General features: G+C 59.5%; 49 protein-coding genes and 10 pseudogenes (1 of these 59 running past the window's edge). 30 read left to right on the forward strand and 29 right to left on the reverse strand.

The annotated features are described in order from the left end of the window. From ACQKRQ_RS34530 to ACQKRQ_RS34585, 12 genes and pseudogenes are all read right to left on the reverse strand, one after another. On the reverse strand, positions 1-353 hold a 353-nt coding region (locus ACQKRQ_RS34530), incomplete at its 3' end, for an SDR family oxidoreductase (protein ID WP_427481985.1). Between the two features lie 245 nt (positions 354-598). Next, positions 599-1606 carry a LysR family transcriptional regulator gene (locus ACQKRQ_RS34535; RefSeq protein ID WP_427481986.1) on the reverse strand — a complete coding sequence of 336 codons (1008 nt, stop codon included), beginning with the start codon at positions 1604-1606 and terminating at the stop codon, positions 599-601. A 111-nt stretch (positions 1607-1717) separates the two neighbouring features. Then, positions 1718-2125: a cupin domain-containing protein gene (locus ACQKRQ_RS34540; protein ID WP_427481987.1), complete on the reverse strand. Its 408-nt coding sequence runs from the start codon at positions 2123-2125 to the stop codon at positions 1718-1720. 70 nt (positions 2126-2195) lie between these two features. Beyond that, positions 2196-2675, reverse strand: a complete 480-nt coding sequence (locus ACQKRQ_RS34545; RefSeq protein ID WP_427481989.1) for a carboxymuconolactone decarboxylase family protein — start codon at positions 2673-2675, stop codon at positions 2196-2198. Positions 2676-2858: 183 nt separating this feature from the next. After that, positions 2859-3165, reverse strand: a pseudogene (locus ACQKRQ_RS34550) (RNA polymerase subunit sigma-24); the annotation flags it as partial. Between the two features lie 201 nt (positions 3166-3366). Further along, positions 3367-3867, reverse strand: a complete 501-nt coding sequence (locus ACQKRQ_RS34555; RefSeq protein ID WP_427481990.1) for a thiosulfate sulfurtransferase GlpE — start codon at positions 3865-3867, stop codon at positions 3367-3369. Positions 3868-4514: 647 nt separating this feature from the next. Beyond that, entirely contained in the window at positions 4515-5786 is a 1272-nt protein-coding gene (locus ACQKRQ_RS34560; RefSeq protein ID WP_427481992.1) for a DUF3734 domain-containing protein, read from the reverse strand. A 10-nt stretch (positions 5787-5796) separates the two neighbouring features. Further along, positions 5797-6579, reverse strand: a complete 783-nt coding sequence (locus ACQKRQ_RS34565) for a 3-hydroxybutyrate dehydrogenase (RefSeq protein ID WP_427481994.1) — start codon at positions 6577-6579, stop codon at positions 5797-5799. A gap of 17 nt (positions 6580-6596) precedes the next feature. After that, entirely contained in the window at positions 6597-7376 is a 780-nt protein-coding gene (locus ACQKRQ_RS34570) for an acetoacetate decarboxylase (protein WP_427481996.1), read from the reverse strand. 249 nt (positions 7377-7625) lie between these two features. Then, positions 7626-7998, reverse strand: a pseudogene (locus ACQKRQ_RS34575) (LysR substrate-binding domain-containing protein); the annotation flags it as partial. Then, positions 7932-8330, reverse strand: coding sequence for a hypothetical protein (locus ACQKRQ_RS34580; RefSeq protein ID WP_427482333.1), 399 nt, complete (start codon positions 8328-8330; stop codon positions 7932-7934). The pseudogene ACQKRQ_RS34575 and the gene ACQKRQ_RS34580, both read right to left, overlap by 67 nt. Next, positions 8326-8571, reverse strand: a pseudogene (locus ACQKRQ_RS34585) (DNA-binding protein); the annotation flags it as partial. The pseudogene ACQKRQ_RS34585 and the gene ACQKRQ_RS34580, both read right to left, overlap by 5 nt. A gap of 246 nt (positions 8572-8817) precedes the next feature. Between ACQKRQ_RS34585 and parS the strand changes: the two are divergent. From parS to ACQKRQ_RS34625, 8 genes are all read left to right on the forward strand, one after another. Next, positions 8818-9273, forward strand: a complete 456-nt coding sequence (gene parS, locus ACQKRQ_RS34590; protein WP_427481998.1) for a type II RES/Xre toxin-antitoxin system antitoxin — start codon at positions 8818-8820, stop codon at positions 9271-9273. After that, entirely contained in the window at positions 9270-9740 is a 471-nt protein-coding gene (locus ACQKRQ_RS34595) for an RES family NAD+ phosphorylase (protein WP_427482318.1), read from the forward strand. Before parS ends, ACQKRQ_RS34595 begins: the two co-directional genes overlap by 4 nt. A gap of 73 nt (positions 9741-9813) precedes the next feature. Continuing rightward, positions 9814-10377: a D-alanyl-D-alanine dipeptidase gene (gene ddpX / locus ACQKRQ_RS34600; RefSeq protein ID WP_408178772.1), complete on the forward strand. Its 564-nt coding sequence runs from the start codon at positions 9814-9816 to the stop codon at positions 10375-10377. 65 nt (positions 10378-10442) lie between these two features. Further along, the gene (locus tag ACQKRQ_RS34605) at positions 10443-12050 is read left to right on the forward strand and encodes an ABC transporter substrate-binding protein (protein WP_427482000.1); all 1608 of its coding nucleotides are present in this window, start codon (positions 10443-10445) and stop codon (positions 12048-12050) included. Positions 12051-12105: 55 nt separating this feature from the next. After that, on the forward strand, positions 12106-13176 hold the full coding sequence (locus ACQKRQ_RS34610) for an ABC transporter permease (RefSeq protein WP_427482001.1): 1071 nt from the start codon (positions 12106-12108) through the stop codon (positions 13174-13176). Between the two features lie 64 nt (positions 13177-13240). Further along, positions 13241-14155, forward strand: coding sequence for a nickel transporter permease (nikC, locus tag ACQKRQ_RS34615; RefSeq protein WP_427482003.1), 915 nt, complete (start codon positions 13241-13243; stop codon positions 14153-14155). Position 14156: 1 nt separating this feature from the next. Continuing rightward, a complete protein-coding gene (locus ACQKRQ_RS34620) occupies positions 14157-15035 on the forward strand; it encodes an ABC transporter ATP-binding protein (RefSeq protein WP_427482004.1) in 879 nt (292 codons plus the stop codon). After that, a complete protein-coding gene (locus ACQKRQ_RS34625; protein WP_427482006.1) occupies positions 15032-15796 on the forward strand; it encodes an ABC transporter ATP-binding protein in 765 nt (254 codons plus the stop codon). Before ACQKRQ_RS34620 ends, ACQKRQ_RS34625 begins: the two co-directional genes overlap by 4 nt. A 420-nt stretch (positions 15797-16216) precedes the next feature. Here ACQKRQ_RS34625 and ACQKRQ_RS34630 read toward each other — a convergent pair whose 3' ends face one another. After that, complete coding sequence (locus tag ACQKRQ_RS34630; protein ID WP_427482007.1) at positions 16217-16801, reverse strand: BPSL1445 family SYLF domain-containing lipoprotein; 585 nt, start codon at positions 16799-16801, stop codon at positions 16217-16219. Positions 16802-17029: 228 nt separating this feature from the next. Continuing rightward, positions 17030-17227 (reverse strand): annotated as a pseudogene (locus tag ACQKRQ_RS34635) (IS66 family transposase); the annotation flags it as partial. A 391-nt stretch (positions 17228-17618) separates the two neighbouring features. On the opposite strand from ACQKRQ_RS34635, the gene ACQKRQ_RS34640 reads away from it, so the two are divergent. Further along, complete coding sequence (locus ACQKRQ_RS34640) at positions 17619-18755, forward strand: porin (protein ID WP_408178695.1); 1137 nt, start codon at positions 17619-17621, stop codon at positions 18753-18755. A gap of 520 nt (positions 18756-19275) precedes the next feature. Next, positions 19276-20244 carry a LysR family transcriptional regulator gene (locus tag ACQKRQ_RS34645; protein WP_427482320.1) on the forward strand — a complete coding sequence of 323 codons (969 nt, stop codon included), beginning with the start codon at positions 19276-19278 and terminating at the stop codon, positions 20242-20244. Positions 20245-20473: 229 nt separating this feature from the next. Here ACQKRQ_RS34645 and ACQKRQ_RS34650 read toward each other — a convergent pair whose 3' ends face one another. The 3 genes and pseudogenes from ACQKRQ_RS34650 to ACQKRQ_RS34660 form a co-directional block, all read right to left on the reverse strand. Further along, on the reverse strand, positions 20474-21664 hold the full coding sequence (locus ACQKRQ_RS34650) for a porin (RefSeq protein WP_427482009.1): 1191 nt from the start codon (positions 21662-21664) through the stop codon (positions 20474-20476). A gap of 973 nt (positions 21665-22637) precedes the next feature. After that, positions 22638-22964 (reverse strand): annotated as a pseudogene (locus tag ACQKRQ_RS34655) (IS3 family transposase); the annotation flags it as partial. Beyond that, positions 22961-23344 (reverse strand): annotated as a pseudogene (locus ACQKRQ_RS34660) (FMN-dependent NADH-azoreductase); the annotation flags it as partial. The pseudogenes ACQKRQ_RS34660 and ACQKRQ_RS34655, both read right to left, overlap by 4 nt. 802 nt (positions 23345-24146) lie before the next feature. On the opposite strand from ACQKRQ_RS34660, the gene ACQKRQ_RS34665 reads away from it, so the two are divergent. Continuing rightward, positions 24147-24449 carry a DUF4148 domain-containing protein gene (locus ACQKRQ_RS34665; RefSeq protein ID WP_427482011.1) on the forward strand — a complete coding sequence of 101 codons (303 nt, stop codon included), beginning with the start codon at positions 24147-24149 and terminating at the stop codon, positions 24447-24449. A gap of 349 nt (positions 24450-24798) precedes the next feature. Here the strand turns inward: ACQKRQ_RS34665 and ACQKRQ_RS34670 are convergent, their stop codons facing one another. Genes ACQKRQ_RS34670 through manD form a run of 4 tightly spaced genes read right to left on the reverse strand, consistent with a single transcriptional unit; the run spans position 24799 to position 29328 of the window. Continuing rightward, positions 24799-25644, reverse strand: a complete 846-nt coding sequence (locus ACQKRQ_RS34670) for a GntR family transcriptional regulator (RefSeq protein WP_427482013.1) — start codon at positions 25642-25644, stop codon at positions 24799-24801. A 33-nt stretch (positions 25645-25677) separates the two neighbouring features. Continuing rightward, entirely contained in the window at positions 25678-26976 is a 1299-nt protein-coding gene (locus ACQKRQ_RS34675) for an MFS transporter (protein ID WP_427482015.1), read from the reverse strand. 51 nt (positions 26977-27027) lie between these two features. Then, positions 27028-28065: an L-idonate 5-dehydrogenase gene (locus tag ACQKRQ_RS34680; protein WP_427482016.1), complete on the reverse strand. Its 1038-nt coding sequence runs from the start codon at positions 28063-28065 to the stop codon at positions 27028-27030. Between the two features lie 54 nt (positions 28066-28119). Beyond that, positions 28120-29328, reverse strand: coding sequence for a D-mannonate dehydratase ManD (gene manD / locus ACQKRQ_RS34685; RefSeq protein WP_427482018.1), 1209 nt, complete (start codon positions 29326-29328; stop codon positions 28120-28122). 95 nt (positions 29329-29423) lie between these two features. On the opposite strand from manD, the gene ACQKRQ_RS34690 reads away from it, so the two are divergent. After that, positions 29424-30893 carry a mannitol dehydrogenase family protein gene (locus ACQKRQ_RS34690; RefSeq protein WP_427482019.1) on the forward strand — a complete coding sequence of 490 codons (1470 nt, stop codon included), beginning with the start codon at positions 29424-29426 and terminating at the stop codon, positions 30891-30893. A 36-nt stretch (positions 30894-30929) separates the two neighbouring features. On the opposite strand, the gene ACQKRQ_RS34695 is transcribed toward ACQKRQ_RS34690, so the two are convergent. Continuing rightward, a complete protein-coding gene (locus ACQKRQ_RS34695) occupies positions 30930-32051 on the reverse strand; it encodes a lactonase family protein (protein WP_427482021.1) in 1122 nt (373 codons plus the stop codon). A 167-nt stretch (positions 32052-32218) separates the two neighbouring features. Here ACQKRQ_RS34695 and ACQKRQ_RS34700 point away from each other — a divergent pair, with 167 nt between their 5' ends. Genes ACQKRQ_RS34700 through ACQKRQ_RS34715 form a run of 4 tightly spaced genes read left to right on the forward strand, consistent with a single transcriptional unit; the run spans position 32219 to position 36704 of the window. Beyond that, positions 32219-33256: an ABC transporter substrate-binding protein gene (locus ACQKRQ_RS34700; protein WP_427482022.1), complete on the forward strand. Its 1038-nt coding sequence runs from the start codon at positions 32219-32221 to the stop codon at positions 33254-33256. Between the two features lie 60 nt (positions 33257-33316). Further along, positions 33317-34813, forward strand: coding sequence for an ATP-binding cassette domain-containing protein (locus ACQKRQ_RS34705; RefSeq protein ID WP_427482024.1), 1497 nt, complete (start codon positions 33317-33319; stop codon positions 34811-34813). Continuing rightward, positions 34810-35760 (forward strand): ABC transporter permease, encoded by a 951-nt coding sequence (locus ACQKRQ_RS34710; protein ID WP_427482026.1) that lies wholly within the window; start codon positions 34810-34812, stop codon positions 35758-35760. The genes ACQKRQ_RS34705 and ACQKRQ_RS34710 overlap by 4 nt, the downstream gene beginning before the upstream one ends. Beyond that, the gene (locus ACQKRQ_RS34715) at positions 35757-36704 is read left to right on the forward strand and encodes an ABC transporter permease (RefSeq protein ID WP_427482028.1); all 948 of its coding nucleotides are present in this window, start codon (positions 35757-35759) and stop codon (positions 36702-36704) included. The genes ACQKRQ_RS34710 and ACQKRQ_RS34715 overlap by 4 nt, the downstream gene beginning before the upstream one ends. A 568-nt stretch (positions 36705-37272) precedes the next feature. Here the strand turns inward: ACQKRQ_RS34715 and ACQKRQ_RS34720 are convergent. After that, the gene (locus tag ACQKRQ_RS34720) at positions 37273-38493 is read right to left on the reverse strand and encodes a hypothetical protein (RefSeq protein WP_427482029.1); all 1221 of its coding nucleotides are present in this window, start codon (positions 38491-38493) and stop codon (positions 37273-37275) included. Positions 38494-38871: 378 nt separating this feature from the next. After that, positions 38872-39717: a transglutaminase-like domain-containing protein gene (locus ACQKRQ_RS34725; protein WP_427482031.1), complete on the reverse strand. Its 846-nt coding sequence runs from the start codon at positions 39715-39717 to the stop codon at positions 38872-38874. 379 nt (positions 39718-40096) lie between these two features. Between ACQKRQ_RS34725 and ACQKRQ_RS34730 the strand changes: the two genes are divergently transcribed. From ACQKRQ_RS34730 to ACQKRQ_RS34740, 3 genes and pseudogenes are all read left to right on the forward strand, one after another. Then, positions 40097-41029, forward strand: coding sequence for an MBL fold metallo-hydrolase (locus tag ACQKRQ_RS34730; protein WP_427482033.1), 933 nt, complete (start codon positions 40097-40099; stop codon positions 41027-41029). Positions 41030-41154: 125 nt separating this feature from the next. Then, positions 41155-41372: pseudogene (locus ACQKRQ_RS34735) on the forward strand (DUF746 domain-containing protein); the annotation flags it as partial. Between the two features lie 356 nt (positions 41373-41728). Beyond that, complete coding sequence (locus ACQKRQ_RS34740) at positions 41729-42328, forward strand: intradiol ring-cleavage dioxygenase (RefSeq protein WP_427482035.1); 600 nt, start codon at positions 41729-41731, stop codon at positions 42326-42328. A gap of 375 nt (positions 42329-42703) precedes the next feature. Here ACQKRQ_RS34740 and ACQKRQ_RS34745 read toward each other — a convergent pair whose 3' ends face one another. After that, on the reverse strand, positions 42704-43651 hold the full coding sequence (locus ACQKRQ_RS34745) for a LysR family transcriptional regulator (protein WP_427482037.1): 948 nt from the start codon (positions 43649-43651) through the stop codon (positions 42704-42706). Between the two features lie 146 nt (positions 43652-43797). On the opposite strand from ACQKRQ_RS34745, the gene ACQKRQ_RS34750 reads away from it, so the two are divergent. The 8 genes and pseudogenes from ACQKRQ_RS34750 to ACQKRQ_RS34785 all read left to right on the forward strand — a co-directional run bounded on the left by ACQKRQ_RS34750 (position 43798) and on the right by ACQKRQ_RS34785 (position 52426). Beyond that, positions 43798-45306, forward strand: coding sequence for a hypothetical protein (locus ACQKRQ_RS34750; RefSeq protein WP_427482039.1), 1509 nt, complete (start codon positions 43798-43800; stop codon positions 45304-45306). After that, positions 45303-45668: a Rieske (2Fe-2S) protein gene (locus ACQKRQ_RS34755; RefSeq protein WP_132380096.1), complete on the forward strand. Its 366-nt coding sequence runs from the start codon at positions 45303-45305 to the stop codon at positions 45666-45668. The genes ACQKRQ_RS34750 and ACQKRQ_RS34755 overlap by 4 nt, the downstream gene beginning before the upstream one ends. 83 nt (positions 45669-45751) lie before the next feature. Further along, positions 45752-45931, forward strand: a pseudogene (locus ACQKRQ_RS34760) (hypothetical protein); the annotation flags it as partial. After that, positions 45928-46881, forward strand: coding sequence for a PDR/VanB family oxidoreductase (locus ACQKRQ_RS34765; protein ID WP_132380093.1), 954 nt, complete (start codon positions 45928-45930; stop codon positions 46879-46881). The pseudogene ACQKRQ_RS34760 and the gene ACQKRQ_RS34765, both read left to right, overlap by 4 nt. A 305-nt stretch (positions 46882-47186) precedes the next feature. Next, positions 47187-48284 (forward strand): annotated as a pseudogene (locus ACQKRQ_RS34770) (porin). 287 nt (positions 48285-48571) lie between these two features. Continuing rightward, entirely contained in the window at positions 48572-49666 is a 1095-nt protein-coding gene (locus ACQKRQ_RS34775) for a BMP family ABC transporter substrate-binding protein (RefSeq protein ID WP_427482041.1), read from the forward strand. 516 nt (positions 49667-50182) lie between these two features. Then, the gene (locus ACQKRQ_RS34780; protein ID WP_342960633.1) at positions 50183-50767 is read left to right on the forward strand and encodes a DUF308 domain-containing protein; all 585 of its coding nucleotides are present in this window, start codon (positions 50183-50185) and stop codon (positions 50765-50767) included. Between the two features lie 213 nt (positions 50768-50980). Then, positions 50981-52426 (forward strand): DEAD/DEAH box helicase, encoded by a 1446-nt coding sequence (locus ACQKRQ_RS34785; protein ID WP_427482043.1) that lies wholly within the window; start codon positions 50981-50983, stop codon positions 52424-52426. 495 nt (positions 52427-52921) lie between these two features. On the opposite strand, the gene ACQKRQ_RS34790 is transcribed toward ACQKRQ_RS34785, so the two are convergent. After that, positions 52922-53995: a type II asparaginase gene (locus ACQKRQ_RS34790; RefSeq protein ID WP_427482045.1), complete on the reverse strand. Its 1074-nt coding sequence runs from the start codon at positions 53993-53995 to the stop codon at positions 52922-52924. Between the two features lie 761 nt (positions 53996-54756). On the opposite strand from ACQKRQ_RS34790, the gene ACQKRQ_RS34795 reads away from it, so the two are divergent. Further along, entirely contained in the window at positions 54757-54921 is a 165-nt protein-coding gene (locus ACQKRQ_RS34795; protein ID WP_165923964.1) for a hypothetical protein, read from the forward strand. Between the two features lie 34 nt (positions 54922-54955). Continuing rightward, positions 54956-55165: a hypothetical protein gene (locus tag ACQKRQ_RS34800; RefSeq protein WP_427482047.1), complete on the forward strand. Its 210-nt coding sequence runs from the start codon at positions 54956-54958 to the stop codon at positions 55163-55165. A 233-nt stretch (positions 55166-55398) separates the two neighbouring features. Here the strand turns inward: ACQKRQ_RS34800 and ACQKRQ_RS34805 are convergent, their stop codons facing one another. Then, positions 55399-55566, reverse strand: coding sequence for a hypothetical protein (locus ACQKRQ_RS34805; RefSeq protein ID WP_427482049.1), 168 nt, complete (start codon positions 55564-55566; stop codon positions 55399-55401). Positions 55567-55756: 190 nt separating this feature from the next. On the opposite strand from ACQKRQ_RS34805, the pseudogene ACQKRQ_RS34810 reads away from it, so the two are divergent. Beyond that, positions 55757-55953, forward strand: a pseudogene (locus tag ACQKRQ_RS34810) (IS3 family transposase); the annotation flags it as partial. A 33-nt stretch (positions 55954-55986) separates the two neighbouring features. Here ACQKRQ_RS34810 and ACQKRQ_RS34815 read toward each other — a convergent pair. Beyond that, entirely contained in the window at positions 55987-56673 is a 687-nt protein-coding gene (locus tag ACQKRQ_RS34815; protein WP_427482051.1) for an isochorismatase family protein, read from the reverse strand. 45 nt (positions 56674-56718) lie between these two features. Continuing rightward, positions 56719-57671, reverse strand: partial view of an MFS transporter gene (locus tag ACQKRQ_RS34820; RefSeq protein WP_427482053.1) — the 3' portion only. Its footprint extends 394 nt past the window's final position; 953 of the gene's 1347 nt are visible here — the last part of the coding sequence; its start codon lies beyond the right edge, outside the window; the stop codon is at positions 56719-56721.

Below are 57671 nucleotides of genomic sequence, written 5' to 3' on the forward strand. Positions count from 1 at the left end.
ATCAGCTTTTCCTGAGCGATCTTGCCGCGGAAATAGCCGCTTTCCGCGAGCCTGTCGGTGCCGACGACAGAAAGCGCGACGTGATGCTGTACGCCCGCGGCAATCTCCGCCGCAAACAGGTTGCGCCCGGCCGTCTCGAAGAACTCGAGCACGGCGGCATCTTCGAACGACGGTGAATTGGCCAGATCGACCACGACATTCGCGCCCGCCAACGCATCCTTCAGGCCTTCGCCAGTGATTGTGTTCACGCCCGATGCGGGCGACGCGGCAACGACCGCATGACCGCGCGCGCGCAGATTCTTGACGACTTTACTGCCGATGAGTCCCGTGCCACCAATCACGACGATCTTCACGATGTCTCTCCATGAATGAGCTTGCGCGCGGCTCTCGCGCCGCCACCATTTGTTCGACTCCGGCTTTGCATCGCAGTGCGGAAGGTGCGGATGGGTTTGCCGGTGCTGTGCCGGACGGGCCGCGATTCGCGCGCCGTCCGTACAGAAAGCATGGTAGGCATGCACTGCGTCATGCGGTAGGGCCGCAGCGGGACGCACCGTGTTGCATGACGAGCATCAATCAATACAAGGTCGTTCAGATGCCGTCATTCGACCGTCGACAACGACGATCGCGCCGTGATCGTGGTCAGACACTGCAGGTCGAGCGCTCTCGTATGCTCGGTCATATAGTCGACAAACACGCGGACCCGCGCGGGCAGTTGCTTGCGGCTGAGATAGCAGATGTAGTGGCCGCCATCTTCCGGCGCGTGCTGTGCGAGACAACTGACCAACTGCCCGTCGCCCAGCAGGTCGCAGACCTGGTACGCCGGCAACTGCGCAACGCCCAGCCCGTCCAGCACCGCCTGCACGATCAGATCCGGGTCGTTGAATATGTGCTGTGCGACGGGTTGGCGCCGCTGCGGAAGGCCGTCGACCTTGAACTCCCACTCACTGATGCGGCCTGACGCGGTCAGGAAGTTGATGCAGCGATGACTCGCCAGTTCATCGACATGCCGCGGCAACCCGTGTTGTCGTGCATAAGCCGGCGACGCGCACACGAGCATCTGCATCGGAATCAGCTGGCGCGCCACGATTCCGCTGTCTTCCATGCGCCCGTCGTGAAACGAAACGTCGACGCGATCGGACGTGAAGTCGGCGGGCCGATCGTTCAACAGCAGTTCGAGGGCGATCTCGGGATAGCGCGTATGAAAGCCCCGCAGCAGGGGCGCCACGATCTTGCGGCCGAAGCCCGGCGTCGAGACGATGCGCAGATGGCCGCGAGGCGGTCCGTTGCGCAGTTCCCGCATGTCTTCCAGCGCCTGGGCGATGCGCTCTATGCCGGGCTGGCAGTTTTCGTAGAAAAGCTCGCCCTCGCGCGTCAACGACGTGCTGCGCGTTGTGCGCAGGAAGAGGCGCGCGTCGAGCTGGGCCTCGAGCTTCTGCACGTTGCGGCTAACGGAGGAGCGGCCGATGCCGAGGCGATCGCCCGCGCGAGAAAAGCTGCCTTCGTTGGCAACGGCGAGAAAAGAAACGACGCCGGCGTAGCTGGTCGCAAAGTTGCTCGCGAACGGGTCGGTGCAGCCGGAGGGGCGGTCTGATAAGTAGTTTGACATGGAAGCGCGATCCGTGAAGTCCATAGCGACTAGACGTATCAGCGCTGCTATCTGTGACAAGGTTCGCCATTTTTTTTCTGGCGGTTCGGGCATGCAGACGCTGTTTTGCGATTACTTTTCCGGAACAAGAATGGGCGCGCCCTTATCCTTCAGCAGCAGCACGATGAACCTGGCCGGCTTGGTCTGGCTTGCGTTGCGTCCGACTGTGTGAACATCGTTCGGACCTTCATAGAAGGTCTGTCCGGGCGTCAGCGTGACTTCCTTGCCGCCTTTGACCTGCATCACGACCGATCCTTCAAGTACGTAGATAAAACCGTGCGCGTGATGCCGATGGATGGGGTCCGCCGCACCCGGCGGATACTCGACGCTGATCATCAGGGCTTCCTTGCCAGGATAGTCGGGGAGAGACTGCGTCATCAACGGCGTGACGATCGCGTCGGGCGGGGCGGCGCGAGCCACGCCGAACGACGCGCCTACGATGAAAAGCGCGGCCAGAGCGGAGTTTTTCAAACGAAGCATGATAGTGTGCTCCTGAGTGACGCGGCCCGCCCGCGCGGGCCCAGATTGAAGAGAAAGCGAAATAGTCCGCTCAGGCGAGGTTCGCCTTGTCCAGACCGAATGCCTTGTCGAACGAACCCGGCACCATCTTGAACGCGACGTTCGCGCGGTTCCATCCGTTGATCGCCATCACGTCGAACGTCAGGTCCGAGAGCTCCTGTTCGGAGAACTGGGTGCGCACGCGCTCGTAGATGTCGTCGGGGACGCCGTGTTCGGGAAGCCTGGTCAGCACTTCCGTCCAGGCAAGCGCGGCGCGCTCACGTGGTGCGAAGAGCGTCGACTCGCGCCACGCCGCGAGGTGATGGATGCGCAGCTCACGCTCGCCGTGAATATGCGCCTCCTTCACGTGCATGTCCAGACAGAATCCACAACCATTGAGTTGCGACGCCCGGATTGAGACCAGGTCACGGATCGATTCTTCGATGGTGCCGTCTTTCAGCAAGTTGTTGAGCTCAATGAACTTCTTGACCAGTACCGGCGATTGCTGAAAATAGTTGAGACGCTGCGTCATGTTTTCTCCTGGCGACGATGATTGGCCACCCTGCCTTGCAGGTGCCGTTGGCGGCAATGAGCCGCACGAAGTCATCGTAGACGGAGGCAGCGTGTCACGGTAGGCATGCGGACGGGCTCACAGTGTTGCCCGCGAAGGAGCAATCGGTGAGTTGAGTTACGCCAGTGCCGCGAAGGTCGGCATTCAGCCGCTGGAGTGTACTGCCGAGATGCGGGCGAGCTTGTCAGGGTTGCGCTGCACATCGATACGAATAGTGCGTTCCCGTCCGTTGCGAACGACTGTGCCGATTCGAGTTTGCCTTCGATAAAGCGCAGCAGCGCCCATGGCCGTTCAGCAGCATGAGCTTGACGCCGAGTCCGCTGCCGTGACGCAGCGACGACGCGTAGAAAAGCTGTGCGATGCGCCGGCCGCCTTCCATCGGCTTAGCGGAGTTCGGGACCTTGCCGCCGCCGTCGCGAATCAGCATTGCGTCTTCGGCCAGAACAGATTGCTGACAGTGGCATATTGCCACGGATGGGACAACGCTTGATACGCCCGGCATTGCACTTTTGATCTACAGAAACCGGAGCCATTGCGGTTCGATTGGTTGAGGCGAGAGTGAGCATTCGTGCCCGAAGAGTGAGCTTCGCGGTCGAAATCCCCAGGAAACCCCTCTTGGATTGCCTTGACGCTTCGGTAGCGACGACCGCAATCAGTGCGCGACAAGCGTTATCTGCTCTCCACTAATTGCAGCGTCTTCCATCGCTTTAATCGGATCGACGTCGAAGCCCTCCCCGCGCCATGCATCGATACCACCGGTAAGCGGCAATGCAAGCTTGACCCCGGCCAGTCGCAACCGCCTGGCCATCCACGCCGCGGATATCTCGTTCGGACACGAACAATAGATGACGAGCGTCCGGTTTGCCCCATAGCGCTCCATGATCTGCTGCAGCTCCCGTTCATCGGCAAGCACAGCGCCGGGAATGACAAACGGATCGAGCGTCCTGCGCTGGGCGGACCGGATATCGAGCATGACAGGCCGTGGGCTGTTCGCGAGCAATGCATGGAACTCGCCCACACTGATCCGCGCTTTTTCGAGTGCCTTGGCCAGCATGATTAGCCGGCAGTATCGATACAACACGTAAAGCGTCAATGCGATGCCGATTGCGATCAATGCTTGCCAGCCACGCTGGGAGACAAGTACAAAAATCATGTCGATCTGCGACGCGAATATTGCACCAACAGCCAGTCCAGTCGATGCCCAAAGGGCAACACCTGCGCAATCGTGCAAGACAAAGGAACGTAACCCGACGGCCATCGCACCGCACAGCGGCACGACAACGAGCGACAGACCCGGTACGAACCGCGCAACGACCAGGACGCGGACTCCCCAGCGCCCAAAGAAGCGCTCCGTCTTCCTGACGCACGTTTCGCGCGATAGCGACAGTTTGCAAACGGTAAAGCGCGCGCTCCCCGTATCGCTTGCCGCCCTGATACCACATCAGGTCGCCGAGCACGCCGCCAATCACAGCAGTGGCCAGTATCGTCGCGAAATGCAGCAACGTCGACAACGCAACGTCGGTGGTGAGCACAATAGCTGCTCCGACCGTGATCAATGTCGGTGTGCCAGGCAATGGCAGGCCAAGGGAAGAGCCGAGAAAATTTAGGAATACCACTAACATTCCGTACCGCGCGATCAATTCATGCGACAACATGGCACCCTCCATCGGCTTGCAACGTCCCGCCTCGAAGATCGTTCATCGCTGTGCCTAAACCGGACTGCCCGAGGCCGACGCTACCCTGACCGGCATACCGGCGGTGCAGCAAAATAGAATGACCCATGGTGGGATCCGATCTGCGCTATTTCGCGCCTGACAGTTCTACCTCCGGCGAGTGATTCGGTTGCAGCAAAACCTCTTTGACCGGACCGGCGGTGTCGTCGACCTCCTGCCGATAGCGGTGCACATCCCGCGTGACAAAGCCGATCTCGCGGCTTGGAATATCGAACCACTCGGGGTGTCCGAAGGAACGGCGAATGTCCTCGAGACCGCTCGCCCAATGCTCGCGCATCGTATCTTTGCTGAATTCATAGTCTTTGTAGTGCCCCTCGAACGACTTGTTCTTGTAGATCAGATGGACGACATTCACCGCACCGCCATCTGCCGTTTTCTGGGCCTCCTGAAGCAACGGGTGAGCAAGTCGCACCTTCTCTGGAATGTGCTCGAGCAGCGCCTTGATCATCTGCGCGTGCTTCTGGTTCTGCGACATGAATGCAGTAATCGCTCGCGTACGACTCGAATACTGAATGTCTTTGGTACGTTCGCTGACGTCCAGAAAGTCACCCGGCAGCTTGCCTCGTGAGCTCCACAGATCGACCTGGAAAATGAGCGTGTCCTTATGCTGGCTTTCCGTGATAACTTCGGTGAGCGGAGTATTGGAAACCAGCCCCCCGTCCCAGTAGAACTCTCCATCGATCTCGACGGCCGGAAAGCCCGGCGGTAACGCGCCGGACGCGATGAAATGCTCTGGTGCCAGACGCATTGTCGAATTGTCGAAGTAGACAAGATTGCCGGTTCGCACGTTGACCGCCCCAACGGACACGCGAATGTTCCCATCATTGATACGATCGAAGTCTGCGTATCTCAAGAGCGTTTCGCGCAAGGCCGAGGTGTCGTAGTAGCTAACCTGGTCAGGACGTTTCCTGCAGAGTTCTGCGAAAGGCACATGCCTGCGTGGGGAGAAGAACCCCTCTTGGCCTTCCAGCAGCGTGCGCGTTGCAGCCCACGCGCTTGCCCACCGGCGCCCCATGTCTTCAAGCCCCGGCCATGAAGGTATGCGCGCGCCGACGCGCGAGACGACATCCGCCGGTTGACTGATCGTGTTCCAGAAGCCGCGCAGCGCCTCTACCCGATTCGCGGGAGCGTTGCCGGCGATGATCGCCGTGTTCAGTGCGCCAATGGATACCCCGGAAATACGGGTGGGTTCGACACCAACTTCGGCCAGACCTTCATATACACCGGCCTGATATGAGCCCAGTGCCCCGCCGCCCTGAAGCACGAGTCCGATTTCGTTATACAAGGGGAGCTTCAGGTAGTGGGGCTGCTGTAGCTTGTTACGCTGGCTCGCATTCATGTTCGTCTCCTTATTGCATGAACCAGCCGTGGCTGACCACGATAGATTGCCCGGTGAGCGCGTTCGACTCGAAGCCGGCCAGGAACGCGACCGTGTTGGCGACATCGGCGAGGGACGTGAATTCGCCGTCGACGGTCTCCTTCAACATCACATCCTTCACAACCTGCTGCTCGGAGATTCCCAAGGCTTTTGCCTGCTCCGGGATCTGCTTGTCGACCAGCGGTGTTCTGACGAACCCCGGGCACACGACATTGGCGCGCACGCCACGCGGGCCGCCTTCCTTCGTAAGAACACGAGCGAGACCGAGAAGCCCATGTTTGGCGGTCACATAGGCCGACTTGAGCTGCGACGCCTCGTGCGAGTGAACCGAGCCCATGTAGATCACCGCGCCCCCTTTGTTGGACGCGTACATGTGCCTGATGGCGGCTTTGGTCGTGAGAAACGCGCCGTCGAGGTGAATGGCAAGCATCTTCTTCCAGTCGGCAAATGCGTAGTCTTCGATCCGGTTGACTATCTGGATGCCGGCATTCGAAACGAGGACGTCGAGACCGCCCAGCCGGCTCACCGTTTCGGCAACACCCGCATTGACCGCTTCTTCGCTGGTTACGTCCATCGCGACGGCGATGGCTTTCCCGCCGTTCGTTACGATATCTTCAGCGACCTTTCGGGCGTTCGCGAGATTCAGATCCGCGATCACGACCGTCGCGCCGTCTGCCGCGAGCTTGCGGGCGCACTGCTCACCGATGCCGCTTGCTGCTCCCGTAACGAGCGCGACCTTGTCATTCAATGACATATATCCTCCGTGAGAGTTTACTGGTTGACTGCAAGTTTCATTGACTCGGCGGGCGCGAGATAGTCATACGCCACCTCGCCGACATCGAGTGTGAGATTTGCAATGACGTGACGTGCGCCGATTACCTTGCGAACCGGCAGATCGGCGACCGATGCAAGTGCGTGCGGATGGAGCTCGAGCGCTGCTGGCCCTCCCCACGCGCCGATTACATCGACATCGCGCAAAAAGAAACGCACCAGCTCGCAAATGCGCACCGAGCCGTCGACGTGCGGAATGACCTTGAGCAGATAGTTAGGCGTGTCGGCGAGCTTGCGGCGCTCGGCGGCCGTATCGAGTGCACGATACTTGTAGCCCATCGTTCCGGTAGCGATACGCTGCGTACCGTAGTCGAGCGTGCCGAGCAACGTGTCCTTGCCATCGACGCACAGTCTCGGCGAAGCGAGCTTCTTCGGAAATCCCCAGATTTCGCGTCCGCCTGCGATAGGGCCCTCGTCGTCCAGATACATCGCGTGGGTGAAGTTGGCGCGATCTCCATCCTCGTCGAGGACCGAGATCACCTGGCCGCTTTCCGTATAGTCGCCGAACCCCGACGAATCGGGCATGCGAATGAACTCGTAGTGAACGATCGCGTTGTCGACTGTTAGGGGTTCCGGAACGACGGCCCTAAGCGCGTCCATGTCCGTCTCGTACGAGATGATGAAGTACTCCCGGTTGAGGAAGCGGAACGGCGGACGCGGATAGGCCGGATTGTGTACGGGCATCGCAAAGGCGCTCTTGCGGATATCTTCTTCTTTCACGGATCGTTCCTTAATTGGAGAGGTGCTGCGTAAAACGCATCGCAACAGCTTCTTCTGCCGCGACCACTGACGTGCGCTCGCGCAAAGCAGTAAAGACTGCTATACGCTTTCGCACGATTCTTACGGGATGTTGTTTGCTGGTTCGCTTCAAGCAGCTTGCGCAGCCACCGTCAGGGCAAATCGTAGATGTGGTCGTCGAGCGGCAGTAGCCCCGCGAAGGAGCTCACGGTGTTGTCGCGGAAAGGACAATCAACGACGGAAGGACAAGGAGACTTGAGTAGGACACTGCAGATCGAGAGCTCGGATCTGCCCGGTTATGTAGCCGATAAACACGCGGATTCGCGGCCGGCAAATGCTGGCGGCTGAGATAACAGGTATAGCGGCCGCAACCATCGGGCGCGTGCTGGGCGAGGCACGCGTGCAAACGGCCCTCGTGTAAGAGCCCGCTCACCTGGTAAGCCGCGAGTTGCGCGGTGCCATGGCCATCGAGCACGGCTTGCAACACGAGATCGGTATCGCTGAAAGTATGAAGCGCTTTGCGGGCAACCTTCCGGCTCACGCCCCCAACCTTGAATTCCCAATCGACAAAGCGGTCCAAGGGCAGAGGCTCGAATTCAAGGCATTGATCGAATCGATCCATTCCTTCGTCGCGATTCCCTTGTCTCCGTTCCGCCAGTTCGCCGACCTATCGTCGAATTCGTCTTCAAAGGCGCGATGCACGTCATCGAGCATGCCCCGCGCCGTTTCGACCTTTTCGTTATATGCGTCCACGTCTCGTTGCAGCTTCGCACGTGCCGCCGCAACCGCCTCATTGAACACACGCACAGACTCTTCCAACGTGCTCCGCTGCCCCGTCAGTTCGCCGAACGCTGCATCGATGCGCTTCTGATCGGCGGCCTTGATCCTGAATGCCATACTTGTCCGCTTTTCCGCTTTACTTGGTCCGTTGGTCAATCCGCGCGCGGCTCTTCGCGCGCAACTCAACCCAGAACCCGCCGAGCATCTGCGTCGGCGTGCTCATGCCGCCGCGCTTCAACAGCTGATACAGCCGGTTTGCGGTCGGCGTGATGCCGAAGCGGAAGAACAGCAGCGCGCAGACCTCGCGGCACAGCTCGCGGGCCTTCGGAAATTCGGCCTTCAGCGGGTCGATTTCAGCGGCAAGGCGGACTTCATCGGGCTGAACGTCGGCCGTCACAGGCGAGGCAGGTATTGATCAGGCCTCACGTAGCGGAGCCAACCGGCAAACGGGCTACAAATGACAGCGCAGTTCTCGACGCCCTACCAGCCAAACTTCGATTGGCCACGCGCGGGAATAAAACTGTGCATGTCGACGGCAACGACACGCCGGTGGCCACACCGATCAGTCGGATGCCTCCATCGCCCAAGCGCGATTTCGGCAAATGCCTATAATGAGTGAGCATTTTGCCGAAACGGAGTTGCCATGACCACAATCGCCTTCGTGCCTACCGGAGCCGGAAACCCGCGCCGGGCGGAACTGACGATGCTCGGGCAATTGCTTGACGCGCGCATTCGCAACGAAACCGATCTCGCCGAGCTCGCAAGCGAGCGGCTGGCCGTTGAAGTTATCGACCGTTTGACGGCGCAGGGACTGAAGGCGGATGAACTCGCATTCATCATTCCACGGCGCACCCTGACTCACAGGCGTCAGCAGCACGAACGTCTCTCAACCGAGGAATCCGACCGGGCCATCCGTCTGGCGCGCATCCTGGCGCGGGCGACAGCGGTCTTCGGAAACACTGCAAAAGCGATGCACTGGCTGCGAAACCCGCAGAAACGCTTCACAGGCCGCAGTGCGCTCGAGATGGCTAGCACTGAACATGGGGCGCGTCTGGTTGAGGATGCATTGATCCAGATCGACGAGGGGTACTTCGCCTGATGGTCTTATGGAGAATCAGCAACTTCGCCGATCTGAAAGGAATTGGCGGACTCCGTGCACCCGGGAGATGGCATTTCGCAGGGCATTCTGTGGTCTATCTGGCGGAGCATCCTGCTGGCGCCCTTCTGGAAACGCTTGTGCATCAGGAAATCGGCGGTACCGCGGATCTCCCCGATACCTATCAACTGCTGAAGGTCGAGGTCGACGAAGGCATGACGATCGCCGAAATGGAAGAGGATGGTTTTCCGCCCGATTGGCGCGACGACCAGGCCTGGACCCAGGCCGCCGGGACGGAGTGGCTCGCGCATGCGAATTCTGCCCTTCTCAAGGTGCCCAGCGCCGTGATGCCTTTTGCCTTTAACTTCATCCTCAATCCCGCCCATAAAGATGCGTCGCTCATTGAAATCAGCGTGGCCATTGAGGTGCGCCGGGATCCGCGCACCCTCCGGCTTTTGACGCGGGCATAGCTGCGAATCTGCAAGGCGAATTTAACCGGTTCGATCGCTGAACCCTCTTTCATTGGATATTCCACCGCCCTCCATGACAGAACCGCGACTCATCGAAATCACGCCCGCCACGCACGGCGTCGACATTGACCTCGTCTATGCCACCGAGCGTAACCTGACCGGCAAGCCCATCTACAAGGAGGCCCACTGCCTGCTGCTCGAACCAGCCGAAGCCGGGCTGCGGAAGGCGGTCAAGATTGCCCGCGACGCCGGCCTGACGCTGCGGATTTTCGACGCCTACCGTCCGCCCCAGGCGCAGCAGGTGCTGTGGGATTTTCTGCCGGATCCCACCTACATCGCTGAGCTTGGCCGTGGTTCGAACCATAGCCGCGGCACGGCGATCGACCTGACGCTGCTCGATGCCAGCGGCAGCGAACTCGACATGGGCACGGGCTTCGACGCCATGACAATCGAATCCGAGCACTTCCATCCTGGCCTACCCGAGCACGTGCAGAGCAACCGCCTGTTACTGCTCGGCATCATGCACGCCGCGGGTTTCACGCACATCAAGAACGAATGGTGGCATTACGAGCTGCCTGGCTCCCGTGCGCTGCCTCTGATCGACAACAGTGAAAGCGGCCCGTTACGCCTCATGTAGTGGCTTTCGATTTCCCCATCCGTTGTTCCCTGACAGGCTCTACCCCATTACCTTATGGAGCGAGTATGAAACTGGTACTGCGCAATGCATTGACGGCGGCAGCGATCGTCTCCGCCTTGACCCTGTCGTTCACAGCGGCCAGCCCCGCTGCGGCGGCGACGCCGAAAGACATGTTCGTCATGGCGACTTTCCTCGACGAATTCACCACGCTCGATCCCGGCGAAGTCTACGAGCTGGTGCCAGAAGAATATGTGGCGAATACCTACGACCGGCTGGTGCGAGTCGATCTGAAGGATCCGTCGAAGTTCAACGGTGATGTCGCACAATCATGGACCGTCAGCCCCGACGGTCTGACCTTCACGTTCAAGATCCGTCCGGGTCTCAAGTTCCACTCGGGCAATGCGTTGACCGCCGACGACGTCGCCTGGTCGATCCAGCGCACGGTCCTGCTCGACAAAGGCGCGGCCGCCGTGCTGCAAGGTATCGGCTTGACCAGGGACAACGTGCTCAACAACGTGAAAAAGATCGACGACACAACTGTCAGTGTGACGACCGACCAGAAATACGCCCCGACCTTTGTCCTGAACGTGCTTGGCGCGTGGCCTGCATCGGTGGTGGACAAGCAGTTGCTGCTCTCGCACCAGAAAGGCAATGACTTCGGCAACGACTGGCTGCGCACGAACGAGGCGGGATCCGGCGCCTACAAGCTCGTCAAGTGGACGGCCAACGACAGCATCGTATTGCAGCGCTTCGACGGCTACCGCTTACCGCTCGCGATGAAGCGCATTGTGTTGCGTCACGTGCCGGAAGCATCGAGCCAGCGCCTGCTGCTTGAGAACGGCGATGTCGATGTGGCGCGCAATCTGAGCCCGGACGATCTCGCCGCGCTCACGAAATCAGGCAAGGCCCATGTGACCGCCGTGCCGCAGGCGACACTTCTATACCTCGGCCTCAACGTCAAGAATCCGAACCTGGCAAAACCGGAAGTCCAGGAAGCGATGAAGTGGCTGATTGACTATAACGGCATTCAGAGCAATGTCGCGAAGACCACCTACAAGGTGCACGAAACTTTCCTCCCGGAAGGCTTTCTCGGCGTGTTGAACATGAATCCTTACCAGCAGAACGTCGCAAAGGCCAAGGCGCTGCTGGCAAAAGCCGGGCTTCCGAACGGCTTCTCCGTGACGATGGACGTGCGTAACGGCTACCCGTACGGTGAAATCGCCGAGGCCGTGCAGGCCAATCTTGCCCAAGGCGGCATCAAGGTTCAGATCATCCCGGGGGACAACAAACAGACGCTCGCGAAGTACCGCTCGCGCTCGCACGACATCTATATCGGCGAATGGTCGGCGGACTACATCGACCCGCACAGCAATGCGCAGGGCTTCACCTGGAATCCGGACAACTCCGACAAGTCGGCGTACAAGATGCTCGCGTGGCGCAACTCGTGGGATATTCCTGATCTGACGAAGGAAACCAACGCGGCGCTCGCCGAATCGTCGACCGCGAGGCGTGCCGAACTGTACCAGACGATGCAGAAGCAGATGCTTGCGAACTCACCCTTCGTGATCATGTTCCAACAGGTCTCGCAGGTCGCCGCGCGGCCGGGCGTGACAGGGCTCGAAGTGGGCCCGATCAACGACCTCGTGTCGTATCGCGACCTGAAGAAGCAGTAACGTATGCGGCGAAGGCGAAACTGTCCTGGTTTCGCCTTCGGCCGGGGAACCCATCATGTCGACTTCTCTCACGACTCTCGAACGCATGCGCGCGCTTTCGGCTGAAAGCGCCAGTGTGCGCTGGACCTTGCGCCTCGTGCGCTGGATCTTCACGCTCGTGATTACCTTTACCGGCTTGCTGGCCGTCACGTTCGTGATCGGCCGCAAGATACCGATCGACCCGGTACTGGCGATTCTCGGCGATCGCGCCTCGGCGGCAGCCTATGCGGCGGCACGCCTGCAGCTTGGGCTCGACAAGCCGCTCACCGTGCAGTTCCTGATCTACGTGCGCGATGTGCTGCATGGCAACTTCGGCATGTCGCTGCTGACGGCGCACCCTGTCATCGAAGACATCCAGCGCGTGTTCCCCGCGACGCTCGAACTCGCGACCCTATCGACCATCATCGGTGTGCTGATCGGGGTGCCGCTGGGCGTGATCGCCGCCGTGCGCCACAACCGCTGGATCGATCATGTTGCACGCTTTATCGGTCTTGTTGGCAGTTCGGTGCCGGTGTTCTGGCTTGGACTGATGGGACTGCTGTTGTTCTATGCGAAGCTGCACTGGGTAGCCGGCCCTGGGCGCGTCGATCCCGTATTCGACGGTATGGTCGATACGCATACGGGCAGCCTGCTGGTCGATTCACTCATCGCCGGCGAATGGGACGTGTTTTTCAATGCGTTCTCCCATATCGCGCTGCCTGCGTCCATTCTCGGCTACTACTCGGTCGCTTATCTGAGCCGGATGACGCGTTCGTTCATGCTCGAGCAGTTGAGCCAGGAGTACATCACCACGGCACGCGCAAAAGGCTTGCCCGAGCGCCGGGTGATCTGGCGTCACGCCTTCGGCAATATCGCCGTACCGCTTTTGACCATCATCGCACTCACGTACAGCTATCTGCTCGAAGGTTCGGTACTGACCGAAATCGTCTTCGCCTGGCCCGGTATCGGGTCGTATCTGACTGGCGCGCTGCTGAATGCCGATATGAACGCCGTACTTGGCAGCACACTCGTGATCGGCGTCACGTTCATTGCGCTTAATCTGCTGACCGACGCACTCTATCGTGTGTTCGATCCGCGCGCCCGCTGATGCCCCGCCGGTTTCTTTCGTGCTTCCCCCGTTCGATCAATCAACGCAAACGCAGGACTGGCCGATGAATGCCCCGCCCCGACGATGGAAAGACTGGCTGCTGAGCGACACACCCGCGTCACGCAAACAGGCCGCGCTTGGCCTCGCTTATCGGCGCTGGCGGCGCTTCGCGGGCAATCCGCTGTCTGTGTTCGGCTTTGTGATTCTCGCCTTGCTTATCGTCGTCGCGGCAATCGGACCGCTGATCGCGCCGCACGATCCGCTGCAGCAGGTCCTCTCCGACCGCCTTCTGCCGCCGGGTTCGCCGTCACACTGGTTCGGCACCGATCAGCTTGGCCGCGACATCCTCTCCCGGCTGATCTACGGATCGCGGCTCACGCTTTCGATCGCGATTCTGGTCGTGGTGATCGTGGTTCCAGTCGGCCTCCTGATCGGCACCACCGCTGGCTTCTTTGGCGGCTGGGTCGATAACGCCCTGATGCGGGTCACGGACGTGGCCCTCGCGTTCCCGAAGATCGTGCTGGCGCTCGCGTTCGCGGCCGCGCTGGGACCGGGTGTCATCAACGCGGTGATCGCGATTTCGATTACGGCATGGCCGGCCTATGCACGTCTTGCGCGGGCGGAGACCCTGCGGCTCGTCCAAGCCGATTTCATTCACGTCGCGCGGTTGCAGGGCGCGTCGCAGATACGCATTCTCTTGCGCTATATCGTGCCGCTGTGCTCGTCGTCGGTGATCGTGCGCGCGACGCTCGATATGGCCGGCATCATTCTCACCGTCGCGGGTCTTGGGTTCCTCGGCCTCGGCGCGCAACCGCCGAGCCCCGAGTGGGGTTACATGGTCGCGTCGGGCCGCAATGTGCTGCTCGATTCGTGGTGGGTAGCCACCATTCCGGGCTTTGCCATTCTGTTGGTGAGTCTCGCCTTCAACCTGCTCGGCGACGGTCTACGAGATGTCTTCGATCCGCGCCATGGAAACTGACATGCCAGCCGATATGACCCAGCCTCTGTGTGAAATCGACGACCTGCGAATCGGCTTTCGCGGTCACGACGGCGAATTGACGGAAGCCGTACGCGGCCTGTCGCTGACGCTCCATCGCGGCGAGCGGCTTGGCATCGTCGGCGAATCCGGCTCGGGCAAATCGCTGTCCGGGCGCGCGCTGCTCGGCCTGCTGCCGCCTGCCGCGCAATACCATGCGAAGGCGATGAAGTTCGATGGTCAGAATCTGCTGGCGATGTCGGCACGCAAACGCCGGCAACTGTGCGGCCAGCAGATGGGCATGATCCTGCAGGATCCAAAATACTCACTGAACCCGGTGATGACCGTCGCGCAGCAGATGCGCGAAGCGTTCGAACTGCACGGCCCGAAGCTAGGCCGCCGCGGGATGCGCGAGAAGATCATCGCGGCGCTGGCGGCGGTGCACATCCGCAATCCGGAGCGTGTCGCCGATGCCTACCCGCACGAGTTGTCGGGCGGCATGGGACAACGCGTGATGATCGCCATGATGGTGTCGTCCGGCCCACGACTGCTCGTCGCCGACGAGCCGACCAGCGCGCTCGACGTGCTCGTCTCGATGCAGGTGCTCGGAATTCTCGATGAAATGATCGAAAAGCACGACACGGGCCTCATTTTCATCAGCCATGACTTGCCGCTCGTGATGTCGTTCTGCGACCGCGTCGTCGTGATGTACGCGGGGCGCGTGGTGGAAACCTGCGCGGCCCGCGATCTCGTTCACGCCCAGCATCCCTACACGCGCGGCCTGCTCGCGGCGAGTCCACCGCTCATCAATCCTCCCGATGAATTGCCCGTGCTGAAGCGAGACGCAACATGGCTCACGCAATCGACAGGAGCGCCAGCATGATCGACGTCAACGCCCTGACGGTCCGCTTCAGGACCAAGACCGGTTACTTTGACGCAGTACGCGAGGCGAGCTTTCATGTCGGCGCAGGCGAAGTGTTCGGGCTGGTCGGCGAATCGGGTTCCGGCAAGTCGACGATCCTGCGTGCGTTGACCGGACTTGCGCCCATCGCCGGCGGTCATATGAAGGTCGGCTCGCATATGCCTGGAGAGAAGATCAACCGCTCCTTTCGACGCGACGTGCAGATGGTCTTTCAGGATCCATACGGCTCGCTGCATCCGCGCTTTACGGTTGATCAGACCTTGCGCGAGCCGCTGTCCATCAACGGCATCGACCGGCAGGACGAACGGATCGTGGATGCGCTTCGCGAAGTCGGCTTGAGTCCGGCGTATCGCTTCCGCTATCCTCATCAGTTGTCAGGAGGCCAGCGGCAGCGCGTCGCAATCGCACGGGCACTGATTCTCGAACCGCGCGTGCTGCTGCTCGATGAGCCGACGTCCGCGCTCGATGTGTCCGTGCAGGCCGAGATTCTCAATCTGCTGCGACGGCTTCATCGCGAACGCAATCTGACGATGATGCTCGTGAGCCACAACCTGGCCGTGGTCGGCTTTCTCTGCTCGCGCGTCGCGGTCATGCGCAATGGCGAGATCGTCGAGCAGTGCGATGTCGCTTCCATTCGCGCGCAACAGGTCGAGCATGAGTACACGCGCAGCCTGCTTCTCGCGACCGCGGGCTATCAGCGCAAGCCGGTTCAAGCATTATGAAGCGCATCTGTCCACGCGGGTCTTCAGAACGACCCACCGCCGCCCACTACGATATGTTGCCCGGCAATCGACCCACCATCCGGTCCGAGCAGGAATGCGCTCATGTCATTGCGTTGGGACTGATACTCACGACTGCAACACGAGAGAGTTCAGGCATCTGCGATCCGTCACGCACAAACCCCATCCCCATAAGGGCCAGCGTACTAAAAGGCTTCCGAATCGCGGCATAGGCCTTCACGTTTCTCTCGCACATCTTTACCCACCGGTCAGTCTTGAACAAGCACGCGGCCTTCAAACTGCGCGGCGACGGCATGCGCCTCGCCCGCATCTTCAATAACGTGCGCGATCACGAAAGCGTGCTTGCTTGAGTCCCAAGCAAAGCCGTTACGCTACGCGAAACGAACGCGGCCATCGCCGCACTCAAATTTTGAGTCGCGAGACCTTGGTTCCCGAGAGCGACACATCTCCCATCAGACCGGCATTGGTCAGCACGATCGCATTGACTGGTGAAGTTGCCGTTGTCGTATCGATCGAACCGTTCGCACCGACCTTCAACACCGCGACCGACCCTTCTCCACCGACCGACCAGCCTTTGGAATGGCGAAAGCTGTTGAGCGCATCATGGGTCATGAACAGGAAGATGATGGCCTTCGATTGAGCACCCGCCTGCAGGCCAAATGACCCCGATACCGTGTTGTAGTAGCCAACGGACTTCCCACCTACGCGCAATGCGCCTTCGCCGTATTCGCCACCGGCGACGAAGCCGACCTTGATCACCGATGGGAACACGAGCACACCGTTCGCCTTGTCGACCAATTCCCTGGACCCCTTGACGTTCGCGTACAGCTTCGACAAGGTCCCATGGACCTTTGCATCGATCGCCCGCCGCTTCGCATCGTTGGACTCGTTAGCAATGGCTTCCCTTACCGCCCCTAGGGGCACCGTGAGCGCAAGACCCGCGCCAACTAGTGCTGCGCCTGTCCGTACAAATACTCTCCTGTTCATCGCTACCTCCGTCGTCGTTGTTGGTTTGGCTAACTAATGGCACTGTTCATCCATAGTAAGTGGCTCAGCAGCAGGTGAATAGCCCCTCGAGAAAAACCGCAGTTCGTGTTCAGCCCCTACGGTATCTGTACGGTAGCGAACAGCAGCCACGAGAACTTTGATGATACCGGCGTGCTTAATAGCGACCTCAAACGCAATTGCAGTAAGCGGTGCATTCCGACCGTGGATTCTTCCCTGGCTGACGGTTCGTAGTGCGTTTTCCACGATGCTATCGTCGATCTGTACCACGCCGTCGTCGCAGTAATAGATGAGTGCCTACCACCGGCTCAGGAAGTGATTAATTGCCTTCGCTGCTTCCGACTGCAGCGGGAGGATCAATAGGTGACCCCGCAGCCATCTCCCAAGGTCGTCGAGTAACGGCCTTGCCTGCTCATCACAGTACTGTTTGAACAGCTTAGTTTGATCCCGACTCCACTCCGCTTTTCAAAGGGCCGCTTGCTGAAAGTTGCAGACGATGCGTCTTCGTGCGCACCATTATGGGGCTGAGTCTGCATGACTTCTTTAGGGTCGTGAAAACCTGATCTGTCGGCTCACTACAACATGCAATCCATCCCGCTATCAATCGGATGGACAACGGTGAATAATAAATTTGCCAAAAAGAAAACTTTATATATGTAAAGGATTGCTGAGTTTATGCTGTCACGACCCAGAGATGCGGTGAGATTGACAGCCCGAGGTTTTCGCGATTTTTGTGCTTCGAGATCTGCGTTCTCCATTTTGTGAAGCTATTTCACCGGTAATTTTCTGGAGTGATGCAATGAAAAGAAACCTTATGGCGGCAGCCCTTCTGGGCGTGCTTGCGAGTGCCGCACAGGCACAAAGCAGCGTCACGCTGTACGGCCTGATCGATGCCGGCATCACCTACACGAACAGCCAACTCACAAGCCAAGGCGGCCGCAGCAACGTGCAGATGACGAGCGGCTCGGTGGAGGGCAGCCGCTGGGGCCTGCGCGGAGCGGAGGATCTAGGGGGTGGTCTGAAGGCAATCTTTACGTTGGAAAGCGGCTTTAACGTGAACAACGGGACCTTTTCACAAAGCGGTCGGGAGTTTGGGCGTCAGGCCTTTGTCGGCCTGTCGAGCGTCGACTTTGGTGCTGTCACATTAGGTCGCCAGTACGACAGCATGATCGATTATGTGGGGCCGTTGGCGCTGACTGGCACGGAGTATGGCGGAACGCACTTCGCCCACCCGTTCAACAACGATAACCTGAACAACAATTCCTTCTCGATCAACAACTCGGTCAAGTACCAGAGTGCGAACTATGCGGGTTTCCAATTTGGTGGGCTGTACGGCTTTTCCAACGCAGCAGGCGCTTTTGCAAACAACCGTGCATACAGCGTGGGCGCGTCGTACAGTTGGGGCCCCTTGAACTTCGGTGCCGGGTACCTTCACCTGAATAACGGCGCGAGCTCGCAGGCGGCGGCCAACTTCAATGCCAACGGCGCCGTGACGGATGGCCAGGCGCTCACTGCCGCGCGCCAGCAGACGTGGGGAGCGGGGGTGAACTACGCGTTTGGACCGGCAGTCGTTGGTTTCGTATACACACAGACCAACCTGACTGAGATATTCCAGACTGGCTTGAGCACCCATATCCAGAACTTCGAGGGCAATATCCGCTATAACCTGACGCCAGCGATGAACGTGTCCGGAGCGTATACATACTCACGCGCGGGCGGTAACGCCGGAAGCGGTGCTCCGCACTGGAACCAGGTTGGCCTGCAGACGGGTTACAAGCTCTCCAAACGCACGGACGTGTATCTGCAGGGTGTCTACCAGTCAGTCAGCACGAGCCAGAACACCGCACTCGGGGTGGCGTTCATCAATGGACTGAGCGCGCCTTCATCGACCACCAACCAGGTCGAAGTGACGGCGGGCCTGCGTCATCGCTTCTAGAGCAAGCGCATGCACAAGCGCGACCTGCGAATTTGCGGGGTGGGGCGACACCATGTGTGCACTGCATTTGTGACACGCGGCGGGACAAGTCAAGCACGGCCCGCCGTGAAGGCTGAAGGTTGTCAGCCGAGGGTGAACTTCCGTGAGTGAATACGTAGCAATCAGGTTGTCCTACAGCAGATGAAAAGACAGTTCATAGGACATGCGCAACGCAGCGGCCAGGCATCAAAAGTCTCGCTTCAGGATTTCCTCAAGTTGCGCCACCCGGCCTGGAATCTCGTCGGCCGCGTGCATTTCAACCTCGCTGTCGCTTCGCAAACCTCCGTCCCTTTCTGCTGAAGTACACTATGGCGACATTCCCCAAAGAAAGCCGCTCGCACGAGGGTGCGAACCCCTCGGGCACAGAGGTGTATTCATCGCAGTCCCGGTCGGCAAAAAATCGCCCCGTGGTATGGCTGGTCAGTTTCCAGGCATTGACCGATTGTTTAACGCCCGAACGGAGCGAAATCGATCCATGGATATGTTACAGGCCATCCGTGCCTTTTCTCACGTAGCATCAGTTGCCAGCTTTACCACGGCAGCACAAGAACTCAACCTCGTTACATCTCAGGTATCACGCGCTATAGCAGACCTTGAGACGCACTTGAACATACGTCTGTTGCATAGGACGACTCGGCACGTGGCATTGACGGAGGCAGGGGAGCGGTATCTTTCCCACTGCGAAGTGATTCTCAAACATTTGGAACAGGCGGAGGCTGAGGCGTTGGGAGTGAGCGCCGAGCCCTCTGGGACACTTCGGATCGGCGTCTCCGCGAGCTTTGACCGGCACCACCTACCGGGTCTGATATCAGGCTACCTGGAGCGATTTCCGCAGGTTTCGGTGAGCGTTACACTGGTGCAGCAGATACAGGAAGCGATGCTTGGCCATCACGACGTCGTACTTCTTTGCTCATCAGAACCGCCCGTACCCGGCATAAGCTCTGAGTGTCTTGGTGCGATGTCTTCGATCCTCTGTGCTTCACCTGTCTACCTGGCGCGTTACGGAGTACCAAAGACACCTTATGACCTTAAGCAACATCGGTGCATTGATCTCGCTGGCGATGTGTCATCTGGGGAATGGCAATTTGAGGGGCCATTGGGTCATGAGGCATGTTCGGTCGGCCACACAGTTCTTCTGAGCGACCTATGCGACGTACTCAAAGATTCCATTCTGGCTGGTCTGGGCGTAGGCCCATTGCCCCTTCGGGTTGGAATGCAAGAACTGCGTGCTGAGTCAGTGGTGCGCGTCCTGCCTGAGTACAGGGTGAACACGCGTAATGTCCACGTGGCTTATTCATCTCCCCTGCCTCTCGATAAAAAAATAAGGACATGGGTCGAGTATCTGCAGGAAGTGTTGCCCCAACGTCTTGCTAGTGATGAGGCCGCGTTCGCGCCTCTTGCTGCGGCGTCGGCTGGCAACGGCATGTCCGCAAACGACATACAAAACTGAGGTACTGACGATACCTCGAAATAAACGCGACTTTTTTATTAGAGGGCTAGACTAGAGAGCCAATACCGGTCTCACTTTGAGTTCTTTGAGTGAGCGGTTATCTCACGGAGACGCGCCCCCTTTCGAATGCAAGGAACATGACAAAACAAAAAAGCCAACCTTTGGGCTTGCACCCGTGGTTGGCTTAAGAGTGCGGCCCGACGTCTCGAGCCGTATATCATGCGTTCTATTAGAACTTGTGACGGATACCCAGGCTGACGATTTCCTGACTGGACGAACCTGCTCCGAAGCCATACGAGCCAACCGATGCGCCTGCGTCGACGATGGCGCCCGTGCTTTGATCACGCTGATGGCCGGTTGCTTTCTGGTAAGCACCGATCAGATACAGGTCGGTACGCTTCGACAGACTGTAGTCGCCGCCCAGCGAAACCTGGTTGTAGCTTGCCGACGCATCGCCAGAGCCGTGCGTGTAGGTGTAGCCCAGACCGAGCAGCATTGCCGGCGTGACCTGCCAGCCTGCATAAGCGCCAGCAACCTGGTACTTCTGCTGCGAGGCGAAGCCCGAGAATGCGTCCGGCTTGTACTGCGCGAAGCTGTAACGCACGTTGAACGTGAACGGACCCGTGACAAATTGGCCAGCTGCCGACGTGATGTCGATCTGTTTGGCAGACTGGTACGCGCCGTTGATGTTCGAGCCGTCAAACGTACCGTCCGACGTCGCGCCCGAACCCCAGACGCCAGCCGGCGTTGCCGGAGTGAAACCGCGGCTTGCCAGCGTGTTGCCGTTTTCCATGCGGAAGTAACCAGCAGCAACGCTGAACGGACCGCCGCTCCACGTTGCTGCGCCTGCCCACGATTGGCCTGAACCCGTTGCGCCAGCGACGCCGCCGAGAGCGTACATGCCTTCGAACTGGAAGCCGCTCCACACCGGCGAGACGTACTTGATGGCGTTGTTCGTACGCGAGCTGTTGTCGTTGTTGTCAACGTCGCCCGGCGTCGCGAACGTGCTGCCGAAGTAGTTGTCAGCCGTCAGCGGCTGGACCATATCGACGAGCGGGTCGTATTGGCGACCCATCGTGAACGTACCGTAGGCGTCGTGCGCCAGACCGACATACGCCTGACGACCGAACAGGCGACTGCTTTGGAGGCTTTTGCCGTTATTCGGATCGAAGCCGCTTTCCAGCTGGAAGATCGCCTTCAGGCCACCGCCCAGGTCTTCCGTACCCTTCATGCCCCAGCGGCTACCCTGCAGGTTGCCGGCTGCCAGCTGCCACAGGTTGTCGTTGGCCGTGTTGGCGTTGTGAATGTACTGGACCGATTCGTCGATCAAGCCATAGAGAGTCACGCTGCTTTGTGCATGAGCTGCGCCTGCAGCGCCAAGCAATGCCAGCGAGAGGGTCGACAATGCAATTCGTTTCATCCGTTTCTCCGCGCAGAATGATTCGCTTTGTTGTTACGAACGGGAGGGTAACTCGATATCCTTGGATTAATGAAGCGAAACAAAATTGTGTATCAAAATACTGACACCTATGCGCCTCATATTTGACTCGCACTGCTTGCCGTTTATTTTTTTCATGGCGACACGTAGGGATCCTAATAGGGTTTTCCCGGGAATTTCTTCGCCCCGTTCTGAAAAGACCGGTACTGAAGCCTGTCAGTCACCCACTAAACCGCGAAGTTTGTATGGAGTATTTGCTGAATTTATATGTGCTGAAAGTATCTGCTTCGAGTCTATCGGGTCCCTAATTGCGCGACATAGGGCGCAACCTATAGGAACCAATGTCCACTGGGAAAGCGGAGCGCTTACTCATCGAGACGACGATCCGAATCTGGTCGAAGCCTACGCGCTGTTCTTCGAGGTGTACGGATACGCCATCCAGCCGGCAGCGGACGGCGTCGACGCGCTCGCCGCGTACTGCGTCTCGCACCGACGTCGTGATTCTCGGCATCCAGATGCCAAGTATGGACGGTTGGGCGGTGGCGAGAGAAATCCGGCGCAGACTCTGCACCAAAGCAACTTTGATCCGACCTATGCCAACGCCCCTGATCGCTCCAGTCATATCCACTGCGACCCATTCACCCGTGATGCAGCAGTACCTTCAGGGGTGACACTTCAATCCTCAGATGCGGTTTAACAGGTTTGTGTTCCTCAACCGTCCCTTGCTCAGCTTGGAGGCTCATCTTGGCGTACCCGCTTCAGCACAAGCCCCGTTTCCCACGGACTACGTCACCTTGCCAGTGTCGGCAAGTCACCGCCGCTTCGGCTCACTTCCTCTCGCAGCAGAGAGAGGGCATGCCCCGGTACGCAACGTCAATTTCTCCGGGTACTGCATTCCAGACATGCTCAAGCAGCTTCACCCCCATACGGGCGGGCTACGCTGGCTGGGCGTACCGTACGTGAAATCCAAAACCCACAGCTGGTTTGACCGGTCAGCCCTGAACTGACGGTTGACACGATCCGGCGGGCGTGGTGCCGAAACTTCGGGGATGGTAGTACGCACTCGCTTACCGCGAATCACGCCGCGCAAACCCCGTAGCTTCATCAGCCGCTCAACTGTGCAACGTGCCACTGCGACACCTTTCCGCTTCATCTGCTTCCAGACTTTGTCCGCGCCGTAGACCCGCATGCTGTCCTGCCAGAAGCGCTTGATCTGCCGCCGCAAAAACTCGTCGCGTTTTGCGCGGCCACATCGCGGCGACGGATCGTGAAGTTGTGCAGACCTTCCGGACCACTTTCCGTATAGCGGAATGTGACCCGTGCGCGGGCAATCGCGTCGAGCCAGCTTTTGAGTTGAACGGTCACGCCGAAGGTATACATTGGTGCGCCGATCACTAACACGTCAGCGCTTTGTACTTCTCCAATCAATGCATCGTCGATGGCTACGCGAGCAGCTTGTTCGGCATTACGTTCCTCCGGCGCGGTGAACAACGCGGTAAGGGCAAACTCATCGATATGTTGGAGCGGTGCGCTGGCAAGGTCGCGGCGGATGACTGTCGCGCTGTGCGTCGTCATTTTCAGCCGGGATACGACAATGTCAGCGTGGCGGGTCGATTCCGATCCAGTGCCACGGGCGCTGGAATTGATTTGCAGAATGTTCAATTTAATTAACCTCAAGCAAGCTTCCCTGTTACGAGAGAGTTTTTTCAGTTCTGAATCGATGCGTTGGTTCCCTGCAAGTCCCCCATGTGCGACAGGTTGCACGGCACGCCCCCTGTACCCCTTTGCAGCATCGGCATCGCTCTGCCGGCTGCGGCTACTTCCGCACCTGCCGTTGGGGCTGGAAAACAAAGAGCCCGCGACAGCCGAGGCTGGGCGGGCGAAGCTCGCGACAGGTGACGCACGAGCGAGGAGACACGGTGGTTGCTTGGCCCGGAATCGAGCCGCGCGCTACCATGGGATCAAGATAGACGGACGGCCCAAAAGAAACCATTCTACGAACGGTCGCTGCAGTGTTCCGTATGTATGCGCGCCTCGCGTGAGCATTCGCGGCGCGCTTTCCTGACCTGGCTGCTAATAGCGGGGCGGGAACAATGCTTGCGTGTCGCAAGGCAGGTCAAAAGGAGCCTGACACGGCCGAACAGCACAAACCCGGCGAGAAGGTTCAGACGTCTGGGATCTATAAGGGTGAATGAAGGTGACGGTGGCTCCGGCTTCGAAGTGACGTGTGTCGAAGGCGAGCATTTTCCCCCAACGCGCAGCGGCAAGGGTGTGCGCTACGAGTTGGTTCACGGCGCGACGCACTCGCACAGCGCAGCGAGCTTGGCAGCGGCGACATGTAGGTATTAGCCGGCAGCAAGACGGCATCGTCACTCGAAGGACGAAACGACTCGACCACGAGACGCCGGGCGCGGCGGCACGCCACTGGGCGGGGCTGCCACCGTCGTAGGGAAGGACACATACTATGAGAAGGGCGCCTGGAATACGGTCAATACTTTCAGCTCTGGTGCTTTTGCTCGCCGGTTGTGCCGTCAGCGGCAGGCCGTATGCCGGGCCGCACCTCAGTCCAACAGAGTGCCGCGACCTAGCCGCGCTCAGGACCAACGCGCCCCCTACGATGGCGCAACACCATAGCGAACTGGCTGCCCTGAGGAAAGCGGGCTACAACCCGTCACCGTGGTATGACGATCCATACTACCCGGATGACCTACAAGCGGCACAGCGCCTGGTCGACTACTGGTTCCAAACGGAGTGCCAGCAGCCTTAACCCGGTTGAGAAGTCAAGGTGAATGCCAACCCCTGCAGGCTTAGCGGCGCGTACTACCTGCACGTCGCATCGCGGTCGTGATCCCTCGGTGCGTGCTGTGGAAATCATCCAAGGGTTCCGCGCTCAACGAGTCCATCCGATGCGGCACAGTTTTGATTGGCCAGTTGCGCTGGCTGCAAGGCTTGAGGACTGAAGCCTGCCTATCCAAACGTAGAAGCGCATGACCCGAGCCGGCGTCGCTCCCCGAAAGTCTCTCTTCGACTCGATTGTAGACAAGCGACTGATTTCGACCGAAGGGTACTCCGGCCAGTGGTTCTGGGAGACCCGAGCACTTCGTTCATTCGACACTTCAGGGCACCAACGCGACGAGTTGCGTCTCCTCCGGTTCGAACCAGTCAGGATTTAGCTCAGCGACTGGCCCGAGGGACACCAGGATCTCACGCAGATGGGTCCGCATCGCCTCTTCAGCAGCGTCGGGGTCGTGCGCCTTTAACGCATTCACGATGTGCGCATGCTGCTTGATCAGCAAGTCGAGCGGCGAGACCTCGTGCAGGCTTAGGTAACGCACACGGTCCATTTGTGCCTTGATGTCCTGAATGGTGTCCCACGCCGCCACACAATCGATTGACTGCGCGATCAGGAAATGGAACTGTTCATCGCACGCGAGGAATGCGGCAGTATCGTTGGCCTTCGAGGCAGCTTTTTGCTCACGCAGATTTGCGGCGAGGTCCGCTAGCTGTGCATCGGTGATCGCGACCGCCGATTTGCGCACGACCGCCGCTTCGATCGCTTCACGAATAAATCGACCCTCGCGCACTTTGCGCGGCGATATCCGCTTAACAAACGTGCCGCGCTGCGGCAGCACCTGAAGCACACCTGCCTCCACCAGCTTGATAAACGCTTCACGGACTGGTTGCCGGGATACCTGAAACATTTGCGACACCTCCTTCTCCGAAAGTGGTGTGCCGGGTGCAAGCAAGCCGGTAAAAATAGCCTGACGCAGCGAGCGGAAAATCTGCTTGCCGATCGGCTCATGGGATTCCAGGGAGACGCCTGCGATTGCGCCGGGAAGCGACATATCTGGCAAATCACTTGATGCACCACGCAACCGCGGCAGGCCGGCGGCCGGACGGGCTGCCGCGGCACCCGCCACACTGTTTCGCTGCCGGCTGGCGGACAAGCTCACATTTTTCATTGTTCAAGACGCCGTTAAACTGATATTCCAACACTACCATACTAGTTTACGTTCCGCCGGATCTTTTTGCGCTCTTGGCTCGCGAATCCAGATTAGCGCGCACAAGGCTCCCAGCACGGCAATCGCTCCGGCGAGAACGAACGCGCTTCCGTAAGCGCCATGCGTCGCCTGCACGATAAACCCCGTCACCGCCGGCCCGATCACGCCCGCGAGATTGGCAAGGAGATGCACGAAGCCGCCGACGCCGCCGACATTCTCGCGCCGCACGGTGTCCTGGATCACCGCCCAGTAGACAGAGCCAGTGACATACAGGAAAAAGATCGAGACGGACATCAGCGCGACCGCCCCCTCCATACTCCGCACGCGCCCGGCAAATGCCACACATACCGCCGCGACGCCGAGGCACACGGAAAGCACGATTCTTCGGGACATAAGCGGCTTGCCGGTCAGGCGCAGGATAAAGTCGGTGATGAAACCGCCCGCCGCGAGTCCAATGCTGCCGAGCACCCACGGTATGACCGTCGCAATGCTCATATCATGCAGCGACATATGATGAGCTTCGGTCAGGTAGGTCGGAAACCACGACAGGAAGAAGAACAGCACATAGTTGTATGCGAAAAACGCAAACGCCGTGGCGAGAATGAGCGGCTGCTTGAGATAGAAACTCAGGCCTGTCTTCTTGCCCGCGGGCGCGTGTTCGAGCGACGATGCCTGCTGCTGACCCGCGACGATCAGCTCGAGTTCAGCGTCGTTTACACGCCTGTTCTGCTGCGGGTGTTCCGTCGTGGTAAACGACCAGAGCACAAGCCAGGCGAGCCCGAACACCATGATGGCGACAAACGCCCAGCGCCAGCCGAACTGGATCGCCATATAGCCGACAACCGGCCCTGCTAGCGCGCCGCCGAGCGGTGTGCCCGAACTGATCACGCCGATCGCGCTCGCGACCTCGCGGCGCGGAAACCAGTTGTTCACCATCTTGCTGTTCGACGAACTGAATGGACCCTCTCCCATTCCAAACAGCACGCGCAGGACGATCAGCGAGACAAGGCCGCTCGCGAGCGCGGTCGCGCCGCAAAAGATCGACCAGATACCCATCGCACCGCCAAAGACTTTCTTCGCGCCAAATTTGTCGGAAGCTACGCCGCCGACGAAGTTGAAGAGCGCATAGCCGACAAAAAAGCTGCTAAACACGATGCCCATCTGCGCATGAGAGAAGTTCAGGTCCTTCTGGATGAGCGGCGCGGCAATCGAAAGTGCCGCGCGGTCGAGATAATTGATGACGCCTGCCAGAAATAGCAGGCCGACGACGAACCATCGCTGGCTTTTGATCATGACATGTCTCCGGTACCGCCTCTTCTTTGCCGGGCGCAGTGGACTCTCAGGTTAGTCGAAGTGCAGATGCACTTTCATCGACAGGTTGCGGTCGTGCGCCACTTCAAATGCGCGGTTCGCTTCTTCCAGCGGAAACGCGTGCGTCATGAGCGGGCGCAAGTCGATCTTGTGCGCGCCGAGTTCTTCGGCGGCAACCGCGTATTCATCGGTAAAGCGGAACGACCCCTGGTAGCGAAGCTCCTTGGCCATCACCAGATTCGCCGGTACCGGCGAGTGTCCCGCCGGCAGATTGCCGACCTGGATCACCGTGCCGCCTGCGCGCGCTGCCCGCAATGCCGTATCGAGCCCGGCAGGACTACCCGAAGCTTCGAGTACGACGTCGAAGGTGCCGCGTTGCTGCGACCACTTGTCAATGCGAGTCTGGTCATTGGCGAGCACGGTTTCGTCCGCGCCGAGCGTCGCCGCCATCTGCAGCGCCTTGTCGGCAAGATCGACGGCGACGAGATGGTGCGCGCCCGCCCGGCGCGCCACCGCCAGCAGAATGCAGCCAATCGGCCCGCAGCCGACGAGCAGCACCTTCGCACCGACGAGCGAGCCGGCCAGACGCAGCGCATGCAGCGCGACGGCAAGCGGCTCGGCCATCGATGCCATCGCGAAGTCGAGCCCCTCAGGCACAGCTACACACTGGCGCGCGTCCACCGCGATGAACTGGCGGAACATGCCCTGCATATGCGGAAACGTTGAGGCACTGCCCATGAAGCGCATGTTCAGGCAATGATTCGGCATGCCCTTCACGCAATAGCGGCACGTCCCGCAGTTAAGGCCTGGATTGACCGCTACGCGCTGGCCGACGCGCAAGTCGCTCACGCCCTCACCCAATGCGGCGATTTCACCCGCGACCTCATGGCCTAGCACGAACGGTTCACGCACAGCGAAGTCGCCGCTCTTGCCCTTGAAGTAATACGACAGGTCAGATCCGCAAATGCCGCCCGCGCGCACCCGAATCTGCACCTGGCCCGGCTGCGGTTGAGGGGCATCGAGTTCATCGATGAGGAGTTTTTGGGGTTCGTGAAGAACGGCTGCCAACATGGTGCTGCTCCTTTGTGTCTTGATGCGGTGCGGCCGCGACGCAGCCGCATGAAATCACCAGTTCCAGAGCGTGCCGTCCTCAAGACGGGCGACGGGGAGATACGCGGGATCGTAGGGATACTTCGCGGCAAGCGTTTCATCGATATCGACGCCATGACCCGGCGCTTCGCCCGGATGCATCATGCCGCGATCGAACGTCCATGCATGCGGGAACACCTCGAGCGCTTCCTTCGGAAAGCCCATGTATTCCTGCACGCCGAAGTTCGGCACCCACAGATCGAAATGCAACGCCGCGCCCATGCAGACCGGCGACAGATCCGACGGACCATGACAGCCCGTGCGCACCTGATAGAGTGAAGCGAAGTCGGCGATGCGCTTCAGGTGCGTGATCCCGCCCGCGTGTGTGAGCGTCGCGCGAATGTAGTCGATCAACTGCTCTTCGATCAGTTGCTTGCAGTCCCAGATGCTGTTGAACACCTCGCCCACCGCGATCGGCGTCACCGTGTGTTCGCGGATCAACCGGAAGCCGGCCTGGTTTTCGGCGGGCGTCGGATCTTCCATCCAGAAGAGCCGGTACGGCTCGACCGATTTTCCAAGCCGTGCCGCTTCAATCGGCGTGAGACGGTGGTGCACGTCATGCAGCAAATGCGACTCAAAGCCGAACTTGTCGCGCACGGCTTCAAAGAGCTTTGGCACGAAGTCGAGGTATTTTTCGCTGGACCAACTCTGCTCCTCCACGCCGCCTTTGGTCGCGGGTTCGTACATGCCGTTGCCCTTCGACACGCCGTACACCGAGCGCACGTTTGGCACACCGCACTGAATGCGGATCGCCTTGTAGCCCTCTTCGATGTGTTCGCCGTAGCGGTCCAGCGCTTCGGGAATGTCGCGGCCCGTGGCGTGTCCATAGACCATTACACCCTCACGTGACGCGCCGCCGAGCAACCGGTACAGCGGCAAGTTCGCCACCTTGCCGAGAATGTCCCAAAGCGCCATGTCGACGGCGGCGATAGCCGTCATCGTCACGGGACCACGCCGCCAGTACGCGCCCTTGTAGAGAAATTGCCAGATGTCTTCGATGCGGCCCGGATCGCGCCCGACCAGCAACGGGCAAACGTGATCTTTCAGATACGATGCGACGGCAAGCTCACGGCCATTGAGCGTGGCATCGCCAATGCCATATACGCCCTCGTCCGTCACCACCTTCAACGTGACGAAGTTGCGGCCGGGGCATGTGACGATCACATCGGCGCGGACGATTTTCATGGGGATTTCCTTGAGTGGCATTCGTTGGAATCGATGCTACCATACAAGTATAGTTAAACGTCAACCGCGGGTATTCCCGCTCCCCGGATCTCGAGATGACCGCCAAACCCACCCTGGGCCGCGCTGCCCTTCCTTCTTTGACCGAACACCTGATTTCGCCAACGTGGCGCGAACCGGCCATCGGTATCGTCCATCTCGGAATCGGCAACTTTCATCGGGCGCATGAAGCGGTCTATACCGAAGAAGCGATGCGCTCGGCGGGGGGCGATTGGGGCATCTGCGGGGTGACGCTGCAAGGCGATGTCAGCAAGCGCGACGCGCTGATGGCGCAGGATGGTCTTTACAGCGTGGTCGAGCGCGGCCCCGAAGGCGTACGCGTCACGGTGGTTCGCGCGCTGAAGGAAGTGCTTGCGATGCCGCACGACCGAACGCGGCTCTTCGCGCTTCTCGCGGATCGAAACGTGCGCATCGTTTCGTTGACGGTCACCGAAAAGGGCTACTGCCGCGACCCGCAAACCGGCGATGTGGATCTGAACCACGAAGGCGTGCGCCACGACCTCGCGCGTCCGGACGAACCGTCGACCGTCCCTGGCATTCTGTGCGCCGCGCTCAGACTGCGGCGCGACGCCGGGACGCCGCCCTTCACCGTGCTCTCTTGCGACAACCTCTCGCACAATGGCGCAGCGCTAAAACGGGTCGTCTGTTCGTTCGCGCGTGCGCTAAGCACCGAACTCGGCACGTGGATCGAAACACAAGTCGCATTTCCGTCCACGATGGTGGATCGCATCGTGCCGGCCACCACCGATTCCGATCGCGACGCCGCTCGCAATATCCTCGGCATGGACGACGCCGCGCCGGTTCCTTGCGAGCCATTCCGCCAGTGGGTGATCGAAGATCACTTTCCGACCGGACGCCCCGACTGGGAGCAAGCCGGCGCGCAACTCGTCGACGACGTGATGCCGTTTGAACTCGCCAAGCTGCGCATGCTGAACGGCACGCATTCGACGCTCGCCTACCTCTCGATGCTCGCGGGCTTCGAGACGATCGACGAAGCCATCGCGCACCCTCAGTTGAAAGCCCTGATCCGGGCGATGATGACGCACGAGATCGCGCCGACGCTCGACGTACCGGCCTCTTTCGATTTGCTCGCCTATCGCGACGCGCTGCTGGCACGTTACGCGAATCCGGCCCTCAAGCACCGCACGGCGCAGATCGCCATGGATGGCAGCCAGAAGATTCCGCCGCGCCTACTGGCGACGATCGAAGCGCGTCTGAACGCCGGCCAGTCGATCGAGCGGCTCGCACTCGCGGTGGCCGCGTGGTTCGTGTTCTTGCGCGGTCACACCGACGACGGCAGACGCTACGCGATCAGCGATCCGCTTGCCGCGTGCCTCACCGCCAGCCTACCTGACGATCCCGAGCAGCTCGTCAATACAATGCTGGCCATCAAGGAAGTGTTCCCGCCCGAACTCGCATGCCGCGAGGATTTTCGCCGTCCGCTGACGAACGCCGCGATGCTATTGCAGCGCGGCGCACGCCAGGCCATCGACACCGAACGACACTGATCGAACTTGTCGCGCCAATCATCACACTAGCGCGCTTTAAGCGATATCAAAGCGCGCGGCCTTCACACACATTGGCGTGCCCACAGCGACAAAATCGACCTGCTCGGCGGGCTCGCCGGTCGTGGGATCGATGCGGTAGACCGCCAGCCGGTCGCTGTCTTGCAGCGCGACAAGCAGGAAGCGTCCCGTGGGCGACAATGCAAAGCTGCGCGGCGTCTTGCCGCCGGCGCCGCATATCGACGCCGAGACAATCTTCCCCGTCCCTTCCTCCAACCCGTAGATGCCGATGACGTCCGCGCCTCGAATCGACGCATAAAGGAAACGGCCGTCCGCTGCGATCTGCAAATCCGCGGGCTGACCCGCGCCGGGGTTTTCGGGCAGCACATCCACCGTTTCGAGTAATGAAAGCGTGCCGTTGCCGGGTTCATAAGCGAGACGGCAAACGGTCGAATCCAGCTCGTTGACAACGTAGGCTGCCACGCCGTTTGGATGAAAGACTAGATGGCGCGGACCCGCGCCCGCCTTCATGCGCATCGCGGGCACGCCCGAAGATTCAAGCCGACGGCAATCGACGTTGGTCCGATACGTGACAAGTTCGTCAGTGCCCAGATCCGTCGCGATGGCAAAGCGGTTATCGGGACTGGAGACGACGCAATGGGCATGCGGCACGCTCTGCCGGTCCATCCTCGGCCCGCTGCCAGTATGCGCGAACGCGCTCGACGGAAGGCTCAAACCACCGTTATCCAGCATTGCAAAGCTCGCGATCTGTTGTCGCGGCGTCTCCGCTGCCGTCTCATGACCGTAATTGGCAACGAACACCATTTCCGCCTGCCGGTCGACGTTGCAAAAGGCCGTGAGACTGCCGCGCGTGGGTTGCCGGTTGATGAGCGCCAGCGCCCCCGACATCGGATCGATGCGGTACGCGCTGACGGCCCCCTCGGGCTCGCCGAATATCTCGCTGGTCGCATAAAGCAATCCGCGATGCGCAACCGCGGCGAGAAACGTCGGATTGGCGATGTCCGCGGTTTCAGCGAGGAACTCGAGCCTGCCGGTCGCTTCGTCGAAGCTGTACGTGACGATCCCCCGACCGTTCGCCGCAGCGAAATGCGGCACGGCGCGATTCAGGCATCCGACGAAAACGAGCGTTCGTGTATTCATGGGACGAGCATATGGCGTGCATGAGAAGAAGACCATCTTCGGTTAAACCCTACTTGTATGGTAGTAGAGTTCAACACTAAGATGCAATCACTGCCTGATTCGCCAGCAAGCGCCCTGAGATCGCGATTGGCCCATAGCGGCGGTCCATTACTCCTTAGGAGACAAGCATGTTGCTCAAGAAAGTCATCCTCGCCACCGCGATTGGCTCGGCATTGATTGCCGCTGGCGCCTCGGCCGCAGTTGCGACGGGCGATACGTCGAAAGACAAGATCGCGCTATCCAATAGTTATGCAGGCAATACATTCCGCCAGCAGCAGTTGAAAAGCTGGGCGCAAGTGGCCACCGACGCGAAAAAGGTCGGCACGATTGCCGATGCGCCGGCGTTCACCACGGCGGAAAATCAGGCAACGGAGCAGGCGCAGCAGATCCAGAACCTGGTGTTGCAGGGATACAAGGCGATCGTGATCAACGCAGCCTCGCCTACCGCGCTGAACGGCGCAGTAAAACAAGCCTGCGCCGCCGGCGTGATCGTCGTATCGTTCGATGGAATCGTCACCGAACCCTGCGCATACCGCATCGCCGCGGATTTTCATCAGATGGGGGCAGTACAGGTGGACTTTCTCGCGAAGAAGCTCAACGGGAAAGGCAACATCCTTGAAGTTCGCGGGCTGGCCGGCGTCTCGGTCGACGATGAGATTCATCGCGGCATCGTTGACGAAGTCAAGAAATACCCCGGTATGAAAATCGTTGGATCGGTCTATGGTGCGTGGACCCAGACCGTCGCGCAGAAAGAAGTGTCGGGTGTATTGCCATCGCTGCCGCAGATCGATGCGGTCGTGACTCAGGGCGGTGACGGCTATGGCGCGGCGCGTGCGTTCCAGGCCGCGGGCCGCAAGATCCCTACGATCATCCTCGGCAATCGCCAGGAAGAACTTGCATGGTGGAAAACACAGGGCGTCGACAGCTATCAGACGATGTCGATCGCGGCCGATCCCGGCTCGTCGACCTTCGCCTTCTGGGTTGCGCAACAGTTGCTTGCGGGTAATCCGTTACCGCACGACATGTCGCTGCCGACCCTCACCGTTACCTCTGCGTCGGTCGACAAGGTACTGTCTTCGACTGCACCGGGAACTGTCGCGAGCAACGTATTCACCCGCGACCAGGTGGTCAAGCTCATCGAGTCCCAGCCGAAGACGAAACCGTAAGCAGGCTTTGCGCATCGCCCTCTGTGCCATTCGAGTCCTTTCCCCGGTCCGGTGTCCGCCATGAATCGTAGCGACAGTATCGAAATTGAAGCACTACACGTTGAGCGGCTGGTCGAACCGCTCATCTCCGTGTGCAACATAGACGTGTCGTTCGGTCTTGTGCGAGCGCTGAAGGACGCGAACTTTCAGTTCATGCGCGGAGAATGTGTCGCGATCGCGGGGCACAATGGCGCAGGGAAGTCCACGCTCATGTCGGTCCTCTCCGGCGCCCGACGCGCTAATGCCGGTTGGATCGAACACGACGAAATCCGGCACGAGCGCGGATACGGTGCCGACGTCGCGCGCGGTCTCGGCGTGCGGTGTGTGTTTCAGGAACTGTCGCTCTGCCCCAACCTCACGATTGAAGAGAACATGCGCGCTATGCATCCGCAGCTAAAGGGCATTGGCTGGCGCAAGCGTGCGCGGCGCATCATCGAGGCGCAACTTGATGCGATCTTTCCAGGGCATGCGCTTTCAGGTACTGACGTCGTTGGCAATCTATCCCTGACCCAGCAGCAGATGGTCGAGATCGCCCGCGCGTTTTCCAGCGTCGACAGCCCGGTGAAGGTCGTGATACTCGACGAACCGACGTCCAGTCTCGACAAGTACACCTCCGAGCAACTGCTCGCCTTCGTACGCAAGGCTGCTGCGAGCGGGATCACAAGCATCCTGATCACCCATATGCTCGGCGAGATGCTGCGCTGCGCGGACCGGATCATGGTCATGCGCGATGGCAGCGTGGTGTCGACTCTGAGCGCACACGGGCTAACCAAAGACGCGATCATCCGTGCGATGGGACAGTTCGTGGAAGGCGATGCGACTTCCGGGCGCGAGCGGCGAGCAACGACGCAATCGGGTGAGGTGTATAGATGGACCCTTGGCCCGAAAGAGCGAACCGCGATGGAAGTCCCGCACGGAAGCATCGTCGGCCTCGCGGGGCTCGCAGGACAAGGGCAGACCGACGCGTTAAATGAGATCTATGCCAAAGCCCGCAGGCGAGGCTCGCATCAGCGCGTCGCCTATGTTGCCGGCGACCGGCGCGCGGATGGCGTCTTTCCGGACTGGACGATCGCCCAGAACTTCGATATCCGCTCGCTCTTCGACCGCGCACGCGGGTCATGGATCAATGTGCAGCATCTTCAGGCGTTGTTCGATGCGTGGGCGAAGAGGCTCGACATTCGCGGTGCCGCGGGCAGCGCCAATATCCTTGCGCTGAGCGGCGGCAACCAGCAGAAGGTGCTGTTCGGGCGAGCGCTGGCATCGGACGCGGAACTGGTCCTCATGGACGATCCAATGCGCGGCGTCGACATTGGCACGAAGCTGGAGATCTACCGGCTACTTCTCGAGGAAGCCGCCAAAGGCCGCACTTTCGTCTGGTACACCACTGAAAACGATGAACTCGCGTACTGCGACAAAACCTATGTTTTCCGTTCAGGCCGGATCACGCGAGAACTGAGTGCGGCCGAATGTACCGAAGAGGCACTGCTCGCGGCCAGCTTCGAGGAGGCGACAGAATGAAAGCAGTCCTGAGACCGCTGCGTGGGCCGCGCGATCTGCGCTCGATCCTGCCGTTCGCATCGCTCGTCGCGATTCTCGTGCCGATGGCGATCATCCAACCTAACACGCTCAGCTATTTCGGTGGCGTCATGCTGCTGAACCTTGGCGTTCCAATCGTGTTCGCCACCCTCGCGCAACTCGCCGTGATTACGGCGAACGAACTCGATCTGTCGATTGGCTCTTTCGTCAGCCTGGTTGCCTGTATCGGTGCGACCTTACTACAGAGTTCGCCGTGGTTCGGTGCGCTCGCGCTCGCCGGATGCGTTGTTCTCTACGCGCTGGTCGGTGCGCTGATCGAGTACCGTCGCATATCGTCTGTTGTCGTCACGCTCGGATTGTCGTTCGTCTGGAATGGCATCGCGGTCCTGCTCCTGCCGGCGCCTGGTGGGAAAAGTCCGGACTGGCTTGCCACGTTGATGGGCTTCCAGTCGCCCGTCATTCCGGCACCTCTACTGTGGACCGTCGCGATCGCCATCTGCATGCATTTGTTCCTGATGCGTTCGTCGCATGGCGTGGCCTTGCGCGGCGTCGGAGGAAATGCCCCTGCGATGCGCCGTTTCGGCTGGTCAGTGATACGAGCAAAGGCGACTCTCTTCGGATGCGCCGGCGTGTTCGGCGTCTGTTCCGGCCTGACATTGCTCGGGCTGACGACTTCCGCAGATGCCAATATCGCGCTGCGCTATACCTTGTTGTCGGTGGCGGGTGTGATTCTAGGCGGCGGCGAGTTCGTCGGCGGCCGGGTGTCTCCGATTGGCGCCGTGCTCGGGGCCATCACGCTGACGCTGGCATCGTCGTTCCTTTCCTTTTTGCAGGTCGCGCCGCAGTGGCAGATCGGCCTGCAAGGCGCCATTCTGATCGCAGTGCTGTCGCTGCGTCTTCTGGTTCGAATGAAGGAGCAACGCAAATGAGCAAGGCCTTTTCAATACGCCAGGCCCCCTGGTTCTGGTCATTCCTCGGCGCTGTTCTCGTCGGCATTGCGGCAAGCGTGATGTTCGGCCTCGGCACAGCGGGCAGCATGCTTTCTACGGCATCGGCGTTCGTCGTGTTTTCGGTCCTCGTCGGATTGGGACAGATGCTGGTGATAACAAGCGGCCCGGGCAATATCGACCTGTCGATACCCGCCACCATTGCACTGAGCGGCGGCGTCGGCATGCGCGTGATGGCGACGAGCGATCACTCTATCGTCATTGGCATTTTCGCGGTGGTCGTCACAGGCGCACTGATCGGCTTGTTCAACTATCTGTTGATCCGCTCGTTGCGCATCCCACCGATCATCGCCACCTTGTCGTCGAGCTTCGTGCTCCAGTCGTTTGCGATCAGCCTCGGGCGCGGCGGTGCCGCGCCGCCGCCGGCGCTCGAAGACTTTGCACTCGCTCGCGTGGGCGGGGTCTCGGCGCTGGCGCTCATCGCGCTGATCATTACCTCGCTCATTGCCGTCGTCCTGTTCAAGCTGGTACAGGGACGCAGCTTGTCGGCTCTTGGCCAGAACAGGCGTGCCGCGAACCTCGCCGGGGTCAGGGTGGGCGCGGTGCACTGCCTGACGTACGTGAGCTGCTCGGTGCTTGCCGCCATCGCAGCGCTTCTGCTCGCCGCATTTTCCGGCGGTGCGACGCTGGACATGGGCGCTGACTACATGTTGCTATCGGTCGCCGTCGTCGTGATCGGCGGCACGCTCGTGTCGGGTGGCCGGCCGAGCGTCACGGGAACCTGGAGCGCCGCATGCTTCCTCTTTCTGATCAACGCTCTGCTCAATGCAAGTGGGGCCGGCGCCGGACTTCGCGCAATCGTTTATGGAGCGTTGATCATCGGGGTAACAGCCATCGCGACTGGCCCCGCAGACGCTCGCTCGTAGAGCGGCAACACGAAGCTCGAACAGGTGCAGCGGTCCCACCGACCGCATTCAAATCGCGAGTTCGTCTGGAGGCAAGCAACTCGGGTTGCGAGCATCTGCTGGTCGCGAGAGTTCGTGGCCGGAGCCCGCTGTATTAGCAGAATCCGGTACGAATCGGCACGTCGCGGTCAACCAATCAAGACTATCGGGATTCCCGGCCGCGCTTGTTGGCAACTCATCGCGACTCCTCTATTGCGTGTCTGCTCTGGGCGGTGCTACGGCCACATCGACAAGATTCGCCACCGTCTCTTCCTGGCCCATCTGTCGGACGCCGGTATCCGATTCACGCCTGCACCTGACTTCGTTTTTCCTATCTGCTGATGGGTGACACGACTGTTACGCGACGACTTCGAGCGATGATTGCCGGATCGCCAAACTCGATGCCGCAGCTGATTACGTGCTGAGGACATCAACGATGAGGCGTGTCGCGTGGCACGCTTCAACCACCTACCGCGGTTGCCCAAAGGCCGGCGGGAGCCGCGCGGTCAGCGCGGCAGGAAAGGGCTTGCGGAAGTGTCTGCGCTGCAATTCATTCGAGCGGTCCGAATGGACTCGCGAACGGATTTGTTCGGGGTGCGGCGACAAAGCCCGCGTCGTTGGCGTTTTCCGGCACAACCGCAATCTCAGAGATCCACACGAACGGCGGTCCTTGCTTCAGATCCCTTGAATCACTAAGCAAAGTCCGTCGCCCGGTCTGCGGGTCAACCCGGAAGAGCAGGGTTGGTTCGGCGGCCCTATTCGCCGGGTTACCCGCGCCAACGATTATTCCTCCCGCCCTCGGCTGCTCCAGGGCAATGCCGGAAAGGCGCCACCCAAGCGGTCCTTGCGCAGCATTGTCGAAATCGCTGAGGACAGCACGGTTCCCGGTATTGGGATCAATTCGCAGAAGCAGATTTCTGGGGACGGGCGCAATTGACGACCCGTGCGAATTGACCAGGATCTGCCCGGAGGGCTCGACGGCAATGCCGGTTGAAGGTACCAGGTCGGTGGCACCCTGGGCCGGGCTGTTGAAATCGCTGAGCAGCGATCGTTGACCCGTAACCGGATCGACCCGGTACATGTCTCCTACGTCCCGGCTGGGGCCGACGGGGACGAACCACGTGACGCTTGCGAGCACCGCCCCGGTTTTCTCCAGCGCGAGGTCGGTAAAGTACGCGATGCAACAATTGAACACATCGCCCTGAGCCGGGTTCGCGAGATCGCTGACCATAACGCGGGTGCCCGTCAGTGTATCTATGCGAACAATTGACCTCGGAGCGCCACCGAATTGCGGTTGCGCCCAATTTGTCATGAGACGTCCGGACGCATCCACTGTCGAGCCAAAGACGTCTCCACGAAATGGCCCGGTGGTGAAGTCGCTTACGAGGGTCCGGTTACCGGTGCGCGGATCGACCGCGTAAATGCCGGTAGTAGCAGCGGCGACGAATATCTGCCCGCGTCCTATGGCGACACCCGCGAGAAACGATCTGTCCACAGGCCCTTGTGTCGGATCCAGAAAGTCGCTGATGATAGTGCGGGCGCCGGTATTGGGATCCACAAGAAACAGCTTGCTCGCACGAGCGTCGACAACCAGGATATCGCCTCCATGGATAGTAGCAGCCTGGGCGAGGTTGCCTGCCAGCAGAAGGACGCAGAGCACGCCGAGCCAAGCGCGAAGGAAGCGCCGACAAGAGACGCGACATGGTGCTTTCCAACTTGAGCCGGCGATGCTGTGGCCTAGCACCGTGATCCACTTTGTCGCGTTTGCCATCACTATTCTCCTTTTGAACCGTGGCGCGTGGAAGCCCAGGAGGTCGAGCACCGTAAGGCGTACTTCTAGCGTATGAAACTGGCGGTCATTTGCAAGGTTGTGAACTGCTCCAGCAATGTCGGCGCCGGAAGACGCGTTCGGGCGGCCTGCAGCGGAGACGCGCGCCCCCCTCCGTCGCACACAGCGAGCAGGATCAAAGGACAACTCCAGCCAAACCGAATTTTCTCGTGATGGTTTGCGCCCCAATTCGGGGCGTAGTAGACGGCCGCGTAGACCCGTTTGATCATACGCGGCCCAGAACACAGCAATGGCTTGCAACCGAGCCGGGCATCACGGCGAAAAAGTTGCATGACCGTGTCGTCGCGATGGCATGGCGATCTATGTCCGGAGGCTCGCTCGCCGCAGGTCGCTCGAGGGTCCATTGTCCGGCTCGCAGACGACCGTGAATTTGCTGAGCAGCGACGGGCCAAATGTATTGCTGATCGCGACATCGGCAGCATCGCGGCCGCGCGCCATCAGAATCCGTCCCGTGCGCGGAGCGTTGTTACGCGGATCGAACGTCTCCCAGCCGTTGCCTAAATACGCTTCGAACCATGCGCAGAAATCCATCGGCGCGTAGGGAGGTGGAAGCCCCACATCGCTGATATAACCCGTGCAGTAGCGCGCCGGAATGTTCATTGCGCGGCACATCGCGACTGCCAGGTGCGCGTAGTCGCGGCAGACGCCCGCACCGTCCTGCCACGTCTGCCACGCCGTTTTCGTCGGGCGGGCGCAGTTGTAGTCGAAGCGGACATGGTTGTGCACGAAGTCGCAAATCGCCTGCACGCGACTACGTCCGAGCGGCGTCTGGCCGAAGAGTTGCCACGCACTCTCGGAGAGCAGATCGGTTTCACAGTAGCGGCTGCCGAGCAGGAACATCATGCATTCGTCGGGGAGTTCTTCTATCGTATGTTGATAGTCGCTGGAGCCGGGTAGCTCGTGATTCGGCGGCACCTCGAATACGCCGCGTGCCGACAGCGTCAGGACGCCTGGCGGCGCAGTCAGACGCGTGCAAAGGTTGCCGAACGTGTCCTGATACTGCCGCAGCGGAACCGACGGTACGGTGTTTATGTGATCCGGAACGAGCATGTCCTGTGCACGCGAATAGTGCGTGTTAAGCATCAGAAGCATCGGCGTCGGTTGCGGACACTCGTACACCAATTCGTAACCCACGCGAAGTCTCATTCCATCACCTTTATCGGCGGCAGTGCCGGCGCCTGACTGACGCCTTGACGAAAGTGAGAGCAACGGCCGTTCCCGAAGCGGCGTTCTCCACCCGATGCCGGATACGAGCGACGCCACAAAGCTGCCACTTGCCCCTCCGTATTCGTTTCGAGCTCCGTACTGACATTCACGGGGCCCTCTCAAACTCGTCGATTGTTGCCGTGCGAACAACACGCTGAGCACATTCGCGACCCTACTGGCAGTCGCCCCCGCTGACTAGAATCAGTCTCACGGTCGTGTCGAAACGCGAGCGATACGAAGCGCGCAAAACTCGTGCTCGTGTTCGTGAACTGCGCCGCCCAGTAAGGCTTACCCCACTTAATTAAGAGGACTATTGACCATGAGCGAAACAACCCGCAACGTGCAGCCGGTCACCGCCTGCCTTGGCAAAGAAGGTTCAGGCGAACTCGTGCCTTCCCGCTACGCCGTGCGCGTGGGTGACGTCGACGTCGTGCTGATCAGCGATGGCGTTCTGCCGCTGCCGACCTCCACCATGTCCACTAACGTGAGCGAAGCGGACCGCAACGAATGGTTCGATGGTCGTTTCCTGCAACGTGACATGTTCGACTGGGCGCTGAATATCGCGCTCGTGCGCAGCGGCGAACGCCTGATCCTGGTCGACTCGGGCGTGGGCGACGGTTTCGAATACTTCACGCGCGCCGGTCGGTCGGTGATGCGCCTGGAATCGGCTGGCATCGACCTGGCTGCGATCACCGATATCGTTATTACGCATATGCACATGGATCACGTCGGCGGGCTGAACGTTGATGGCGTCAAGGCCAAGCTGCGTCCGGACGTGCGCATTCACGTGTCGGCCGCGGAAGTGGAGTTCTGGAAAAATCCGGACTTCAGCAAGACGGTGATGCCGGAAACCGTTCCTCCCGCACTTCGCAAGGCTGCCGCAACGTTCGCGGAACTCTATCGCGAAAACATCGTGCGGTTCGATCAGACCGTGGAAGTCGCAGCGGGCGTGTCGGCGCGCGTGACGGGTGGACACACGCCGGGGCACTGCATCGTGGAGGTCGCATCAAACGGCGAGAAACTGACGTTCGTAGGGGACGCGATTTTCGAAGTCAACTTCGACAATCCCAGATGGCAAAATGGCTTCGAGCACGAACCTGAAGTGGCTGCGGATGTGCGTATCGCGCTCCTCAACGAAGCCGCCGAAACTGGCGCTCTGCTGGCCGCAGCGCATGTCGCGTTCCCGTCCATTGGTCACATTGCAAAGAACGGTGAAAGCTTCCGTTTCGTGCCGGTGCAGTGGGACTACTGATTGAAGCTCGACTATCAACCATCGTCGCATAGATCGCGCTGACGATTGTCAAAAACCCGCCATGAGTTCACAAGACTCGCGGCGGCTTTTTGCAACCGATCGCCCGCCCGCGCTGTGGCAGCGGCCACATTACCGGCTCGGGATTCCGGACGCGCCTCATCGGTCGACTGCCGATGTTTGAGCGTCAGACGTGCCGGCGCTACTTCAGCCGCACGGTCGACACGCCGCCGCGAAGCACCTTAAGAAACTCGATCTGTTCGTGCCCCGGTTGTCGCAGCTGTTTTCGTTCCTTGATGCCGCCGAACTATTTGGCAGCCTGTCGACAGGCATCGGGAAACGTGTGGCGCGCACCGCGACAGTCCGCTTAGTGCAACACAATCGACGTCTGCACGTACAAGACTAAGTTCCGCTCAGGGCCGAGAGTGCCTATTCGAATTGCCCGGAAGCGACCATTGTGGAGCGGCCGTGACGGCGATGGCATGAACGGCATGCAAAGCGCGCCGACGATCGGTCATTCGCCAGTTATGTCTCTTACGGCTCACCCGACCTGAAGTTTCGGCTTACCATGGTTGGCATAGGATGCCGGCTCCGGTTAGCCGCAACGGCGTCAGCACAGACGCTCGTCGGCTCGGCAGCGTGCGCGGCGCAGCGTGCCGATCGAGCGGGAAGCAAGGAGCGACCACGATGCGGACACGAAGTGTGAGCCAGGGACGGCGCGATTTTCTTCGCAGGTCGGGTGCGGTGCCGTCCACGTTGCTGCTGTTGGCCCTCGGAAAAGCGAACTATGGCCGGGCCGACGAAGTTTCAGCTACACCCGCCTGCACCGACGCACAAGAACCGACCCGGCAGCAAACGGCCGGTCCGTTCTTCCTGCCGCGTTCGCCGCAACGGGGATCGCTGCTCGAACCGGGCATCAATGGGACGAAGATCGTCCTGACCGGACGGGTGTGGTCGACACGATGCAGGGCGGTGTCTGGGGCTTTGCTCGATTTCTGGCACGCCAATGCCGCCGGCGAGTACGACGTCGAGGGGTTCCGGCTGCGTGGCCATCAATTCGCCGACAGCGAGGGACGCTACCGCCTTGAGACCATCGTGCCGGGGCTGTATCCGGGACGCACACGACACTTCCATGTGACGGTGCAGCCGCCCAACGGCCCAATCCTCACCACCCAACTATATTTTCCTGGCGAGCGACGCAATGCTCGCGATTCCCTCTTCGACGGCCGGTTGCTGATGACGATTCACGACGACGGCGAGCAAAAGACTGGCCGGTTCGATTTCGTGCTCGCGTTTACGTAGGGCAAGTCGTCGTGAAGCCGCGACTTGTTGAGAGTCGAGGTTGACTCCGTAGCGACGATGACAAAGAGCGGATAGCCCGGAGCTGCATGGGAGAACCGCTCCATCGGCAAAAGATGCGCTGGTTACGATACAAACACCCGCCGACGATACGGATCGCGAATACGGCAGTAGTCGGGCCAATAGCCGCCCCTCGTCTTCGTCGTCAAGCAGACATTCGAACGGCTGCTTGGCTCGGCGGATTCAAACAGCGGTCTGTCGTACCGAGGTTCCTTGTGCTCATCTGGGTCAACACAGATATGCGGCACAGTGTCCGACGGCCGCGCGATCAGGAATCAGTTCTAATAAAACAGTTCCCGATGCTGAGTTATGAGTTGCTCACTCTATCGTTCCCAATCTCTTCCGAGGATGAGCCACACGGTTACGCGGCATTTCCATGGTGGCTAATGCGGCTATGAAGTATTCCTGAAGTTTTGATGCAATCGGTGGAAGTTTACGTCCGCTTTGTTCAATGAGTAATAGACGTTCAGTCAACTTTTCCACGAGTGGCCGAAAGATAAGCTCGTTATTCCGAATCTCTCGTTCGATTCCAAGCCGGCTTTTGAACATGAGGCCGGCCCCGTCCCGCACTAACGCTTTCAACGTCTCCACCGAGTTACACATGATAAACGGTTCGAGGTCGATGTTCTGTTGCGACAGAGCGTCGTTGACGACGGACGTAACCGAGATAGAGGTTGTAGCAAAACAAATCGGATAGTGCGCGCAATCCACGACCCTGATCGATTTCTTTGAGGCCAATGGATGATCAGGGCGCATAACCACGCCTATCTCAAGTTCGGCCGAAGCGATGCGACGCACCCCCCGAGTTATCGGCGAATTAAACGAGACGCCAATATGGGCCTCGCCTGACGCAACGAGGGTTGGTATGGCAGCCGAGGGAGCAACGGTGATGGAAAAGGTGATGTGGGGATAACTCTTGCCGAATTCAGTGAGCACTGTTGAAAGTAGATCAATTGCCACCCCCTCAATGACCGCAATAGAGACCCGTCCTCGGCGCAGGCCTCGCAAATCCTCGATCTCGGATCTGGTGCGCTCCAGATCCTGCAGTGTCCGTCGGATATGTTGAGCCAGTATCTCGCCGGCGGCCGTCAAGCGTAAGCCAGATGCATGACGTTCGTAGATCGCCGTGCCGAGTTGCTCCTCTAGCAACAGTATCCGCCGGTCGATTGCGGAAGGGGTGACATGCAAGGACATCGCCGCTTTGCGGATCGAACCAGTGCGCGTGACTTCGTCAAGATATTTCAAGGCTCGGCTATGCAGGTGCATGGGGGGCTCCTTTCATGCAATGTGGCGTCCAGTCGGGATGGGTGTATACAAAAAGTGGACACCCGAGACTAAAAATTGCGCTTTTAATCGACACCGAGTCCGCCCAATATTGCCCTACCGAAGCTCAGATATACAAGGATTTCAATATGAAATCGGATACCTCGATCCTGCGGGGGGCACACGTCATAGACCCCAAGCAAGGAATCGACGCCGTTGTTGATGTTGTCGTCGCGAATCAGCGTATCGAATTCGTTGGTGATGCATCGCACGTTGATGGCGAAGTGCTTGATTTGACCGGCCATTATCTATCGCCTGGCTGGATTGACATTCACGTTCATACATACGGCACGCTTGGTTTTTCGGATCCCGACGCAATTGGTGTCTACCAGGGGGTTACCACCTTTGTGGATGCGGGAGGCGCAGGTATCGGTGTGCTCGACGAGTTCGTCGCAACAATGGATGGTCTCCATACGAGCCTTTACGCTGGTCCGTTCGTGCGTCCACTCGGGTTGATCGCGTTGAACTTCCTTGAGGGTGAGATACGTAGCTTGGGAAATATTCCCCTGTCCGAATGGGTGGATTTCATGAAGCAGAAGCGAGGCATGCTCCGCTATCTCAAATGCAACGCGATGGGCAACTATGGGCCAGGGTCGCTCAAGATCTCGAAGGGGCTGGCGCAGGTTCTTGGCGTACCCCTCTACATGCACATTGGGGAGTTTCAGCAGCACAAGGTCGAAGAGACTCTGGCTATGGAGGCTTTCCGGATTGCAGAGCCGGGTGACATGATTACGCATGTCTATCACGGAAACATGGGGAAGGTAGTCGACGACCACGGCAAAGTCCTCGATCTTGTCCGTCGAGCGCAGGACCGGGGCGTGCTTTTCGATGTTGGTTACGGTGGCTACAACTTTGCCTGGAAAGTGGCTGAGCAGGCGTTCAGTCAGGGATTACTGCCGGACACCATCAGCTCCGATCTGCAGCAGTTCAACGTTGTCACCCCGGTCAAGTCTCTGGCGAACGTGATGACGGCAATGATGATCTTGGGAATGGGCTTGTACGACGTGATCCCAAGAGTGACCGACCGAGCCGCGCGGGCTATCTCCTTGCAGGATGAGGCAGGTACTCTCGCTCCAGGTATGCCCGCGGATATCACGGTGTTCGACCTGGTCAAAGAGCCCCTTGTGGTAACCGACTGCATTCTGCATAAACGCACAGCTTCCGCGTATCTGAAACCTCTGATGGCGTTCAAACACGGGCAGCGTTTCGACTGTGACATGGAACGAGCAAAGAAAGAGAGTAACTGGCTGGTTCAGTACTCTGACGAAAAGGTTCCACAAAGGGCGAAGTGGCTAACTGCTCCACAGAAACAATTTCTGAGTGATCTGGTCGATGCGCTTGCTCACGTGGAGTGGAGTATCAAACCAGAGGAAGAATTCGATTACGACAAAGCATTGGAGCTACAGCGAATCTTCCATTTGGTTAGGAAACGCCACGTTTTGACGCTCAAGGCCTGTTTGGATTCACTCTATTCCAGTTTCACCGATCACCAATTCCCGATACAGGCTGGGCTATTCATCATGTGTCAAGAGCGCGACTTCTTCTTCTCGCGTATTCGCGAGATCCTTGCCAACCAAGCTTCTGCTGAGATCCTGTGAACTGCGAGCAAGCACATAGTGCTGATGCTGAATGGGCTATAGCATCACCGGTACCAATTGGTGACCTCAAGTTTCCGCTGCGCGTGAAGATCGGTGATGAGACGATCGTGATTCACCGGACCAAGGCCGGTTTCCGGGCGGTGGATAGAGGTTGCCCACACCAGGGCGCTTCTTGGACGCAGGGGGACCTCATTATGAACGAATCTATGATCAAGTGTCCACTCCATGCCTTTACTTTCCGACTCTCCGATGGAAAAGGCGTGAACTGTCCTGGATTTCGGATCAAGGTTTTTGATGTGAGGGAAACCGACGGACTGCTCTATGTTCGAATCCCGAAAAAGGTTGTCGTGAAGGATGCTTAATCGATTTGATTGCATCTTGCTGCGGGAAATTGGCCTCGTGATCGATCTTTTTCGCTTATTCCGATAAGCGCGGAGCGAACCACGTCGAGCATCCACATGCCTGGTTGCATAACTTCCACCGCCTGCGTATTCGCTTTGAACATCGTGCGGACATTCACGATGCGTTCCCCAAACTGGACTGTTGCTTGATCTGCGGAACATTCTTCAGCGAACTCAACAGCGTTTATAAAACCGTCTCTTACTACACGTTTCTTTTGCCATGAACGTTGTCGTCTCCCGTATTGAGGATGTCGCTGTCGACATCCGCGCGTTCGAATTCATGCCGCTCGACGGACAATCATTGCCCGGTTACGAAGCGGGCGCGCATATTGACATCCGTCTGCCGGGCGTAGTCCGTCAGTACTCGCTATGCGGCCGTCGAGAAGCCACTGGCGCTTATATGGTCGCGGTTCAGCGCGATGCCGCGTCGCGAGGCGGATCAATCGCGATGCATGCGCTAAGGGTTGGCGACGTGCTGCGCATTGAAGGTCCACGCAATCACTTTCCGCTCGAGGCGGCCGCTACGGAGTCGATCCTGTTCGCCGGTGGTATTGGCATCACGCCGCTGCTCGCGATGGCCGAACATCTTGCCGCGCTGAACTCATCGTTCGAGCTTCACTATTGTGTGCGGGAGCGCTCGCGTGCCGCGTTTCGTGACCGGCTGGATTCGCCGGCGTTGCGCGAGCGTTCATTTCTGCATGTCGACGCGGAGCGGGGAAGCCCGGCGCTCGATGCGGCGCTTGCGATGGGTGCGCCCGCGCCGGGAAAGCATCTGTATGTCTGCGGCCCGGGCGGGTTCATGACCCATGTGCTGACTACCGCGCAACAGGCGAGATGGGACGACGCGCATCTTCACCGCGAATATTTCAGTGCGCCAGCGCAAGCGTCCGACGCCGCTTCGCCGCACGACGCGTTCAATGTGCGGCTCGCGAAAAGTGGTCGTGTCATTCCGGTCAGCGCGTCCCAGACGGTCATCGAGGCACTTGCCGCGCATGGGGTCCGCGTCGAAACGTCGTGCGAGCAGGGAGTTTGCGGTACCTGCCTGACACGCGTGCTCGAGGGCGAGCCCGATCACCGCGACGTGTACCTCACGGAAGCGGAGCGGGCAGGAAACGAGCAGTTTCTGCCGTGTTGTTCGCGCTCGCGCACGCCGGAGTTGCTGCTCGATCTGTAAGCGGCTGCGCGCTCCAGCACGCGGGAGATGTCGTCTTGCTCGACCTTCGAGCGCCTCCTCTCGTCGGCCAACGGCTGATGAAGCGCCGTCTGCTGTCGCACGCCTAACGCCTGCTGCTCGCGCAGTTGTTTGGTCGCGGCACCCGCCTCGGCAACGAACCGCGCGTTGTCCTTGTTCAATTGACTGATCGATGATGGGCGCTCCTCCTGCGGCCCCCCCGGAAGCTACTCAAAGAACAGCGCGGCGAGGCGAAGTCCCTTGCCGGCCACAGTTATATTTTTTTCGACAAAATTACTGGAGAATCCATGAAGCCTCTCGTCCAAAGTACGCTAAAAACCGCAGTCAAATTCACAGCCCTCGCTAGCATATTCGGGTTGTTGGTCACAAATTCAGCACATGCGCAATCAAGCGTGCGACTGTATGGTTTGGTCGACGAATGGGTTGGCGAGCAGAAATTCCCGGACGGCAAGGGTGCAGCGGTGGTGTCGGGCGGTGGTATGGCCACCTCTTACTGGGGTTTGGGTGGAGTGGAGGATCTGGGCAACGGCTACAAGGCGATCTTCGCTTTGGAAGGCTTCTTCCGGGCTCAGAACGGCGCGTACGGCAGCTTCACGGGCGACACGTTCTTTTCGCGTAACGCGTAAGTCGGTATCGCATCGCCGTACGGTATCGTCACGGCCGGACGTCTGACGACACCGCTATACGTCTCGACGATCCAGTTCAACCCGTTCGTCAACTCGTACACGTTCTCGCCGATGGTCAAGCATACGTACCTCGGCCTCGGCTCCTTTCCGACGTACACCACCGACATGGGCGTGGTCGGCGGCTCGGACTGGAACAACGCGGTGGAATATTCGTCGCCGAACTTCAATGGCTTGAGCGCCAACGTGGTGTATGCCCTCGGCAATACGGCGGACGAGAACGGGGCGAAGAAGTGGAGCGCTCAGTTCCTCTACTTCCATGGTGCGTTCGCGGCAACCGGCGTGTATCAGTACGTGAACTTCAACGGCGCCCCGGGCGACCTGACCAGCCTCGCGCAGAGCGTCGGGCTCGCGGGCATGAAGAGCCAGAGCGTGGCTCAACTGGGTGCGACCTATGACCTGAAGTACGTCAGGTTCTTCGGTCAGTACATGTACACCGACAACGCGCAGGACACCGGCAGCTGGCACGTGAACACCGCACAGGGCGGCCTCACGGTTCCGGCGGGCCTGGGCTGGATCATGGCGTCGTTCGCGTACTCGCGCGACGGCGGCGGTCTGGACCAGACCCGTCAGACGACGTCAATCGGCTATGACTATCCGCTATCCAAGCGCACCGACGTCTACGCGGCTTACATGTACGACCACCTCAGCAACCAGACTTCGGGCGACACGTACGGCGTAGGTATCCGCACGAAGTTCTGAATCTCACAGAACGACTTCTGCAATCGGCTTCTCGTGTGCGTGCGTCGAATGTCCGTACCGACTGACAGCGAGGGGCCGTCTTCGAACTAGGTACCGGATGAATCAAGTTTGCGAACATGGATGGTCGATCGGGCATATCCAGCGCCGCCGCCTCGAGCAGCTGTCAAATCGCTGTGATGTGCAGCACAACGCCACGCAGACGGCAGCTCCGATGCTTGTGGCCAACCGATTTCCCCCCAAATTTTTCACAACAACGTAGAAACACCGTACAGGACTGGAGAATCACGATGAAGATAACATGGCTGAATGCGCCACGAGTCACCCGTTTAGCACTTGTGCTGTCAGCAGCGATTGGTGCATCAGGCGCTTCGGCAACCGACGCCCCCGGCGTCGCGTTTGTCTACCTTGGCAACCCGGGAGACGCCGGCTGGACCTACGGGCATGACCAAGGTTCGAAGGAAGTCGAAGCGAAGTTCGGCCACAAGATCAAGATCACACGCGTGGAGAACGTGCCGGAATCGGCCGACTCCGAGCGCGTGTTCCGCGATCTGGCGAACAAGGGCAACAAGATCATTATCGGGTCGACCTTCGGCTTCCAGGATTTCGAACTGAAGGTTGCGAAGGATTTCCCGGACACGGTGTTCCTGCACGCAACCGGCTACAAGAAAGCGCCGAACTTCGGCACCTATGCCGTGCGGATGTATCAGGGAGCGTACCTCGCGGGCGTCGCCGCAGGCTACGTGACGAAGACCAATACGCTCGGCTTTGTCGCGTCGGTGCCGATTCCCGAAGTGGTCCGCAACATCAACGCGTACACACTCGGCGCGCGCTCGGTGAATCCGAAGATCCATACCAAGGTCATCTGGATCAATAGCTGGTTCGATCCGGGCAAGGAAAAGCAGGCGGCGGAAACGCTGATCGGCCAGGGCGCCGACGTGCTGCTGCAGAACACTGATTCGAGCGCCACGCTCGCAACCGCTTCGGAAAAGCACGTGCATGCGTTCGGCTGGGATTCGGACATGAAGAAATTCGGGCCCGACGCGCACCTCGGTTCGGTGGTCGCGCATTGGGGCGTGTACTACACCGCGGCGATCCAGCAGGTGCTGGACGGCAAGTGGAAGAACGATCCGGTGTGGTGGGGCATTCCGCAGAAAGGGGTCAGCCTGGATGACCTGAACACGTCGGCGCTTCCGGCCAATGCGCTGAAGGACGTGGCGACAAAGCGCGACCAGATCGCGAGCGGCAAGTGGGATGTCTTCAGCGGTCCGATCAAGGATCAGGCGGACGAAGTGAAGGTGCCGGCCGGCAAGACGCTCAGTGATACAGACCTTCAACGCATCAACTGGTACGTCGATGGCGTCGACGGCTCACTGCCGAAATAGACGTTGGAGTTTCGGGACTGCTTAGGCCATCCCGGCGCTTCCTGCTGATTGTCTGAATCGTCGCGATGTCCGGTCGCGGGGCCACCGTTGCACGGATCGTCGCATAGGCACTGGTCGATGAGCGCCGTCATTGCGGCATCGGATGATCGGCGCGTAGCCGCTGCATGACGCTGCTCTGACCGCAAGGGAAGTAGCGTGGTCGAGACGCTCAAAAGGGCCCCCTTTTAACTGACCGGTGAAGGCTCGGGCGGCCGAACAACCAGGGCAAGCCACTGCGGACTCCGACGCGGCCGCCGAGCCTGGCGACGATTCGGAGCCGATGGAGCACGCCGAACTCGGCGTACGCCTATCGGTCGTTTGACCGATGCCATCAAGACAGGCCGAATGCCATGATCTCTACCAACACAGGATTCTTGTCGCGATGACGCTGGCGCGATCCTGCCGACAGTTCATCGCGACAAGAGCCTGGCGCGTCGTTCAAGGCGACGCGGTCAACAAAATTTTGAAGGAGTTCCAATGGCTGATCATCTTTCAGATACCACCCGCCTTCAGGGTGAGCAGTGGCTCAAACACTATTATTTTATCCGTGCCGCATTTTCTGTCGTGTGGGTCGCGCTCGCGTTCGCCATCGGGCAGCATGCCACGGCGATCGGAGCAGCACTGCTCATCGTCTATCCCGTATGGGATGCGCTGGCTAACTATGTCGACATGTCGCGTAGCGGTGGGATGCGCGAAAACCCTACTCAGGCTTTCAATGTCTTCGCTAGCGCGGTGATAGCGATTGCGGTGATTGTGGTATTGAGCGTCAACACAAGCCTGGTCCTTGATGTATTCGGAGTCTGGGCCATTCTGTCCGGATTGCTTCAGCTCGCCACCGCCGTTCGCCGCTGGAAGCGCTTTGGTGCGCAATGGGCAATGATTTTGAGCGGGGGCCAATCGGCGCTGGCGGGCGCGTTTTTTATCGCGCAGGCCCATGCATCAGTGCCTCCGGCGATTGTCAAAGTGGCCGGCTACGCAGGTGTCGGCGCGATCTATTTTCTTGTCTCCGCGTTGTGGCTATCGGCCGGCCAACTGCGGCGCAAGTTTGCATCGACGCATTGAATGACCGGATTATCGTGGCCGTATTTTCGCAGGTGCTGCGATTTGGCGACCACTACAAGGTCAACGCTGGCATAAGTCGACTTCGGCCGGTGCAACCCCTGCACTTTCAGACTACCCGCCAAAGACAACACCCAGAAAATCCCAGGCGTTAGACTTTCAGCACAGGCTGTAACCGTAACCGCTAGAATTGCGGCTTTAGCCCGGAATACGCCAATGTCTTTTGCCTCGCTTGGCCTGATCGATCCCTTGCTGCGTAATGTGCAGGACCTCAATTACCAGACACCTACGCCGGTGCAGGTCAAGGCGATTCCTGCTGTGCTCAGTGGCAAGGACGTCATGGCTGCCGCACAGACCGGCACTGGCAAAACGGCGGGTTTTGCGCTGCCGCTGTTGCAACGGCTGGTGCAGCACGGCCCCTCGGTGTCCAGCAACCGCGCGCGTGTTCTGGTGCTGGTGCCCACGCGTGAACTGGCCGAACAGGTGCTGCAAAGCTTTATCGCTTACGGCAAAGGCCTCGACTTACGGTTTCTGGCCGCCTACGGCGGTGTGAGTATCAACCCGCAGATGATGAAGTTGCGCAAAGGCGTGGATGTGCTCGTTGCCACGCCGGGGCGTTTGCTAGATCTCAATCGCCAGAACGCAGTGCAGTTTGATCAAGTCCAAGCGCTGGTGCTGGATGAAGCCGACCGCATGCTGGATCTGGGCTTTGCGCGCGAACTCAACGCCGTCTTTGCTGCGTTGCCCGCTCAGCGCCAGACCCTGCTGTTCTCTGCCACGTTTACGGATGATATCCGCGCCATGGCGGCCGGCATTCTGCGCGGCCCGGTCAATATCAGCGTCAGCCCACCCAATGCCACGGCCGGCAAGATCAAGCAGTGGGTGGTGCCGGTGGATAAAAAGAACAAGCCTGACCTCTTCATGCACCTTGTGGCTGAGAACAACTGGGAGCACGCGCTGGTGTTCGTCAAAACCCGCAATGGCGTGGATTACCTGGCGGCCATGCTGGATGAAGCGGGCTATGCGGTCGACACCATCCACGGCGACAAACCGCAACCCGCGCGCCTGCGTGCGCTGGAGCGCTTCAAGACGGGCGAAGTACATATGCTGGTAGCCACCGATGTGGCTGCGCGCGGGCTGGATATCGACGACCTGCCGCTGGTGATCAACGTTGATCTGCCGATCGTGGCGCAAGACTATGTGCACCGTGTTGGCCGTACCGGCCGCGCGGGCGCCAGCGGCGCGGCGGTGTCCCTTGTGTGTGCCGATGAAGCGCCGCAACTGGCCGCGATTGAAGCGCTGATCCGGCAAACGCTGCGCCGTGAAGAAGTGCCGGGTTTTGAAGCCGAACACCGCGTGCCGCAAACTAGCGCGACGGGCCAGATCATCAAGAAACCCAAAAAACCTAAGAAACCGAAAGTGCAGCAAGCTACGCCGGGTGCAGTGCAGGTGCTCAGCAAAAAACCGCGACCGCAAAGTGGCGAAAACAAACGCAAGCCTGCGGCGCAGCGCGCTGTGGCCGCGGGTAAAGGCGCAAGCTTGTCGAGCGGCAACCCATTCAGCGTGCAAAAGCCACGCAGCAAACCCGCCAGCAAGCCAACTGCAGATTCACGCAAGCCGGCTGGCAAACCCGCTGGTGGCCGCGGCAAACGCCAACCCTGATCCGTGGGGATGAGTAACGCCAGGCCCTGGAACAGGCTGGCGGTTTGCGGCCCGCTGGCGGGCAGTGGCGCGGCTGCGGCGTGCATCAGGTCGGCGGGTAACGGCGCACTGAATCCCGGATCGATAACAACTTCGGGGCCGAACGGACGTTGAAATCGCGCGCAGCGAGCGTTCGATCGAGGTCGTCTCGGGTGAATGTGTCTGAACGCTCTCTTCACCAGCGAGATGGAACTCAACGGGTCAAGCACAATGGTCCAGAGGACGATGGCGCTTTGCCACGACGCACTCTGAACACGTTTCGAGTTCAAGCTCGTAGCAACTGCTTTCAAGTCGCGGGCAACAGCGACTGCGCTTGCTCCGCGCCGAAATCTCTACATATCACGTTGGGAAAAGCGGCCGCAGTTGGACATCTCCTTTGGGGGCCTTGGAGGCTACGTTTAATAGACGAAGCGCGCGGCGATGACTGGCGTCAGCGTCGCCGCGCTGGTCGCACGTTTAGAACTGTTGGAACATGTCCTGCACGCGAGCAGGGTCGTTCGTCACCGTCAGCGCGAGCATCAGGAGAACGCGAGCTTTTTGCGGGTTGAGGTTGTCGCCGAGAAGACCGATATAAGCCGAGTCTTCGGGGACATAGCCACTGCCGGTTCGCGAGGAGCGGACCACGATGACCCCTTTATCTACAGCCTTCCTGATAGACGGCAGCGTGAGAAGAGATTCGCTACCCGCGCCGACGCCCGCTACGACGATGCCGCGAGCGCCGTGAGCCACCGCAGCGTCATACATGTACCCCCCGTCGTTCTGGTGCCCATAGACGATGTCGACTTCCGGCAGAGAATCCAACTTCGAGACGTCGAACGGAGTCTGCGTTGTTTGCAGCTTGGCTACAGCTGTTTCGAAGTGCGGCACCTGGTCAATCAACGTGCCGATAAAGCCATCGTCCGAACTCTTGAACGTGTCGAGCGTGTTCGCGTTCGTCTTCGTCGTATATCGAGCCGAGCCGATGCGGTCGTTGAGGACAATTAGTACGCCACGTCCTCTCGCAGTTGGGGAGGCGGCAACCGTTACGGCTTGAAGGATATTGCTGGGACCGTCGGCGCTAATTGCTGTCGACGGGCGCATCGAGCCAGTGAGGACCACCGGCTTGTCACTTTTCACCACCAGGTTGAGGAAGTAGGCCGTTTCTTCGAGCGTATCCGTTCCATGCGTGATGACCACGCCAGCGATGTCAGGTTGAGCAAGAAGTGTATTTACCCGCTTGGCCAGCTTCAGCAAAATTTCATTAGTGATGTTCTCGCTGCCGACGTTCGACACCTGCTCGCCAGACACCCGCGCCACTTTTCCAAGCGACGGAACGGACTTCAATAGAACGTCCGCAGTGAGGACGCCGGACTTGTAGCCGGTGGTTTGCGTTTCGCTCGCGCCGGTTCCAGCGATAGTGCCACCCGTCGCCAGCACGACGACATGCGGCAGCGTCGTCTGTGTTTGATTTTGAACTTGCGCTAACGCCGTTCCTGACGAAATAAAGCCGAATACCAAGGCCGAACAGAAAAGATTCCTGTACTTGCTCATCTGAGCACTTATGTCTCGCACCATGGACTCCAGATTCAAAGTGTAAATGTTGCCTGCGCCTCCGCGGATGACGCGGGAGAGGATAATCGGACCCTGGGGACTGCCGGCATTACCACCTCTGGGGACACCGGAACTCGATTAGTTATCGGTCCAATGGCAAGAGTTTAGTGACCAACAGAACAAAGCCAATCGGGGTTTCCTGATTATTAAAAAACTTGATACTGCGCTACGGATAAGCTGACAGTGGGCTTTTCATCGGGGAATTTCGGTTGCGAGAATTTTTTTGAGGAGACGTGCGTAGAGGACAAACTCGATATGAACCGCGGTCTTCCAGGGCCGAAAACCATAACCCGCTATTGACTCCGTCTTCGACGGCGGTCGCCGCGTTCGCGCTCCTGCTGGCGCTTCGCCAAGAACAACTTTGCGTCTCTTGAGAGTACGCGCACGATGGCGTTGGAGTTTGGTCGTGGGTTGAATTGGACGTGACGCCACTGGCAGCGGCTTCGTACGGCGACAGTTTCCGTGGACTGGACAGCGACGTGTTACGTGGCCCTGGCAGAGAACATCCCAAGGATTTCAACGACTTCCACCAACAGCAGTATCTGCTCGCCGTCTCTATTGTTGTCGTTTTGAAAACTGTGAATTCACCGTGGCTGCGTTGATGTCCAGTGCATAGTGCTTAAAATGAATTGTGTGGGCAAACGGCTCGCGCGCATCACAGTGGTAACAGAATCGCATGATTCAACGATGTGGAGCATCAGATGGACATCCTTGACCTGGCTCGGAAATCGGGCATGACAGTGGTTCTTGACGCGAAGATTGGGCGTCAGGAGTACCGCACAGTGCACGGCTCAGTCGCGGCGCTTGAGCGCTTCGCCGAGCTTCTCGCCGCGTCCATGCACGATGAGCTGGCGGAGCAGGATTGATACGCGTTGACAGCAACCTCAAACAGGAATCGCAATGAACTACGACTCATCGAAATCCAGAAACATCGGCCGCGCCGAGCGCACGAACGACAATTACGACGGAGCTTCGCCCTCCGAAGAGGTCGCACAGGCGGTCGGCAAAAAAAGTGAGACAGCAAGGAACTGGGCGTGGGCGCACAGCAACGAATCGTACGATTGGATGGACTCTCATAGTCTCTTCAACACCCGGGACTCGATTCATTGACGATTTACCAGGGGCAACGATTTTGCGCGATCGCAGCGTTGAACTGTATCGATCTTTGAAGTTGGCTGAACCCATCTGGAGCAATCCGCTCGACCGCCTTTGCCCTTGCCATGCCAGACCAACCACTTCGCGCGCGTGATTTCGGTCTCCACTGACTCCCGGTCCATCGAGTCAATCATCTTGCCGCCGAACACGGAACGCTGCGCCGCCTGGAACTTCATCGCAATGTGGCATCAGTCGACGATCCGGCCGCGAGCCGGTTGACTGCCCTCGACCGTCTTTGCAAATTCACCAGCGTCGTCGCTGATCACGGTCACGCGTGCATCGCTCGCCATACCGTTCCAGCTGAGGAACTGATCGAGTCGCGCTGCAGCCGAGGTAACCTCCCTGTGCGCAATCACAGCCAGAACTCCGTCACCTTCGTCGCCCGTATCATTGTCTCCGTCGGCCAACCTTGCTTCGATGATCGACCGCGCGGCTTGCTCCCACGGTTGCGAGACCGATAAGCCTACTCCAGACGAAACCAATGCCGCTGTCGGAAGCAGAAACGGTCCTCCGCGGGAGCCTCCCCAATTTTTGCACGCTCTCCTTTACGACCACGCGCCGGTGGAAAGCTTCTGGGGCTCGCCCAAGACCGACCTCGTGCATCGCGAGCGTTTCGCCACGCGCCAGGACGCCCGCGACGCGATCATCAAATATACAACCGGCAGCGCAAACAGGCTCGTCTGGGCTACCTGTCCCCTGCCGCCTTAACGCAGCCGTTCTTCAAAAATCAACCCGCTGCTTAACCGGTTGGCCTCCGCCATTGACGACCGACCTCACTAATCCCGCGGTGCAATGTCAGCGAGGCGGGTCAGTAGATCGGACGTTGTGCCCACGTCAGCATATTTTTCGGACATGTCGAACAGGTTCACCGCATGTGAAGTCTGGCTACGGTCATACACGCAGTCTTGCGGGACGAACACTCGAAAGTTCAGCGAAAACGCGTCGACAACGCTTCCCCGCACGCATCCACTCGTGGTGCAGCCCGTCACGATCAAAGTATCAGCCTGTGCGTCGATCAGATGGCTGGCGAGCGCGGTCCCAAAAAACGCGCTCGGATGTTTTTTTGGCAGCAGAACGTCGCCTTCGCGCGGCGCAACCTCTTCGACGAAATCGTAGCCCCGAGCGGGAATGTTCATTATTGACGGGACTTTTTCTGCCAGCCGTCCGCCCTCTGTGGACTTTTTGGGCGCGACATGCGGGTACAGTACGGGCCAGTTTTTCGCCCGGAACACTTCGAGCAACTCTGCAATGTGGTCCACCGCGGCCCAACCCACGTCCCCGCAACTCGTCGGGAATTCCTTGATCGCTTCCCAGAAGGGCTGACGTTTGGTGCCTACAGTTCGGTACTGTACGTCAATGATCAGCAAGGCGGGACGCTTGCCCAGGCCGGACGGACGCCCGAAACCGGCAGCACGGTATTTTCGCTGCTCGTCATCCGAGATGATGTTTTCCCAAGGTTTCATGCAAATGCTCTCCGTATTCTCCATGGTTCAAGTAGGGCCAGCACGTCACGGCTTAAGCGCCGATCCTGCGGTTTCTTTAAGCGTGAAGGCTGAGAAAAGCGTCACAACGGCCGTGCCGATAAGAAAATAGGCTGGGGCGATCGACGAACCCGTCACCGATACGAGCCACGTGCAAATGAGCGGCGCAGTTCCGCCCGCGACGACACCGCCGATGTTGAATCCCAACGCAACGCCGGTATAGCGGACGCGGGTCGGAAACAGCTCGGCCATCGTTGAAAACGCGACGCCCATCAGGGCCGATTCAATCAGACCCAGTACAATCTGCATGCCAACGGCAGTCAAGCCGCCCGCATTCATCAAGTTGAAGCACGGTACCGCGAGCACCAGTGCGGCCAGGCTCGACACGACGAAGACTGGCCTGCGCCCTACCCTGTCTGACAGCGCACCAAACAGTGGCATGCAAACGACAGAGACGGCCAACGTCAGCGTCGTAGACCAGAAAGCAAGCTTCGAACTCACTCCGACCACGCGCTGCAAGTGGATGTTCACGTACACGTATGCGATGTAGTAAAGCGAGAACAGCAGGATCGATAGCCCTATGCTTTTGGCAAGGGGGCCGCTATGAGACCGGAGCAGTTCGATAATCGGCGCGGATTCGGTCCTGTCGCTCTCAGACAGCGCCTGAAACGATTTGGCCTCAGTGAGTCGCGAACGAATCCAAAGTCCGATCACACCAATCGGGATCGCCACCAGGAAAGGGACCCGCCATCCCCACGTGGTCATATCAGCTTTCGAAAGAGTCTGGTTCAATGTGGCAACGACAATCGAGGCCAGCAGAATGCCCGCAAGCGCGCCGGTCTGAGTCGTCGAACACAGAAGTCCCCGCCGATGTGCAGGTGAATGCTCCGCGACAAACGCGATTGCGCCGCCCAACTCGCCGCCCGCAGCAATGCCCTGCATGCATCGCGCAAGAACTAACAGGGCACTTGCGCCTACGC

The organism is Paraburkholderia sp. NPDC080076, assembly GCF_050281145.1.
Lineage (GTDB): Bacteria > Pseudomonadota > Gammaproteobacteria > Burkholderiales > Burkholderiaceae > Paraburkholderia.

Excerpts from the sequence above, each read along its gene's own strand:
- nikC (WP_427482003.1), top strand. The coding sequence starts at position 13,241 with ATGAATGCCCCGCCCCGACGATGGAAAGACTGGCTGCTGAGCGACACA.
- ACQKRQ_RS34640 (WP_408178695.1), top strand. The coding sequence starts at position 17,619 with ATGAAAAGAAACCTTATGGCGGCAGCCCTTCTGGGCGTGCTTGCGAGT.
- ACQKRQ_RS34560 (WP_427481992.1), bottom strand. The coding sequence starts at position 5,786 with ATGAATGCGAGCCAGCGTAACAAGCTACAGCAGCCCCACTACCTGAAG.
- ACQKRQ_RS34695 (WP_427482021.1), bottom strand. The coding sequence starts at position 32,051 with ATGAATACACGAACGCTCGTTTTCGTCGGATGCCTGAATCGCGCCGTG.
- ACQKRQ_RS34780 (WP_342960633.1), top strand. The coding sequence starts at position 50,183 with ATGGCTGATCATCTTTCAGATACCACCCGCCTTCAGGGTGAGCAGTGG.
- ACQKRQ_RS34610 (WP_427482001.1), top strand. The coding sequence starts at position 12,106 with ATGTCGACTTCTCTCACGACTCTCGAACGCATGCGCGCGCTTTCGGCT.
- ACQKRQ_RS34700 (WP_427482022.1), top strand. The coding sequence starts at position 32,219 with ATGTTGCTCAAGAAAGTCATCCTCGCCACCGCGATTGGCTCGGCATTG.
- ACQKRQ_RS34715 (WP_427482028.1), top strand. The coding sequence starts at position 35,757 with ATGAGCAAGGCCTTTTCAATACGCCAGGCCCCCTGGTTCTGGTCATTC.
- ACQKRQ_RS34795 (WP_165923964.1), top strand. The coding sequence starts at position 54,757 with ATGGACATCCTTGACCTGGCTCGGAAATCGGGCATGACAGTGGTTCTT.
- ACQKRQ_RS34650 (WP_427482009.1), bottom strand. The coding sequence starts at position 21,664 with ATGAAACGAATTGCATTGTCGACCCTCTCGCTGGCATTGCTTGGCGCT.
- ACQKRQ_RS34535 (WP_427481986.1), bottom strand. The coding sequence starts at position 1,606 with ATGTCAAACTACTTATCAGACCGCCCCTCCGGCTGCACCGACCCGTTC.
- manD (WP_427482018.1), bottom strand. The coding sequence starts at position 29,328 with ATGAAAATCGTCCGCGCCGATGTGATCGTCACATGCCCCGGCCGCAAC.
- ACQKRQ_RS34765 (WP_132380093.1), top strand. The coding sequence starts at position 45,928 with ATGAACGTTGTCGTCTCCCGTATTGAGGATGTCGCTGTCGACATCCGC.
- ACQKRQ_RS34565 (WP_427481994.1), bottom strand. The coding sequence starts at position 6,579 with ATGTCATTGAATGACAAGGTCGCGCTCGTTACGGGAGCAGCAAGCGGC.
- ACQKRQ_RS34665 (WP_427482011.1), top strand. The coding sequence starts at position 24,147 with ATGAGAAGGGCGCCTGGAATACGGTCAATACTTTCAGCTCTGGTGCTT.
- ACQKRQ_RS34750 (WP_427482039.1), top strand. The coding sequence starts at position 43,798 with ATGAAATCGGATACCTCGATCCTGCGGGGGGCACACGTCATAGACCCC.
- ACQKRQ_RS34670 (WP_427482013.1), bottom strand. The coding sequence starts at position 25,644 with ATGAAAAATGTGAGCTTGTCCGCCAGCCGGCAGCGAAACAGTGTGGCG.
- ACQKRQ_RS34680 (WP_427482016.1), bottom strand. The coding sequence starts at position 28,065 with ATGTTGGCAGCCGTTCTTCACGAACCCCAAAAACTCCTCATCGATGAA.
- ACQKRQ_RS34800 (WP_427482047.1), top strand. The coding sequence starts at position 54,956 with ATGAACTACGACTCATCGAAATCCAGAAACATCGGCCGCGCCGAGCGC.
- ACQKRQ_RS34730 (WP_427482033.1), top strand. The coding sequence starts at position 40,097 with ATGAGCGAAACAACCCGCAACGTGCAGCCGGTCACCGCCTGCCTTGGC.
- ACQKRQ_RS34705 (WP_427482024.1), top strand. The coding sequence starts at position 33,317 with ATGAATCGTAGCGACAGTATCGAAATTGAAGCACTACACGTTGAGCGG.
- ACQKRQ_RS34710 (WP_427482026.1), top strand. The coding sequence starts at position 34,810 with ATGAAAGCAGTCCTGAGACCGCTGCGTGGGCCGCGCGATCTGCGCTCG.
- ACQKRQ_RS34690 (WP_427482019.1), top strand. The coding sequence starts at position 29,424 with ATGACCGCCAAACCCACCCTGGGCCGCGCTGCCCTTCCTTCTTTGACC.
- ACQKRQ_RS34720 (WP_427482029.1), bottom strand. The coding sequence starts at position 38,493 with ATGGCAAACGCGACAAAGTGGATCACGGTGCTAGGCCACAGCATCGCC.
- parS (WP_427481998.1), top strand. The coding sequence starts at position 8,818 with ATGACCACAATCGCCTTCGTGCCTACCGGAGCCGGAAACCCGCGCCGG.
- ACQKRQ_RS34815 (WP_427482051.1), bottom strand. The coding sequence starts at position 56,673 with ATGAAACCTTGGGAAAACATCATCTCGGATGACGAGCAGCGAAAATAC.
- ACQKRQ_RS34785 (WP_427482043.1), top strand. The coding sequence starts at position 50,981 with ATGTCTTTTGCCTCGCTTGGCCTGATCGATCCCTTGCTGCGTAATGTG.
- ACQKRQ_RS34605 (WP_427482000.1), top strand. The coding sequence starts at position 10,443 with ATGAAACTGGTACTGCGCAATGCATTGACGGCGGCAGCGATCGTCTCC.
- ACQKRQ_RS34775 (WP_427482041.1), top strand. The coding sequence starts at position 48,572 with ATGAAGATAACATGGCTGAATGCGCCACGAGTCACCCGTTTAGCACTT.
- ACQKRQ_RS34540 (WP_427481987.1), bottom strand. The coding sequence starts at position 2,125 with ATGCTTCGTTTGAAAAACTCCGCTCTGGCCGCGCTTTTCATCGTAGGC.
- ACQKRQ_RS34725 (WP_427482031.1), bottom strand. The coding sequence starts at position 39,717 with ATGAGACTTCGCGTGGGTTACGAATTGGTGTACGAGTGTCCGCAACCG.
- ACQKRQ_RS34545 (WP_427481989.1), bottom strand. The coding sequence starts at position 2,675 with ATGACGCAGCGTCTCAACTATTTTCAGCAATCGCCGGTACTGGTCAAG.
- ACQKRQ_RS34625 (WP_427482006.1), top strand. The coding sequence starts at position 15,032 with ATGATCGACGTCAACGCCCTGACGGTCCGCTTCAGGACCAAGACCGGT.
- ACQKRQ_RS34790 (WP_427482045.1), bottom strand. The coding sequence starts at position 53,995 with ATGAGCAAGTACAGGAATCTTTTCTGTTCGGCCTTGGTATTCGGCTTT.
- ACQKRQ_RS34555 (WP_427481990.1), bottom strand. The coding sequence starts at position 3,867 with ATGATTTTTGTACTTGTCTCCCAGCGTGGCTGGCAAGCATTGATCGCA.
- ACQKRQ_RS34620 (WP_427482004.1), top strand. The coding sequence starts at position 14,157 with ATGCCAGCCGATATGACCCAGCCTCTGTGTGAAATCGACGACCTGCGA.
- ACQKRQ_RS34630 (WP_427482007.1), bottom strand. The coding sequence starts at position 16,801 with ATGAACAGGAGAGTATTTGTACGGACAGGCGCAGCACTAGTTGGCGCG.
- ACQKRQ_RS34745 (WP_427482037.1), bottom strand. The coding sequence starts at position 43,651 with ATGCACCTGCATAGCCGAGCCTTGAAATATCTTGACGAAGTCACGCGC.
- ddpX (WP_408178772.1), top strand. The coding sequence starts at position 9,814 with ATGACAGAACCGCGACTCATCGAAATCACGCCCGCCACGCACGGCGTC.
- ACQKRQ_RS34645 (WP_427482320.1), top strand. The coding sequence starts at position 19,276 with ATGTTACAGGCCATCCGTGCCTTTTCTCACGTAGCATCAGTTGCCAGC.
- ACQKRQ_RS34675 (WP_427482015.1), bottom strand. The coding sequence starts at position 26,976 with ATGATCAAAAGCCAGCGATGGTTCGTCGTCGGCCTGCTATTTCTGGCA.